Source organism: Streptomyces cyaneofuscatus, from assembly GCF_000718135.1.
In the GTDB taxonomy this organism is placed as follows: Bacteria; Actinomycetota; Actinomycetes; order Streptomycetales; family Streptomycetaceae; genus Streptomyces; species Streptomyces cyaneofuscatus.
The window spans coordinates 165,628-223,298 of record NZ_JOEM01000004.1 but is presented as its reverse complement, the minus strand read 5'-3'; the positions used below and the strand labels follow the sequence as shown (position 1 = coordinate 223,298).

General features: G+C 70.6%; 43 protein-coding genes and 2 tRNA genes (2 of these 45 only partly in view). 37 read left to right on the top strand and 8 right to left on the bottom strand.

Translation table 11 applies throughout. The features are described 5' to 3' along the window. Both IF17_RS0108285 and IF17_RS0108280 read right to left on the bottom strand, forming a co-directional pair. A protein-coding gene (locus tag IF17_RS0108285; protein ID WP_030563690.1) for an FAD-binding oxidoreductase crosses the window boundary here: on the bottom strand, positions 1-1,059 show its 5' portion. Its footprint begins 237 nt before the window's first position; 1,059 of the gene's 1,296 nt are visible here — the first part of the coding sequence; its start codon is at positions 1,057-1,059; its stop codon lies beyond the left edge, outside the window. Positions 1,060-1,153: 94 nt separating this feature from the next. Further along, positions 1,154-2,593 (bottom strand): amino acid permease, encoded by a 1,440-nt coding sequence (locus tag IF17_RS0108280; protein ID WP_030563688.1) that lies wholly within the window; start codon positions 2,591-2,593, stop codon positions 1,154-1,156. Positions 2,594-2,854: 261 nt separating this feature from the next. Between IF17_RS0108280 and IF17_RS0108275 the strand changes: the two genes are divergently transcribed. Both IF17_RS0108275 and IF17_RS0108270 read left to right on the top strand, forming a co-directional pair. Further along, entirely contained in the window at positions 2,855-3,343 is a 489-nt protein-coding gene (locus IF17_RS0108275; RefSeq protein WP_010062974.1) for a ribose-5-phosphate isomerase, read from the top strand. 92 nt (positions 3,344-3,435) lie between these two features. Further along, a complete protein-coding gene (locus IF17_RS0108270; protein WP_030563686.1) occupies positions 3,436-4,263 on the top strand; it encodes an Fpg/Nei family DNA glycosylase in 828 nt (275 codons plus the stop codon). A gap of 19 nt (positions 4,264-4,282) precedes the next feature. Here IF17_RS0108270 and IF17_RS0108265 read toward each other — a convergent pair whose 3' ends face one another. Further along, entirely contained in the window at positions 4,283-5,518 is a 1,236-nt protein-coding gene (locus IF17_RS0108265) for a GNAT family N-acetyltransferase (RefSeq protein ID WP_030563684.1), read from the bottom strand. Positions 5,519-5,623: 105 nt separating this feature from the next. Here IF17_RS0108265 and IF17_RS0108260 point away from each other — a divergent pair, with 105 nt between their 5' ends. Next, on the top strand, positions 5,624-6,769 hold the full coding sequence (locus IF17_RS0108260) for a PP2C family protein-serine/threonine phosphatase (RefSeq protein WP_030563682.1): 1,146 nt from the start codon (positions 5,624-5,626) through the stop codon (positions 6,767-6,769). A gap of 161 nt (positions 6,770-6,930) precedes the next feature. Here IF17_RS0108260 and IF17_RS0108255 read toward each other — a convergent pair whose 3' ends face one another. Then, positions 6,931-8,136: a cation:proton antiporter gene (locus IF17_RS0108255; RefSeq protein WP_030563680.1), complete on the bottom strand. Its 1,206-nt coding sequence runs from the start codon at positions 8,134-8,136 to the stop codon at positions 6,931-6,933. A 226-nt stretch (positions 8,137-8,362) separates the two neighbouring features. Here IF17_RS0108255 and IF17_RS0108250 point away from each other — a divergent pair, with 226 nt between their 5' ends. Then, positions 8,363-8,869, top strand: a complete 507-nt coding sequence (locus IF17_RS0108250) for an HD domain-containing protein (protein ID WP_030563678.1) — start codon at positions 8,363-8,365, stop codon at positions 8,867-8,869. A gap of 61 nt (positions 8,870-8,930) precedes the next feature. On the opposite strand, the gene IF17_RS0108245 is transcribed toward IF17_RS0108250, so the two are convergent. Next, complete coding sequence (locus IF17_RS0108245) at positions 8,931-10,076, bottom strand: acyltransferase family protein (protein WP_030563675.1); 1,146 nt, start codon at positions 10,074-10,076, stop codon at positions 8,931-8,933. Between the two features lie 445 nt (positions 10,077-10,521). Between IF17_RS0108245 and IF17_RS1000000137345 the strand changes: the two genes are divergently transcribed. Continuing rightward, on the top strand, positions 10,522-10,716 hold the full coding sequence (locus tag IF17_RS1000000137345; RefSeq protein WP_026241379.1) for a hypothetical protein: 195 nt from the start codon (positions 10,522-10,524) through the stop codon (positions 10,714-10,716). Positions 10,717-10,794: 78 nt separating this feature from the next. On the opposite strand, the gene IF17_RS0108235 is transcribed toward IF17_RS1000000137345, so the two are convergent. Then, positions 10,795-10,868, bottom strand: a tRNA-Gly gene (locus IF17_RS0108235). A gap of 185 nt (positions 10,869-11,053) precedes the next feature. Between IF17_RS0108235 and IF17_RS0108230 the strand changes: the two genes are divergently transcribed. The 5 genes from IF17_RS0108230 (at position 11,054) to clpX (ending at position 15,804) form a co-directional block, all read left to right on the top strand. Then, positions 11,054-11,130: transfer RNA gene (locus IF17_RS0108230), tRNA-Pro, on the top strand. Positions 11,131-11,281: 151 nt separating this feature from the next. Further along, positions 11,282-12,676, top strand: coding sequence for a trigger factor (gene tig / locus IF17_RS0108225; RefSeq protein WP_030563673.1), 1,395 nt, complete (start codon positions 11,282-11,284; stop codon positions 12,674-12,676). Between the two features lie 302 nt (positions 12,677-12,978). Continuing rightward, on the top strand, positions 12,979-13,584 hold the full coding sequence (locus IF17_RS0108220) for an ATP-dependent Clp protease proteolytic subunit (protein ID WP_030563671.1): 606 nt from the start codon (positions 12,979-12,981) through the stop codon (positions 13,582-13,584). Between the two features lie 79 nt (positions 13,585-13,663). Continuing rightward, a complete protein-coding gene (locus tag IF17_RS0108215; RefSeq protein WP_030563669.1) occupies positions 13,664-14,347 on the top strand; it encodes an ATP-dependent Clp protease proteolytic subunit in 684 nt (227 codons plus the stop codon). A gap of 158 nt (positions 14,348-14,505) precedes the next feature. Beyond that, complete coding sequence (clpX, locus tag IF17_RS0108210) at positions 14,506-15,804, top strand: ATP-dependent Clp protease ATP-binding subunit ClpX (RefSeq protein WP_030563667.1); 1,299 nt, start codon at positions 14,506-14,508, stop codon at positions 15,802-15,804. Between the two features lie 93 nt (positions 15,805-15,897). On the opposite strand, the gene IF17_RS0108205 is transcribed toward clpX, so the two are convergent. Next, positions 15,898-16,917 carry a hypothetical protein gene (locus tag IF17_RS0108205; RefSeq protein WP_030563665.1) on the bottom strand — a complete coding sequence of 340 codons (1,020 nt, stop codon included), beginning with the start codon at positions 16,915-16,917 and terminating at the stop codon, positions 15,898-15,900. A 137-nt stretch (positions 16,918-17,054) separates the two neighbouring features. Here IF17_RS0108205 and IF17_RS0108200 point away from each other — a divergent pair, with 137 nt between their 5' ends. The 21 genes from IF17_RS0108200 (at position 17,055) to IF17_RS0108100 (ending at position 49,706) form a co-directional block, all read left to right on the top strand. Then, entirely contained in the window at positions 17,055-19,676 is a 2,622-nt protein-coding gene (locus tag IF17_RS0108200; protein WP_030563663.1) for a valine--tRNA ligase, read from the top strand. Positions 19,677-19,813: 137 nt separating this feature from the next. Next, on the top strand, positions 19,814-21,337 hold the full coding sequence (gene folC / locus IF17_RS0108195; protein WP_030563661.1) for a bifunctional tetrahydrofolate synthase/dihydrofolate synthase: 1,524 nt from the start codon (positions 19,814-19,816) through the stop codon (positions 21,335-21,337). Between the two features lie 7 nt (positions 21,338-21,344). After that, the gene (locus IF17_RS0108190) at positions 21,345-21,725 is read left to right on the top strand and encodes a DUF4233 domain-containing protein (RefSeq protein ID WP_030563659.1); all 381 of its coding nucleotides are present in this window, start codon (positions 21,345-21,347) and stop codon (positions 21,723-21,725) included. A 142-nt stretch (positions 21,726-21,867) separates the two neighbouring features. Beyond that, complete coding sequence (gene ndk / locus IF17_RS0108185) at positions 21,868-22,281, top strand: nucleoside-diphosphate kinase (RefSeq protein ID WP_030563657.1); 414 nt, start codon at positions 21,868-21,870, stop codon at positions 22,279-22,281. Between the two features lie 288 nt (positions 22,282-22,569). Next, positions 22,570-23,589, top strand: coding sequence for a rod shape-determining protein (locus IF17_RS0108180; RefSeq protein WP_015608503.1), 1,020 nt, complete (start codon positions 22,570-22,572; stop codon positions 23,587-23,589). A 171-nt stretch (positions 23,590-23,760) separates the two neighbouring features. Next, positions 23,761-24,831: a rod shape-determining protein MreC gene (mreC, locus tag IF17_RS0108175; RefSeq protein ID WP_018511484.1), complete on the top strand. Its 1,071-nt coding sequence runs from the start codon at positions 23,761-23,763 to the stop codon at positions 24,829-24,831. Between the two features lie 11 nt (positions 24,832-24,842). Beyond that, entirely contained in the window at positions 24,843-25,508 is a 666-nt protein-coding gene (gene mreD, locus IF17_RS0108170) for a rod shape-determining protein MreD (protein WP_030563655.1), read from the top strand. 34 nt (positions 25,509-25,542) lie between these two features. Next, positions 25,543-27,762, top strand: coding sequence for a penicillin-binding protein 2 (mrdA, locus tag IF17_RS0108165; protein WP_030563653.1), 2,220 nt, complete (start codon positions 25,543-25,545; stop codon positions 27,760-27,762). Further along, positions 27,762-28,955 (top strand): rod shape-determining protein RodA, encoded by a 1,194-nt coding sequence (gene rodA / locus IF17_RS0108160; RefSeq protein ID WP_030563651.1) that lies wholly within the window; start codon positions 27,762-27,764, stop codon positions 28,953-28,955. The genes mrdA and rodA overlap by 1 nt, the downstream gene beginning before the upstream one ends. Before the next feature lie 29 nt (positions 28,956-28,984). Next, the gene (locus tag IF17_RS0108155; RefSeq protein ID WP_030563649.1) at positions 28,985-30,511 is read left to right on the top strand and encodes a CYTH and CHAD domain-containing protein; all 1,527 of its coding nucleotides are present in this window, start codon (positions 28,985-28,987) and stop codon (positions 30,509-30,511) included. A gap of 52 nt (positions 30,512-30,563) precedes the next feature. Further along, positions 30,564-32,492, top strand: a complete 1,929-nt coding sequence (locus IF17_RS0108150) for a TIGR03960 family B12-binding radical SAM protein (protein ID WP_030563647.1) — start codon at positions 30,564-30,566, stop codon at positions 32,490-32,492. Between the two features lie 66 nt (positions 32,493-32,558). Beyond that, on the top strand, positions 32,559-33,734 hold the full coding sequence (locus IF17_RS0108145; protein WP_030563645.1) for a hypothetical protein: 1,176 nt from the start codon (positions 32,559-32,561) through the stop codon (positions 33,732-33,734). Positions 33,735-33,858: 124 nt separating this feature from the next. Then, positions 33,859-34,638 (top strand): TIGR03936 family radical SAM-associated protein, encoded by a 780-nt coding sequence (locus IF17_RS0108140; protein WP_030563643.1) that lies wholly within the window; start codon positions 33,859-33,861, stop codon positions 34,636-34,638. 230 nt (positions 34,639-34,868) lie between these two features. After that, entirely contained in the window at positions 34,869-39,125 is a 4,257-nt protein-coding gene (locus IF17_RS0108135; RefSeq protein WP_030563641.1) for an Rne/Rng family ribonuclease, read from the top strand. 333 nt (positions 39,126-39,458) lie between these two features. Beyond that, entirely contained in the window at positions 39,459-40,577 is a 1,119-nt protein-coding gene (locus IF17_RS0108130) for a DegT/DnrJ/EryC1/StrS family aminotransferase (protein ID WP_030563640.1), read from the top strand. After that, positions 40,574-41,593 carry a Gfo/Idh/MocA family protein gene (locus IF17_RS0108125; RefSeq protein ID WP_030563638.1) on the top strand — a complete coding sequence of 340 codons (1,020 nt, stop codon included), beginning with the start codon at positions 40,574-40,576 and terminating at the stop codon, positions 41,591-41,593. The genes IF17_RS0108130 and IF17_RS0108125 overlap by 4 nt, the downstream gene beginning before the upstream one ends. Continuing rightward, a complete protein-coding gene (locus tag IF17_RS0108120; RefSeq protein ID WP_030563636.1) occupies positions 41,583-43,163 on the top strand; it encodes a glycosyltransferase in 1,581 nt (526 codons plus the stop codon). The genes IF17_RS0108125 and IF17_RS0108120 overlap by 11 nt, the downstream gene beginning before the upstream one ends. After that, positions 43,160-44,830 carry a glycosyltransferase family 2 protein gene (locus IF17_RS0108115; protein ID WP_030563634.1) on the top strand — a complete coding sequence of 557 codons (1,671 nt, stop codon included), beginning with the start codon at positions 43,160-43,162 and terminating at the stop codon, positions 44,828-44,830. Before IF17_RS0108120 ends, IF17_RS0108115 begins: the two co-directional genes overlap by 4 nt. After that, entirely contained in the window at positions 44,827-46,113 is a 1,287-nt protein-coding gene (locus tag IF17_RS0108110; protein ID WP_030563632.1) for a nucleotide sugar dehydrogenase, read from the top strand. The genes IF17_RS0108115 and IF17_RS0108110 overlap by 4 nt, the downstream gene beginning before the upstream one ends. A gap of 135 nt (positions 46,114-46,248) precedes the next feature. Beyond that, positions 46,249-47,574, top strand: a complete 1,326-nt coding sequence (locus IF17_RS0108105; protein ID WP_030563630.1) for a glycosyltransferase family protein — start codon at positions 46,249-46,251, stop codon at positions 47,572-47,574. Further along, entirely contained in the window at positions 47,571-49,706 is a 2,136-nt protein-coding gene (locus IF17_RS0108100; protein WP_030563628.1) for a glycosyltransferase, read from the top strand. Before IF17_RS0108105 ends, IF17_RS0108100 begins: the two co-directional genes overlap by 4 nt. A gap of 45 nt (positions 49,707-49,751) precedes the next feature. Here IF17_RS0108100 and IF17_RS0108095 read toward each other — a convergent pair whose 3' ends face one another. Further along, entirely contained in the window at positions 49,752-50,354 is a 603-nt protein-coding gene (locus tag IF17_RS0108095; RefSeq protein ID WP_030563626.1) for an acyltransferase, read from the bottom strand. 293 nt (positions 50,355-50,647) lie between these two features. On the opposite strand from IF17_RS0108095, the gene rplU reads away from it, so the two are divergent. The 6 genes from rplU to IF17_RS0108065 form a co-directional block, all read left to right on the top strand. Continuing rightward, positions 50,648-50,968: a 50S ribosomal protein L21 gene (rplU, locus tag IF17_RS0108090; protein WP_003969204.1), complete on the top strand. Its 321-nt coding sequence runs from the start codon at positions 50,648-50,650 to the stop codon at positions 50,966-50,968. 14 nt (positions 50,969-50,982) lie between these two features. Then, on the top strand, positions 50,983-51,240 hold the full coding sequence (rpmA, locus tag IF17_RS0108085) for a 50S ribosomal protein L27 (RefSeq protein ID WP_015608479.1): 258 nt from the start codon (positions 50,983-50,985) through the stop codon (positions 51,238-51,240). A 158-nt stretch (positions 51,241-51,398) separates the two neighbouring features. Continuing rightward, positions 51,399-52,835: a GTPase ObgE gene (gene obgE, locus IF17_RS0108080; RefSeq protein WP_030563624.1), complete on the top strand. Its 1,437-nt coding sequence runs from the start codon at positions 51,399-51,401 to the stop codon at positions 52,833-52,835. Positions 52,836-53,172: 337 nt separating this feature from the next. Continuing rightward, complete coding sequence (locus IF17_RS0108075; protein WP_030563622.1) at positions 53,173-54,672, top strand: bifunctional cytidylyltransferase/SDR family oxidoreductase; 1,500 nt, start codon at positions 53,173-53,175, stop codon at positions 54,670-54,672. A gap of 226 nt (positions 54,673-54,898) precedes the next feature. Next, the gene (locus tag IF17_RS0108070) at positions 54,899-57,028 is read left to right on the top strand and encodes a hypothetical protein (protein ID WP_030563619.1); all 2,130 of its coding nucleotides are present in this window, start codon (positions 54,899-54,901) and stop codon (positions 57,026-57,028) included. A 158-nt stretch (positions 57,029-57,186) separates the two neighbouring features. Further along, positions 57,187-57,671 carry the 5' end (the start) of a glycosyltransferase family 2 protein gene (locus IF17_RS0108065; protein WP_030563617.1) on the top strand. It continues 757 nt past the right edge of the window, so 485 of the gene's 1,242 nt are visible here — the first part of the coding sequence; the start codon lies at positions 57,187-57,189; its stop codon lies beyond the right edge, outside the window.

The following is a 57,671-nucleotide window of genomic DNA, read 5'->3' as shown; positions in this document are numbered from 1 at the left end:
CCCGGCATCGCGGTACGGCACGGCGTTCTCCACCTCCGGCCGCGCAGCCAGTGCCCCGCCCAGGTGGTTGAGCTGCACCACGGTCATCATCGGCGCCCGGGGCCCGGCCAGTTCAAACGCCTGTACGGTCCGCTCCGCGTCCGGCTCGCCGAGCACCGCACTGTCCCCGTAGTAGGCGTGCGGGAACGGCGGGTCGCTGTGGATGGTGTGGCTCTCGGTGTACGGCATCTCCCGCAGCAAGTCCGAGAGGATCGGCGCGGACCTCCCGATCGCCCGCAACGGCGCCACCAGCCGCTCGCCCTCCTCCGCGCTCCCCGTGAACGCCACCCGCACGGAGATCACGTACCGCCCGCGCAGCTCCTCCGGCAACTGCGGCAGGGCGGGGTAGACGAGCGCGGCCAGCGACGAGGTCAGGGTCTCCGGCACGGTCCGCGTCCACGCCAGATAGCCGCGCACCACCTCGGCCGCCCACGCCCCGTCGAAGACGATCGAGCCGCCGTAGAGCCGCTCCACCGCCACCAGAGCGATCTCCATGCCGGTCACCACCCCCAGCCGGTGCCCACCCCCGCGCAGCCCCCAGAAGAGCTCCGGCTCGCGCTCCGGCGTGACCCGGCGTGCGGTGCCGTCGGCGGTCACCACGTCCAGCGAGCGCACGTGGTCGGCGGCGTACCCGAACTCCCGGGCCAGGATTCCGAGCCCACCGCCCAGCGTGTAGGAGACGGCGCCCACGGAGGGGGAGGAGCCGTTGAGCGGGGCGAGCCCGTGCGGGGCCGCCGCCTCGATCACCCGGCCCCAGCTCGCGCCCGCGCCGATCCGGGCGGTACGGCGGACCGGGTCGACGGTGACGGAGTCCAGGGCGCGGGTGGCGATGAGGACCCCGCCCTCGACGGGGCCGGGGAGGCCGTGGCCGGAGGCGTGCGCGGCGACGTGCAGCCCGCGCCCGCCGGCGTACGCCACGGCCTCCCGTACATCCTCGGGCGTGGCGGCCTCCACCAGCCGGTCGGGCCGGATGGGGAAGCCGGTCTGGAAGGTGGGTGGTGCGGGTGGTGCGGAAACCATGAGGGAGGCTCTCCTTCGCTCGCGCTGACGCGGTACGAAGAAGAGCCTCCCTGGTATACGTGACATCTCCCGTCACGTATCACTCACGTACGGGTCACTCGGCAGGGGTGACCGCCTTGCGGCTGCGCGCCTCCCGGACCAGCGAGATGCCCACCACCAGCGCCGCGACCAGCAGCGACAGCACGACCTGCTCGCGGGCGGTGTCGTCGGTCAGCATGTAGACCAGGACGAAGGAGATCGCCGCGATCGTCGCCCAGGTGAGGTACGGGAAGAGCCACATCCGTACGACCAGCTTGCCCGGGGTCTCGCGCAGGATGATCCCGCGCATCCGCAGCTGGGTGAAGCAGATGACCAGCCAGACGAAGAGCGCGACCGCGCCGGAGGAGTTCAGCAGGAACGCGAACACCGTGTCGGGCCACTGGTAGTTGAAGAACACCGCCACGAAGCCGAAGACGACCGAGGACAGGATCGCCGCCTGCGGCACGCCGCGCTTGTTGACCTGGGCGAAGGACTTCGGCGCGTCGCCCCGCTCGCCGAGCGAGAACGCCATCCGGGAGGCCGTGTACAGGCCGGAGTTGAGACACGACAGCACGGCCGTCAGCACGATGAAGTCCATGACGTTGCCGGCCTGCGGGATCCCGATCGAGTCGAGGGCGGCGACATAGCTGCCCTTCTCCTGGATCGACGGGTCGTTCCATGGCAGCAGCGTCAGCACGACGAAGATCGAGCCGAGGTAGAAGACGGCGATACGCCAGATCACGCTGTTGGTGGCCTTCGAGACGGCCCGCTGCGGGTCCGAGGACTCGCCGGCGGCCAGCGTCACGATCTCACTGCCCATGAACGAGAAGACGACCATCAGCACACCGGTCAGGATCGCTCCGGGTCCCTCGGGGAAGAACCCGCCGCTGTCCGTCAGATGCGCGAGACCCGACCCCGGGTTGTCCGAACCGGGCAGGAACCCGAAGACCGCGAGGAAGCCGACGACCACGAACGCGGCGATCGCCACGACCTTGATCCCGGCGAACCAGAACTCGAACTCACCGTAACTGCCCACGGACACCAGGTTGGTGGCGGTCAGCACGACCATCACGATCAGCGCCCAGGCCCACTGCGGGACGCCCGGGATCCAGCTCTCCAGGATCTTGGCGCCGGCCGTGGCCTCGACGGCGAGCACCACGACCCAGAAGAACCAGTAGAGCCAGCCGATGGAGAAACCGGCCCACCGGCCCAGCGCCTGGTCGGCGTAGGCGGAGAAGGAGCCGGAGCTCGGGCGGGCGGCGGCCATCTCACCGAGCATCCGCATCACGAGGACGACCATCAGGCCGACCATCGCGTACGAGATCAGGATCGCCGGACCGGCGGCCGCGATGCCCGCACTCGATCCCACGAAGAGCCCGGCGCCGATCACGCCGCCGATCGCGATCATCGAGAGGTGGCGGTTCTTCAGGCCTGCCTGAAGCCCGCCCGACGAGTCCGGCCGGTCCGGCTCACCGGGCTCCTGGCCCGGCTTCGCCAGCGTCGTCTGCGACGTCATGGGGGGATTCCTTACCTTTTCGAGCATGAGGGTGTGCCCTGCTCCGCCGTCGGATCGTGCCCGTGGGGTGGGCGAAGACAAGGCCACGCATTCAAGCCCGATACAAGGCGGAAGGGGAACCCCCTCTTTCGGATCGTTTGCCTGATCGTTGCCCGAGTGGTGTTCGCCACACAGAATCGGGCTCGAACCTGCGAATCATCGAATGAGGGTGTGCGACCCCGCTGACGGCTACCCGGCGAAGTTCGTGCCACACTTCGCACCATGCGCGTGTACCTCGGATCCGACCATGCCGGTTACGAACTCAAGAACCACCTCGTCGAGTGGCTCGGTGCCCACGGGCACGAGGCCGTCGACTGCGGTCCCCACATCTACGACGCCCAGGACGACTATCCGCCGTTCTGCCTCCGTGCCGCCGAGAAGACGGCCGCGGACCCGGACAGCCTCGGCATCGTGATCGGCGGCTCCGGCAACGGCGAGCAGATCGCCGCCAACAAGGTCAAGGGCGTCCGCGCCGCACTGGCCTGGAGCGAGCAGACCGCCGCCCTCGGCCGCGAGCACAACAACGCCAACGTCGTCGCGATCGGCGGCCGGATGCACACGGTGGAGGAGTCGACGAAGTTCGTCGAGATCTTCCTCTCCACGCCGTACTCGAACGAGGAGCGCCACACGCGCCGCATCGAGATGCTCTCGGCGTACGAGAACACCGGCGAGCTCCCCCCGATCCCGGCCCACCACCCGCAGCAGGGCTGACCCTTACGCCACCTGTGCCGCCGGGTCCCGGACCCGGCGGCACGGCCATGTCACCGCCCGCGCTTCCAGAGGAACCACAGGAGCAGCCCGCCGTGCCCGAGGGACACACGATCCACCGCCTCGCCCAGGACCACGCCGAGCGGTTCGTGGGCGGACCGGTCCGGGTGAGCAGCCCGCAGGGCAAGTTCTCCGACAGCGCTGCCCTCCTCGACGGGCACACCCTCACCACCACCGACGCCCACGGCAAGCACCTCTTCCTGGGCTTCGGCGAGACCGGCTGGGTCCACATCCACCTCGGCCTCTTCGGCAAGCTCGGCTTCGGCACCGCCCCGCCCCCGCCGCCCACCGACACCGTCCGCCTCCGCCTGGTCAACGCGGCCCACCACGCCGATCTGCGCGGCCCCACCACCTGCGCCCTGATCACCGAGCCCGAGAAGCGCGCGATACACGAGCGCCTGGGCCCGGACCCGCTCCGTGGCGACGAGGGCGGGGAGCGCGCCTGGCAGCGGATCTCCCGCAGCCGGACCACGGTCGCCGCGCTCCTGATGGACCAGCAGGTCATCGCGGGCGTCGGCAACGTCTACCGGGCCGAGGTCCTGTTCCGCCACGGCATCGACCCGTACCGCGCGGGCAAGGACCTCACCCGCGCCGAGTGGGACGCGATCTGGGCGGACCTGGTGGAGCTGATGCACGAGGGCGTGCGGCACAACCGGATCGACACCGTCCGCCCCGAGCACCTCCCCGAGGCGATGGGCCGCCCGCCCCGCAAGGACGACCACGGCGGCGAGGTCTACGTCTACCGCCGGGCCAACCTGCCCTGCCACATCTGCGAGAGCGAGATCCGGACGGCGGACCTCGCCGCCCGCAACCTCTTCTGGTGCCCGCGCTGCCAGGACCCGGGCGCTTCGTCCGAGGCCTGACCCGCGTACCCGTCCCGGCTCAGAACCCGTGCGGCAGCCACGGCTCCACGTGCCACGAGAACGCCGAGGAGACCTCCTCCACCGCTCCCGGCCGCACCTCCCGCACCCGCCCCGCCGCCGCGAGCGAGGTGAACGACACCCCGCCGAGGTAGGCGGCGCCCAGCTCCCGTACCGACAGCTCCAGATCCGGCGCGCGATCCGGCGCACGCCGGCACGAGGCACCGCCCTTGGCGTCCGCCACCAGGTGCCAGCGCCCCGCGTTCCACGGGCAGAAGTCGTCCTCGACCTCCAGCACCACATCCACCGGCGTCCGGTACGCACGCGCCTCCAGCGCCGCCCCCACCTCCACCAGCCGTAGGTACAGCGCGTCCTGCACCCGTGCCTCGCACCGCCGCACGTCCGAGACCAGATGCATCAGCGGCTCGTCCATCGGACGGGGTCCCGCCTCCACGGACGACGTCAGGTCGATGCCGAACAGGAACCGCCACAGCGCCGCGTACGACGCCGGATCCAGCGCCCCCAGGTCCCGCAGCGCCACCGTCCCCTTCGGCCCCGCCCGGTCCCAGTCCGGCCGCACCCGGAACGTGGCGTACCCGGTCACCTCGCCGTCCCGCTCGGCCAGCACGCACTGCAACGGCGAGGCGCCCGCCCGGTCCTTCTCCGTGTCGATCACCGCGGCCTGCTCCCACTTCGGCTGCCGCACCGGCGTACCCGGACGCTCCGCGGCGAGCCGCCCGTACACCTCCTCGCACGCGGGCAGGGCCGCCACGGGATCCGTGTACCGCACCCGTACGTCCTCCGTGCCCGGAGGCAGATCGAGCTGTACGCGGGAGGTGTCGACGTTCACGCTCAGGGCCCGGGTCGCGGCCCCGTACCCGAAGCGCCCGTAGATGGCCGGTTCCGAGGCCGTCAGCACGGCGAGCGGCTCGCCCCAGGACCGTACGTCGTCCAACTGGCGCCGCATCATCGTCCGCAGCAGCCCGCGCCGCCGGTGCGTCCCCGAGACGCTCACCGCCGTCACCCCCGCCGTGTCCACCGCCGCCCCGCCGGGCACGGTCAGCCGGAAGCTGTAGGCCCCCGCCGTACCGACGCACACCTCCCCGTCCCACAGGCCGATGGACCGGTCGTGCTCGGTCAGGTCCTGCCAGAGCGCACGCGACTCCGGGGCGCTCAGCACACCCCCGAACGCACGCTCCAGACAGGCGAACCAGGGGTCCCATTCGGCAGGTCGCAGCACACGGAGTTCTGAAGTCATAGGCCATCCCTACCAGGGTGAGCGGAAGCGGACGACCCGATTTCGCGCGCATCGGCACCGGGGTCCCCCTGCACCGGAGGCGTCCGGGTGGATAGGGTCCCGGCAATGGCCCGTCGCGGAGGAGTGGACGACTTCTGGGCCCGGTGGCGCAGATCGGCGCACCGGGCCCGCATCGGGCTGCGCAGATCCGGGGTGGACTACTTCCGGGGCGACGGCTCCGACTGGATCGCGATGGCCGGTCTGCTGCTGACGATTCCCGCCATCACCTTCGCCACCATCGCCAGCCCGGTCTGGATCGACCCGGCCGCCCTCGCCCTCCCCATCGTCGCGGGCGGCCTCCTGCTGCGCCCCGCCAGCCTGCTCGGCCTGTACGCCACGGCCGCCGGCGCCCTGATCGTGGAGGCGCTCACCCTCGGCCCGTACCTGGACGGCCCAGCTCGGGTCACCCCGGGCACCGTCCTCGTGGTCGCCGCCTGCGGGTTCTTCGGGCTGGTCCTCGCCCAGTTCCGGGCCCGGGTCGGAGTGCCGTGGCGGCGCGGCGGCACCATGCTCTTCGACCTGCGCGAACGCATCCGGGTCCAGAGCGCCCTGCCCCGGCTGCCCCAGGGCTGGCACCGCGAGATGGCCCTGCGCCCGGCCGGCGGCCAGTCCTTCTCCGGGGACTTCGTCGTCGCGGCCCGCACCCACGGCGGCCGGACCCTGGAGGTCGTCCTCACCGACGTCTCCGGCAAGGGCATGGACGCGGGCTCCCGGGCCCTGCTGCTCTCCGGCGCCTTCGGCGGCCTGCTCGGCTCGCTGCCGCCGCACGGCTTCCTCGCCGCCGCCAACGGCTATCTGCTGCGGCAGGACTGGGACGAGGGGTTCGCGACCTCGATCCACCTGGTGCTGGACCTGGACTCCGGCGACTACGAGATCTTCTCGGCCGGCCATCCGCCCGCGCTCCAGCTGCACGCGGGCAGCGGCCAGTGGGAGGAGAAGTCGGGGGAGGGGCCGCTGCTCGGCGTCTACGACGGGGCCGAGTTCGACGCGGTCAAGGGCTCGCTCGCCCCGGGCGATGTGCTGATGCTCTTCACGGACGGACTGGTGGAGGCGTCCGACCGGGACATCGCCGAGGGGATCGACCGGCTGACCGGCGAGGCCGACCGTTATGTCCCCGCCGGCTTCGAGGGCGCGGCCTGGCATCTGATCGAGGCCTGCGCCAAGGACGTCAACGACGACCGGGCGCTCCTGCTGCTCTCGCGCAGGCACTGAGAGGGCCTCGTCGCCACTGAGAGAGCCTCGTCGGCACCGAAAGGGCCTCCCTCGTCGGCACCGAGAGGGCCTCGTCAACGGAGAGGTGCCCATCACCCGCGAGTGATCATGTGGTGATCGTCACTCACGGGTGCGGCACGAGGACACCTCTCCGCCTCCGTTCAGACCGACACCGGGATCTGCTCCTGATCCTTGTCGCCGTCCTTCCCGCCACCGTCCTTGCCGCCACCGCGTCCGCCGGGCAGGATCCGGGCCAGCCAGTGCGAGCGTCCGGCCGCCAGCGGGGCGAGAACGGCGAGCAGGAGCACGTAGCCGGCGATGAACGGCGAGAGCCGGCTGTCGAGTCCGGCGGCGGCCGCCATCGTCGCGAGGATGAGCGCGAACTCGCCGCGGGCCACCAGCGTGGTGGCGATGTTGGCCGTGCCCTGCGAGCCGAAGTCGTAGATCCGGGCGGCGGCGAGACCCGCCGCCACGTTCATCGCGAGCGTCAGGACGACGGCCGCCAGCACCGGCCAGAAGACGCTCGGGAGGACGCCGGGGTCGATGGAGAGACCGAAGGCGAAGAAGAAGATCGCGCCGAACGCGTCGCGCAGCGGGTGGACCAGCTTGAGGATGCGCTCGCCGGAGGTGGTCGAGCCGAGCATGAGACCGACCATGAAGGCACCGATCGCGTCGGCGACGCCGAACATCTCGGAGACACCGGCGACGAAGACCGCGACACCGAGGAAGGAGATGACGAGGAGCTCGTCGTCCCTGGTGTTCATCAGCTTGCCGATGAGCTTCGTCCCGAACCGGGCCGCCAGGGCGAGCAGCAGCAGGAAGCCGAAGGCCTTGCCGGCGTCGACGAGCATCGCCGAGAGGCTGTCCGCACCGGACAGGATGGGCTGGAGAGCGGCGAGGTAGAGGGCGAGGAAGACGTCCTCGACGACGATGATGCCGAGGATCGGCCGGGTCTCCGGGTTACCGATCCGCCCCAGGTCCACCAGGATCTTGGTGACGATGGCGGACGAGGATATGCCGAGCACACCGGCGAGTACCAGCGCCTCGGACGTGCCCCAGCCCAGCGCGAAACCGAAGCCGAGACCGGCGCCCACGTTCAGGACCAGATAGGTCCCGCCCGCGATGGCCATCTTCCGGCCGCCCGTCCTGAGGTCGTCCATGTGGAACTCGAGCCCCAGGTAGAAGAGCAGGAGGACGAGTCCCAGCGCGGAGAGCATCTCCAGGTCGTGCGGGTTGGAGAGAAGCGTGTAACCGGGGGTGTGAGGGCCGAGAAGGATGCCGGCCAGGATGAACAGGGGGATCGTAGGCAGCCCGATGCGGCCGCCGAGGCGGGCGAGGACGGCAGCGGCCAGGAAGGCGCCGCCCATGGCGAGGAGGGTGTCTGCGTGTCCGATGAGCCTGTTCCTTCGGGAGTAGGTCAAGAGGGTGTCAAGGGAGCGTCAATAAACCATCAGTAATTAGTTTACCGAACGATTGACTCTGCAACTATGAGGCCTTCGTATTGTTAGCTTTTGTCTGTTTGGGGAATGGTGGCCGTTCCCGTCAACGCCGCAGACCGGAGGGGGAGTTGACGCGCCGCCGTAGAGTCGGGCCATGTCCGGCAACCATCTGAACCTGGCCCAGGTCGAGGCTCTCGCCCGCGAGGCCCATGCGACGCAGACCGACAAGGCGGGCCGCCCCTACACGGAACACCTGGCGGCGGTGGCCGAGGGGGTGCGGGTGCGCGGCGGCAGCGACCGGCAGATCGCCGCGGCCTGGCTGCACGACGCGATAGAGGACGGCGCGCTCTCGGCGCGGTGGCTGGCGGAGGCCGCGCTGCCGCAGGAGGTCAAGGACATGGTTCTGGCCGTCACCAAGCGGCCGGGCGAGGAGCTGTCCGCGTACACGGCCCGGATCCTCGCCACCCCGGGCGCCCTGCTCGTCAAGGAGGCGGATCTGGCCCACAACGCGGATCCGGTTCGCCTCGCGGTCCTGGAGGAGCCGACCCGTACCCGGCTGACGGCGAAGTATGCGCAGGTGCGGGGGCTGTTGGGGCTGACCGGCGGGAAGCCACCCTCGGACCGAAAGGATTCGGCCAACCCGGAAGCGCGTAACCCGTAAACGCACTGATCCACCCGCGGCCGGCGCCAGGGGTGGATCAGGTGGGAGGGAAAGAGCGGCTTCAGCGCTTCGCGGGGTCCTTCCGGAACGCCCACTTCAAGTCCGGCTCGGTGGCGAACTTCAGGGCCCGGGCCACCGGCCGCGAGCACATGAGCGTCACCGCACCCGCCGCCACGACCGAGACGAGCACCAGGCCGACGGGGCCGGAGAGCCAGGTGTGCCGGTCGAACAGGCCCGTGTACACAGCGCCCTTGATCAGGAAGCCGTGGAGCAGATAGCCGCAGATCGTCCCGGCGCCCAGCGCCGTGAACCACATGTTCCGGCGCGGCACCCAGGCCAGGAAGCTGATGGTCAGCGCCAGGGCGCAGCCGAACAGGGCCAGCGACATCACCGCGCCCGACCACCACGGGGCGTCCATCTCCTGGGCGCTGTTGGCGCGGTAGAGCCAGCCGAGCTGCATGCGCGGGGCGATCCAGTACGCGAACAGCAGCGCGCCCGCGAACAGCGGCAGGGCGAGCAGCCGCACCTCGCGGCGCCGGATCAGCTGGAAGTGCTCGGGCTTCATCAGCAGGCCGAGGACGAAGAACGGCAGGAACTGGAAGACCCGCTGGAGATCCAGGTCGTCGCCGATGTCGGGGGAGACCGAGGCCAGCATCGCGATGGCGAGCGCCACCGGCAGCGGATGGCGCAGGGTGAGCCAGATCGGTGTGGTGACCCGCCAGATGAACAGGGCGATCAGGAACCACGTCAGGAACAGCGGATCGACCAGGGTGATCGAGGTGTCGGGTGAGTCGTCCACGTACCGCTTGAAGAGCGAATAGGCCGTCTCGAACAGCACATACGGCACGGCGACCCCGGTGATCAGGCGCTTCACCTTGGGGGACGACATGTCGAACGTACGGGAGAAATAGCCGGAGATGAGGATGAAGGCCGGCATGTGGAACGTGTACACGATCATGTAGAGCGCCCGGGTGGCCCGGCTGCCGTCCATCACCGGTTCCCAGGCGTGCGCCACCGCGACCAGGACGATGGCCAGATACTTCACGTTGTCGAAGTAGGGATCGCGCCGCTTGGCCGCCTTTGCCGGGGCTTCGGTGCGGGCCGGGGCGGCGTTCGTGGGGGTGGGCGTCTGCTCGCGTCTGGGCTCCGGCTCCCGGGTCGCCGGGGGGAGCGGGGCCCTTGTGAATACGCTCGGAGCTTGGAACATCTAAGGCACCTTAGACCCGTCGATTGCCACGCGTAAAACCACGATGAGATATCGCGTGTTCCCGCCTATTCGCAGGTGAAACAGTCGAACACTGCCCGCTATGACACGCTTGATCCCCCTTAAACAGGGCATATCGGCGGCGTGTTGAGCGAGTGAATTACATCGCAACCGACGGCTCGAATTACCTGTGAACGACCTGTGAGGATAGGGAAACGGTCACCGCGGCCTGAGTCGGTGAATATGCGGCCGCACGGATTTCGCGGCGGAGGTGCGGCTGCCCGGCGTGGAGCCCCCGTGAGCTGGGCAGGATGGCGGGATCCGGTCAGTGCGATCCGTCACCCGGCAGCAGACACCCGGGAGTTGGTGGCACGATGGACGCGACGGGGCGCGCAGTGGAGCACGTTTCCGGGCCGGCAAGGCGGACCGACCGAGGGTGTGATCAGACGTGGCTATTTCACTGTCTATGGTGCTGCTGTTCGCGGTCATCCTGGTGGTGCTGATCCGTGGGGGCTCCATCAAGCCCGGCCCCGCGCTCGTCGCCGTGCTGTTCGGGTTCTTCCTGGCGTCGACCGGCATGGCCCCGTCGATCAACAGGTTCATGAACTCGATAGCGGACACGATCAACCAGATCAGCTTCTGAGCCGGTCCGGCTCCCGTACGCAGAAGCCTGGTACGCAAGAGGCCCGGTCCGACGAAGATGTCGGACCGGGCCCAGGCGTGGAGCGGGCGACGGGAATCGAACCCGCGTAGCTAGTTTGGAAGACTAGGGCTCTACCATTGAGCTACGCCCGCGAGTGGTGCACCGCAGGTCCAGCGGACCGCGGCACGGAAAGCATCGTAGCGGGTCGGCGGCGCTCTCCGCACACCCGTTGACGCCGGCCGCCGGACCACCGCTCCCCGGCCGCCTCGTGAACCCGGCCACCCGGTAAAGCGACCGACGCACGGCTCCGGTGCATGTACCCTACGTGTCGCACCGACGGGGTGTGGCGCAGCTTGGTAGCGCGTCCGCTTTGGGAGCGGAAGGTCGTCGGTTCGAATCCGGCCACCCCGACCACCAGCAAGATCGCATTGTGGGAGTCCTCCCCCTTGCCGTTACTATGCAAATTGCGTGCCCGTGTGTCTGATGTACCGGGCTCGGTCCGCGAAGCCACCAATCAGGCGGCCCAGCAGAACCCCAAGAAGTCAGCCACCAAGGAGACCGAACCGTGAAGAGCGCCGTGGAGACCCTGAACCCGACTCGGGTTCGGCTCAGCATCGAGGTGCCCTTCGAGGAGCTCAAGGACAGCCTCGACGCGGCGTACAAGAAGATCAACCAGCAGGTCACGGTGAAGGGCTTCCGCAAGGGCAAGATCCCCGCCCGGGTCATCGACCAGCGGTTCGGCCGCGGTGCTGTGCTGGAGGAGGCCGTCAACGACGCCCTCCCGAAGTTCTACACCGAGGCGGTCAACGAGGGTGAGCTGAACGTCCTCGGCCAGCCCGAGGTCGACATCACCGAGCTGAAGGACGGCGAACTGCTGGCCTTCACCGCCGAGGTTGACGTACGCCCCGAGATCGAGATCCCGGACTACTCCGGCATCGAGGTCACCGTCGACGCCCTCGAGGTCACCGACGAAGAGGTCCAGAAGGCCGTGGAGCAGCTGCGCGAGCGCTTCGCCTCCACCAACCCGGTCGAGCGCGCCGCCGCCGACGGCGACGTCGTCACGATCGACCTGGAGGCCAAGGTCGACGGTGAGGTCCTGGAGGACGGCGTGGCCGCGGGTGTCTCGTACACCATCGGTTCCGGCGAGCTCCTCGACGGCATCGACGAGGCCGTGACCGGCCTGGAGGCCGGTGGCGAGGCCACCTTCACCTCCGAGCTGAAGGGCGGCTCCGCCGAGGGCAAGGCCGCGGAGGTCACCGTCAAGGTCACCGCCGTCGCCGCCCGTGAGCTCCCCGAGCTGGACGACGACTTCGCCCAGATGGCCAGCGAGTTCGACACGCTGGAGGAGCTGAAGGCCGACAGCCGCAAGCGCCTGGAGACCACCAAGCAGTACGACCAGGCCACCCAGGCCCAGGAGCGGGTCCTGGAGGAGCTGCTGAAGCTCGCCGAGGTCCCGATCCCGGAGAAGCTGCTCGCGGACGAGGTCCAGACCCGCAAGCACAACCTGGAGCACCACCAGCTCGGTCAGATGGGTCTCGACCTCGAGAAGTACCTCGAGATCCAGGGCAAGACCCTGGAGGAGTTCGAGAACGAGACCTCCGAGCAGGCCATCAAGGGCATCAAGACCCAGTTCATCCTGGACGAGCTCGTCAACAAGGAGAAGCTGAACGTCAACCAGGAGGAGCTCACCGAGCACCTCATGCGGCGTGCTGCCTCCTCCGGCATGAGCCCCGACCAGTTCGCCCAGGCCGTCGTCGAGGGTGGCCAGGTGCCGATGCTCGTCGGCGAGGTCGCCCGCGGCAAGGCGCTCGCCGTCGTCGTCGAGGCCGCCAAGGTCGTCGACACCAACGGTGAGGTCGTCGACCTCGAGGACGACGAGGACGAGAACACGGAGACGGCCGCCGAGGCCGCCACCGAGGACAAGGCGGCCGACAAGGCCGAGGAGAAGAACGAGGCCTGAGCCTCGCCCTGATCCCCGCCGGTCCCACGCCGATCGGCAACGACGGGCCCCGGACGCACCACACGCGTCCGGGGCCCGTCGCCGTATCCCCCGTCCGTACCGCCGTGCGGGCCCGGAACCCCTGTGCCCCCTGCGGACCTTGCGCTCCCAGCGAACAGTTGCGGAACCGGGATGGCGTTGTCCCACCTGCGCGTTAGGGTCCATGAAGAGGAAGGGTGGGGGAGTCCCTCACCCGCCCGGTACGAAGACGCTGAGACGGCCGGAGCCGTCAGAGACGAGCAGGTGGATACGTGACGAATCTGATGCCCTACGCCGCCGGAGAGCCGTCCCTCGGTGGAGGCCTCGGTGACCAGGTCTACAGCCGACTGCTCGGCGAGCGCATCATCTTCCTCGGTCAGCAGGTCGACGATGACATCGCCAACAAGATCACCGCACAGCTCCTGCTCCTTGCCGCCGACCCGGACAAGGACATCTACCTCTACATCAACAGCCCCGGTGGTTCGGTGACGGCCGGCATGGCGGTCTACGACACCATGCAGTACATCCCGAACGACGTGGTCACCATCGGGATGGGCATGGCGGCCTCGATGGGCCAGTTCCTGCTCACCGGCGGTGCCGCGGGCAAGCGCTTCGCGCTCCCCAACACCGACATCCTCATGCACCAGGGTTCGGCCGGCATCGGCGGAACGGCCTCGGACATCAAGATCCAGGCCCAGTACCTGCTCCGCACCAAGACGCGCATGGCCGAGATCACGGCCCGCCACTCCGGCCAGACCGTCGAGACGATCATCCGCGACGGCGACCGCGACCGCTGGTACACGGCGGAGGAGGCCAAGGACTACGGCCTCATCGACGAGATCATCACGGTCGCGTCGGGCATCCCGGGCGGCGGCGGCACGGGTGCCTGATCCGGTTCCCACCGGACCGGCAGCACCTCCCGCACACCTCTCGTACGCCGAGACCCCCAGCCCACAGAACGCCACCAGGATGGTGAACACCCACATGAACAACTTCCCCGGCGCCTCCGCGAGCGGCCTCTACACCGGCCCGCAGGTGGACAACCGCTACGTCGTCCCGCGCTTCGTGGAGCGCACCTCGCAGGGTGTGCGTGAGTACGACCCGTACGCGAAGCTCTTCGAGGAGCGCGTGATCTTCCTCGGCGTCCAGATCGACGACGCCTCGGCCAACGACGTCATGGCGCAGCTCCTGTGCCTGGAGTCGATGGACCCGGACCGCGACATCTCGATCTACATCAACAGCCCCGGCGGCTCGTTCACCGCGCTCACCGCGATCTACGACACGATGCAGTTCGTGAAGCCGGACATCCAGACGGTCTGCATGGGCCAGGCCGCCTCCGCCGCCGCCGTCCTGCTCGCCGCAGGCACCCCGGGCAAGCGCATGGCGCTCCCGCACGCCCGCGTCCTGATCCACCAGCCGTCCTCGCAGACGGGCCGCGAGCAGCTCTCCGACCTGGAGATCGCGGCCAACGAGATCCTCCGGATGCGTACGCAGCTGGAGCAGATGCTGGCCCGCCACTCGACGACCCCGCTGGAGAAGATCAGCGAGGACATCGAGCGTGACAAGATCCTCACGGCCGAGGACGCCCTGGCGTACGGGCTCGTCGACCAGATCGTGTCCACCCGTAAGACGACCGCGGGCGCATCGGTCTGACGTCGGTCTTTCCCCTTGGCACATTCCGTTTGCACGGTCTCGGCCGTGTGAACCGTGCCAAGGGGGGCCCGAACGGGGGCCCAGGCAAGGTACCGTCGGATAGAGGCACCAGGAGTCGCTGAACCAGGCGGTCTCCCAGGCGAAGGGGAAGCAACCTCGTGGCACGCATCGGTGATGGCGGCGACCTGCTCAAGTGCTCGTTCTGTGGCAAGAGCCAGAAGCAGGTGAAGAAGCTCATCGCGGGACCCGGTGTGTACATCTGCGACGAGTGCATCGATCTCTGCAACGAGATCATCGAGGAGGAGCTCGCGGAGACGAGCGAGGTCCGCTGGGAAGAGCTTCCCAAGCCCCGCGAGATCTACGAGTTCCTCGAGGGGTACGTCGTCGGGCAGGAGCCCGCGAAGAAGGCCCTCTCGGTCGCGGTGTACAACCACTACAAGCGGGTCCAGGCCGGGGAGAACGGCGGCGGCGCGAACCGTGAGGACGCGATCGAGCTCGCCAAGTCGAACATCCTGCTGCTGGGCCCCACCGGCTCCGGCAAGACGCTCCTCGCGCAGACCCTGGCCCGCATGCTCAACGTCCCGTTCGCCATCGCGGACGCCACCGCGCTGACGGAGGCCGGCTATGTCGGCGAGGACGTCGAGAACATCCTGCTGAAGCTGATCCAGGCGGCCGACTACGACGTCAAGAAGGCGGAGACCGGGATCATCTACATCGACGAGATCGACAAGGTCGCCCGCAAGAGCGAGAACCCGTCGATCACCCGCGATGTCTCCGGCGAGGGCGTCCAGCAGGCCCTGCTGAAGATCCTGGAGGGCACCACCGCCTCCGTGCCGCCGCAGGGCGGACGCAAGCACCCGCACCAGGAGTTCATCCAGATCGACACGACGAACGTGCTGTTCATCGTGGGCGGCGCCTTCTCCGGACTGGAGAAGATCATCGAGTCCCGGGCCGGCGCCAAGGGCATCGGGTTCGGCGCCACGATCCGCTCCAAGCTGGAGATCCAGGCGAGCGACCAGTTCCAGGAGGTCATGCCGGAGGACCTGGTGAAGTTCGGGATGATCCCCGAGTTCATCGGCCGTCTTCCCGTGCTGACCTCGGTCCACAACCTGGACCGCGAGGCGCTGCTCCAGATCCTCATCGAGCCGCGCAACGCCCTGGTCAAGCAGTACCAGCGCCTCTTCGAACTCGACGGCGTGGAGCTGGAGTTCGAGCGCGAGGCGCTGGAGGCCATCGCCGACCAGGCGATCCTGCGCCAGACCGGAGCGCGCGGCCTGCGCGCCATCATGGAGGAAGTCCTCCAGTCCGTGATGTACGAGGTCCCGTCCCGCAAGGACGTCGCCCGCGTCGTCATCACCCCGGACGTCGTCCGCAACCACGTCAACCCGACGCTCGTCCCGCGCGAGCCGCGCACGATCGGCAAGAACGACGGCGGCCGCCACGAGAAGTCCGCGTAGCGACAGGACAGTCAGCACAGTCACGTACGCCGAAGGGGCGCCCGACCGGTCAACCGGCGGGCGCCCCTTCGGCGTTGAGGCAGACCAGGCGCGTCAGATCTTGGTGCGCGAGGTGTTGTAGAGCTTGGCGGCGAGGGCGGCCACATCGTCCTGGGCGATGCCCTTGCCGGTCAGGGCACCGCCGACGTCCACGGCGACGACCATGCCGACGGTGCTGTAGTCGGCCCAGATGCAGACCGGGGTGATGACCTCCTTCGGCCCCTTCGCGAGGGTTCCGTCGGCCTTGTCGTTGATCGTCTTGAGGTCCTGGCACCGCATCAGAGCGCCGTCGAATCCGGCCGGCTTGACGTCCTTGGGGCTGCCGATGAGCGAGACCTTGGCGCCGTTGCTGCTCTCGCTCATCTTCTTCTCGGCGTCACTGAAGGAGTTGTTGATGACCTTGGCCGGGTCCTCGACCTCGCCCCAGTAGCCCTGGAGCAGGAGCAGCTTCTGCGTGAGCGGGTTCTCCTTCGAACCGCTCTGGTACTCGGCGCCGGCCTGCTGCGGGTCCTTGACGCCCGCGGCCTCGGCATCGGCCTTCGACTTCCCCGTCAGCGGACCGGACCGGTCCGGCTTGGCCGGGTCCTTCGCGTAGTCGTCCACGGAGGCGGCGGGCGTCAGCTTGTAGCCCTTGGTGGAGTCGGCCACATCACTGTTGCTCGCGCCGCTCGAGGTGAAGAACCAGACCCCGGCGCCGATGACCGCCAGCGCCAGCACGGACGCCCCCACGATCAGCCCGGTCTTCTTCTTCGGCTGCTGCGGCGGGTACGGCGGCTGCCCCCCGTACACCGGCTGACCGCCGTACGGCGGAGTGGGCGGCTGCTGCCCGTACGGGCCGGGCTGCTGGGGCTGCGGGTAGCCGTAACCGGGCTGGCCCTGCGGGGGCGCGCCGTACGGCCCCGGCTGCTGCGGCGGGACGCCCTGGGGGGCCTGCTGGGGGTATCCGTAGCCGGGCTGGCCCTGCGGGGGGCCCTGCGGCGGCGGGCCGCCGTACGGCCCGGGCTGCTGTCCGTACGGTCCGGGCTGGCCCTGCGGCGGCTGCCCACCGTACGGGCCCGGCTGGTTGTAGCTCATTGCGGTGTCCCCTCCGAAACTTTTATGCGTTGCGGACATCCTGACGGAAGCCGCCCTGACATGGGCCATCGGCCCGGACACCGTTACTGAACCAATCCGTTTCAGTGCAGACCTGTGACGGCCCTAAACTGTCCCCCGTGACCGAGAACTCATCGCAGCAGCCAGCCAGCAACCCCGAACTGCCGACCTCGTACGCGCCGGCCGATGTAGAGGGGAAGCTGTACGAGCGCTGGGTAGAGCGTGGTTACTTCGAAGCCGACGAGCACAGCGACAAGCCGCCCTACAGCATCGTCATCCCGCCGCCGAACGTCACCGGCTCCCTCCACCTGGGGCACGCCTTCGAGCACACCCTGATCGACGCCCTCGTCCGCCGGAAGCGGATGCAGGGGTTCGAGGCGCTCTACCAGCCGGGTATGGACCACGCCGGCATCGCCACCCAGAACGTCGTCGAGCGCGAGCTCGGCAAGGAGGGCAAGTCCCGCCACGACCTGGGCCGTGAGGCCTTCGTCGAGCGCGTCTGGCAGTGGAAGAACGAGTCCGGCGGCCAGATCTCCGGCCAGATGCGCCGCCTCGGCGAGGGCGTCGCCTGGTCCCGTGAGCGCTTCACCATGGACGAGGGCCTCTCCAAGGCCGTCCAGACCGTCTTCAAGCAGATGTACGACGACGGGCTGATCTACCGCGCCGAGCGCATCATCAACTGGTGCCCGCGCTGTCTCACCGCGATCTCCGACATCGAGGTCGAGTACCAGGAGGACGACGGCGAGCTCGTCTCCATGACGTACGGGGAGGGTGACGAGACCATCGTCGTCGCCACCACCCGCGCCGAGACGATGCTCGGTGACACCGCCGTCGCCGTCCACCCCGACGACGCGCGCTACCAGCACCTGATCGGCAAGCAGATCAAGCTGCCGCTGACCGACCGGACGATCCCCGTCGTCGCCGACCACCACGTCGACCCGGAGTTCGGCACCGGCGCGGTCAAGGTGACCCCCGCGCACGACCCGAACGACTTCGAGATCGGCAACCGTCACGACCTGCCGTTCATCACCGTCCTCGACGAGCGCGCGGTCATCACCGTCCCCGGCCCCTTCGAGGGGCTGGACCGCCTGGAGGCCCGCTCCGCGATCGTCGCCGCCCTGCGCGCCGACGGCCGGATCGTCGCCGAGAAGCGGCCGTACGTCCACGCCGTCGGGCACTGCTCGCGCTGCAAGACCACCATCGAGCCGCGCCTCTCCCTCCAGTGGTGGGTCAAGGTCGCCCCGCTCGCCGAGGCCGCCGGTGACGCGGTCCGCGACGGCAAGGTCAAGATCCACCCGCAGGAGATGGAGAAGCGGTACTTCGACTGGGTCGACAACCTCCACGACTGGTGCATCTCGCGCCAGCTCTGGTGGGGCCACCGCATCCCCGTCTGGTACGGCCCGAACGGCGAGGTCGTCTGCGTCGGACCGGACGACGAGGCGCCCAGCGGCGAGGGCTGGACCCAGGACAGCGACGTCCTGGACACCTGGTTCTCCTCGGGCCTGTGGCCCTTCTCCACCCTCGGCTGGCCCGAACGGACCGACAGCCTCGCGAAGTTCTACCCGAACTCCGTCCTGGTCACCGGCTACGACATCCTCTTCTTCTGGGTCGCCCGGATGATGATGTTCGGCCTGTACGTCAACGACGGCGTCCCGCCGTTCGGGACCATCGTCCTGCACGGCATGGTCCGCGACGAGCACGGCAAGAAGATGTCGAAGTCCTTCGGCAACGTGGTCAACCCGCTGGACTGGATGGACAAGTACGGCTCCGACGCCCTGCGCTTCACCCTCGCGCGCGGTGCCAACCCCGGCACCGACGTGCCCATCGGTGAGGACTGGGTCCAGGGTTCGGCGAAGTTCTCCAACAAGATCTGGAACGCCACCCGCTTCGCCCTGATGAACGGCGCCACGATCGAGGGCGACCTGCCCCCGGTCGAGGAGATGTCGGTCACCGACCGCTGGATCCTGTCCCGGCTCAACAAGACGGTCGCCGACGTCGACGCGTTCTACGACGACTTCCAGTTCGCCAAGATCAGTGAGGCGCTGCGCCACTTCGCGTGGGACGAGGTCTTCGACTGGTATGTCGAGCTCTCCAAGACCACGTTCTTCGCGGGCGGCCGACCGGCCGAGGTCTCGGGCCGGGTCCTCGGCGAGGTCCTGGACGTGATGCTGCGGCTGCTGCACCCGATCGTCCCGTTCGTCACGGAGGCGCTCTGGACCGCGCTCACCGGGCGCGAGTCGATCGTCATCGCCGAGTGGCCGGGCGACTCCGGCTTCCGCGACGACGCGGCCGAGAAGGAGATCGAGCTCGTCCAGCAGGTCGTCACCGAGGTCCGCCGCTTCCGCAACGACCAGGGCCTCCAGCCCGGCCAGAAGGTCCCGGCCGAGCTGACCCTGACCGGCACGGCGCTCGCCCCGCACGAGGCGGCCATCCGCCAGCTGCTGCGGCTCCAGCCCGCGGGCGACGGCTTCCACGCCACCGCCTCGCTCCCGGTCGCCGGGGCCACTGTGGCCCTGGACCTCTCCGGCACGATCGACGTGGGGGCCGAGCGCAAGCGGCTCACCAAGGACCTGGAGGCGGCGCAGAAGGAGAAGGCGCAGGCCACCGGGAAGCTCGGCAACGAGGCGTTCCTCGCCAAGGCCCCGGACAACGTGGTCGACAAGATCCGCGACCGGCTCTCCAAGGCCGAGGCCGACATCGAGCGGATCTCCGCCCAGCTGGCGGCCCTTCCCGCGAGCTGATGTGCTGACCGGTGAAGCCCCCGCACCCCGACCGACCGGGAGGCGGGGGCTTCGCCGTACGCACTGCGATCCCCGCCGCTGCGCACTCCGCCCGGGCGCTGCGCGCGATGTCGGCGCCCATCCGTAGACTGGGCCCCGTGAGTGAGCCCCGCCCTTCAGACCGGCACGACGCGTCCCAGCCCGACGACACCTTCGAGGAGATCGTCGGCGAAGAGACCCAGCGCGACCCCGACCTGGCGGTGATCGAAGCCGGGAGCCGCACCCTGCGCACCTACGCGGGTTCCCCCCAGGGCGAAGCGGTCCCCGCCCGACCCACCGACCCCGAGACCGACCAGGCGCTCCGCGCGGTGGAGCAGGAGCTCGCCGGACGCTGGGGCGAGACCAAGCTGGAGCCCTCCGTCACGCGCATCGCCGCCCTGATGGACGTGCTCGGCGAGCCGCAGCGCGCCTACCCCTCGATCCACATTACGGGGACCAACGGCAAGACCTCCACGGCCCGCATGATCGAGGCCCTGCTCAACGCGTTCGAGCTGCGCACCGGCCGCTACACCTCGCCGCACGTCCAGTCGATCACCGAGCGGATCAGCCTGGACGGCTCCCCGATCGAGCCCGAGCGGTTCATCGAGACGTACGAGGACATCAAGCCGTACGTCGAGATGGTCGACGCCCAGCAGCCCTACCGGCTCTCCTTCTTCGAGGTGCTCACCGGCATGGCGTACGCGGCCTTCGCCGACGCGCCCGTCGATGTGGCGGTCGTCGAGGTCGGCATGGGCGGCACCTGGGACGCCACCAACGTCATCGACTCCACCGTCGCCGTCGTCACCCCGATCTCGCTGGACCACACCGACCGCCTCGGCACCACGCCCGCCGAGATCGCCGGGGAGAAGTCCGGTGTCATCAAGCAGGGCGCCACGGTCATCCTGGCCCAGCAGCCGGTGGACGCGGCGCAGGTGATGCTGAAGAAGGCCGTCGAGGTGGACGCCACCGTGGCCCGCGAGGGCATGGAGTTCGGCGTCACCTCCCGCGAGGTCGCCGTCGGCGGGCAGCTGCTCACCCTGCGCGGGCTCGGCGGTGAGTACGAGGACATCTTCCTCCCGCTGTACGGGGCCCACCAGGCGCACAACGCAGCGGTGGCGCTCTCCGCCGTCGAGGCGTTCTTCGGCATCGGCGCCGAGCAGGCCCGCTCGCTCGACATCGACGCGATCCGCAAGGCGTTCGCCGCGGTGATCTCGCCCGGCCGGCTGGAGGTCGTGCGCTCCAGCCCGACCGTCGTCCTGGACGCCGCCCACAACCCGGCGGGAGCCCGGGCCGCGGCGGACGGGATCTCCGAGGCGTTCAGCTTCTCCCGGCTCATCGGCGTGGTCGGCACCAGCGGTGACAAGGACGTGCGCGGGCTCCTGGAGGCCTTCGAGCCGATCTTCGCCGAGGTCGTCGTCACGCAGAACTCCACCGACCGCGCGATGGACGCGGACGAGCTGGCCGCCATCGCCGTCGAGGTCTTCGGCGACGACCGGGTCCAGGTCGAACCGCGACTCGACGACGCGCTGGAGGCGGCGATCACGCTGGCCGAGGAGGACGACGAGTACGCGGGCGCCGGGGTCCTGGTGACCGGGTCGGTGATCACGGTCGGCGAGGCCCGGCTGCTCCTGGGAAGGGGCTGAGTCCCGGATGCGTACGCTCTGCGCCTCGACGCTGCTCGGTGAGTTCTTCGTGATCGGCTTCGCCGGACTCGTCGCGATGAAGCTGGACGACGTCTCCCAGGCCACGGTCTGGACGGTCTGCGGCGCCGGCATGGTGCTGTCCCTGCTGCTCTGCGGGATGCTCGGCCGGCCCGGCGGCGTCCAGCTCGGCTGGGCGCTCCAGGTCGCGCTGGTCCTCAGCGGCTTCGTGGTCCCGATGATGTTCATCCTCGGCCTGGTCTTCGGCGGACTGTGGTGGGCCTCCATCCACTACGGCCGCAAGATCGACGAGGCCAAGGCCCGCTGGGCGGACCAGCAGGACCAGCGGGAGCAGCAGGCCCAGCAGGAGGCCGGCGGGGCCACGGCCTGACCTGACGTCGGGTGCCCGGGGTCCGAAGGTGAACCCAGGCACCGGGCCCGAAGGTGACCCTGAGTGAACCCGGGCGCAGACCCCTCCCCGTATCCCTGTAATCTCGCCTCACCGCACCCGTAGTGTCTGCAAGGAGCCGCACATGACTCAGCGCACCCTCGTCCTGCTCAAGCCCGACGCGGTCCGTCGCGGCCTGATCGGCGAGATCGTCGGCCGGATCGAGCGCAAGGCGGAGTGGCGGATCACCGCGCTGGAGCTGCGCACCCTGGACCACGACACGCTGGAGCAGCACTACGGGGAGCACAAGGGCCGCCCGTTCTACGAGCCGCTCATGGAGTTCATGGCCTCCGGCCCGGTCGTCGCCCTGGTGGCCGAAGGTGAGCGGGTGATCGAGGGCATCCGTGCCCTCGCCGGCCCCACCGACCCGATCGCCGCCGCGCCCGGGTCGATCCGTGGTGACTTCGGCACGATCACCCGGGAGAACCTCATCCACGCCTCGGACTCGCAGGAGTCCGCAGAGCGAGAACTGAAGCTTTTCTTTCCGGGACTTTCCTGACCCGATCGGCCAAACAGCGCTGCTTGCCTGGGGCGACCGAAGTAATTCGGTCGCCCTTCGGCATAGGGTTTGGGATCGCGGGAACGCATCCCTCCGACGTAACGTCACCATGGGTAGAACGGGCAGCCGTTCCGCCTACACCGGCGAAGGACCCTCGCGCTGTGTCCGTGCATACGGCACTACGATGGAAGCTTCCACGCCCGCAGCGCCAACCTCGCCTACCAGAACAAGCCATCTTCGCTACCTGGGAAGGCCCGACGCATCCTCATGGGGAACAAGGGGAACTCAATGTCGTTCATCGGCCGTGACATGGCTATCGACCTCGGGACTGCCAACACGCTGGTGTACGTCAGGGGGCGCGGCATCGTCCTGAACGAGCCGTCCGTCGTGGCCATCAACACCAACACCGGCGGAATCCTGGCGGTCGGCTCCGAGGCCAAGAAGATGATCGGGCGCACGCCGGGCAACATCGTTGCCGTGCGGCCCCTGAAGGACGGCGTCATCGCCGACTTCGAGATCACGGAGCGGATGCTCCGCTACTTCATCCTCAAGATCCACAAGCGTCGCTACCTGGCCCGCCCCCGGGTCGTCGTCTGCGTGCCCTCCGGTATCACCGGGGTCGAGCGCCGCGCCGTCATCGAGGCGTCGACGCAGGCCGGCGCGCGCCAGGTGCACATCATCGAGGAGCCCATGGCCGCGGCCATCGGCTCCGGCCTGCCGGTCCACGAGGCCACGGGCAACATGGTCGTCGACATCGGTGGCGGCACCACCGAGGTCGCGGTGATCTCGCTCGGCGGAATCGTCACTGCCCAGTCGATCCGGACCGCCGGTGACGAGCTGGACAACGCGATCATCCAGCACATCAAGAAGGAGTACTCGCTCCTCCTCGGTGAGCGGACCGCCGAACAGATCAAGATCACGATCGGTTCCGCGTTCGACCTGGAAAAGGACGAGCACACCGAGATCCGTGGCCGGGACCTGGTCTCCGGGCTGCCCAAGACGGTCGTCATCTCGGCCGCCGAGGTCCGCAAGGCCATCGAGGAGCCGGTCAACGCGATCGTCGACGCCGTGAAGACGACGCTCGACAAGTGCCCGCCCGAGCTCTCCGGCGACATCATGGACCGCGGCATCGTCCTCACCGGCGGCGGCGCGCTGCTGCGCGGTCTGGACGAGCGGCTGCGCCACGAGACGGGCATGCCGATCCACATCGCCGAGGACCCGCTGGACTCCGTGGCGCTCGGCTCCGGCAAGTGCGTCGAGGAGTTCGAGGCGCTCCAGCAGGTGCTGGACGCCCAGCCCCGCCGGTAGGACAGCCGGAACATCACCCGATCCGGCGCGCCGACGCTGCGGCTCCGCCCGCCGGATCGTTGATATAGATCGTTGCTGTACACGTACTGAAGTACGCAGGTGCTGACGCACGGACAGCCACGTACACACACAGGCACGAACATTCCGACGAGGAAGGCACGGCCGCCGCACGTGAGGGACACACGAGAGAGCCGGCTGCTCCTGGTGCTGCTGATCGCCATCGCATTCGCCCTGATCACGGTGGATATCCGAGGCGGCGAGGAGTCACCGGTCGACGGCGCACGGCAGGCCGCGGCCACCGTCTTCGGGCCGATCGAGAACGGCGTCGCGACGGCGGTCGACCCGGTGGGCAACGCCATAGGGGCGGTACGGGACTCCGGCAAGCGCCACGACCGGATCTCAGCCCTGGAGCAGGAGAACGCCGCGCTGAAGGCGAAGCTCGGCAGCGACGACCGCACCAACAGCCGCGTCCGCCAGCTCGACGCCATGCTGAAGAACGCGGGCGCCGGTCAGTACGGCATCAAGGGCGCCGAGGTCATCGCCATAGGAGCGGCCCAGGGCTTCTCCTGGACGATCACCATCGACGCCGGGGCCAACGACGGCATCCGCCGCGACATGACCGTACTCAACGGTGAGGGGCTGGTCGGGCGGGTCACCACCGTCGGCCCGAGCACCGCGACGGTCCTGCTCGCCAACGACCCGGACTTCACCGTCGGCACCCGGATGGAGAAGACCGACGAGCTCGGCTTCGCCACCGGCCAGGGCTCCCGCCCGCTCTCGGTCCAGTTCCTCAACGGCAAGGCCAAGGTGAAGGCGGGCGACCGGCTCGTCACCTTCGGCTCCAGCAAGGACAAGCCCTTCGTGCCCGGCGTCCCCGTCGGCGAGGTCGTCCGCGTCGACCCCTCGGGCGGCGCGCTGACCCGGACCGTCTACGTGAAGCCGTACGTCGGGTTCACCAAGCTCGACATCGTCGGCGTCGTCGTCCAGGCCCCCCGCCAGGACCCGCGCGACACGGTCCTGCCCAAGGCGCCCGTCAAGGCGAAGCCCAAGCCCACCCCCACGGTCACCGTCACCGTCCAGCCCAACGGCGACCTCGTCGACGGCTCGGGCAAGGTCGTCGGCAACATCAACGAGAACGCGGGCGACGGCGCGGCAGCCGGCGACGCGGCAGGCAACCAGCAGGGCAACGCCCAGCAACCGGGCGGCCAGCAACCCGACAACGCGGCAAACGACCAGGAGTAGAGCTGACCCCCATGCGCCTCAACCGGACTCTGCTCTCCACCGCCCTGGTCGTCGTCGCCCTCGTCGTCCAGGTGACCGTCCTGGCCCGCCTCCAGCTCCCCGGCGCCGTCCCCGACCTGCTGCTGCTCACCGTGCTCGGACTCGCCTTCGTGTACGGGCCCGTCAGCGGCGCGTTCATCGGCTTCGGCGCCGGCCTCCTCGCGGACCTCGCACCCCCCGCCGACCACGCCGCCGGGCGCTACGCCCTGGTGCTCTGCGTCATCGGCTACCTCGCGGGCCTCGCCCGGCCGGAGAACGGGCAGCTCAAGTCGGCCTTCGCCCCGATGGCCGTGGTGGTCGCCGCCGCACTCGGCTCGACCCTGCTCTACGCGGGCGTCGGCGCCCTCGTCGGTGACACGGCCGCCCGCCATGTGGGCCTGGGCAGCCTGCTGTTCACCGCCGCGCTCTACGACCTGCTGCTGGCCCCCTTCGTCGTACCGCTGATCATGGCCCTGGCCAGACGTACCGAGAACGACCCGCTCTCCGAGGCGTCCGGCGGCAGCAACGACGTCGCCGCGGGCTGGCTCGCCTCCGGCACCGGGCTGCGCATCGGCAACCAGCGCGGCGGCCTGCGCGCGAAGGCCGCCCGCAACCGGGCCGCCCGCGCGGGCCGCATCAAGGGGGTCAAGCGACTGTGAAGCCGTCCATGGTCAAGGACACCGGGGGCACCCAGTGAGCAACATTCCCGAGACCGGGCGGACCCAGCGGGTCCAGATCCGGCTCATCGTCATCCAGGTCCTCGTCTTCTCGCTGCTCCTCACCCTCGGCGGCCGCCTCTGGTACCTGCAGATCCGCAACGGCGACGAGTACACCGCCGAAGCGGCTGGCAACGGCGTCCAGCAGGTCGTCCAGCCCGCCGTGCGCGGCTCGATCCTCGACGCGCGCGGCGTCCCGCTCGCCGACAACGAGACCCGCCTCGTCGTCTCCGCCAGCCGCACCGAGCTGCTGAAGATGAAGGACGACGGCGTCGGCGTCCTCACCCGCCTGGCCGACGTCCTGGACATGAAGCCCCAGGACGTCCGGGACAAGGTCCGCCTCTGCGACTCCAAGACCCCCCAGCCCTGCTGGAACGGCTCGCCCTACCAGCCGATCCCGGTCACCGACGAGGCCACCACCCAGCAGGCCCTCCAGATCCGCGAACGCGCCGAGGACTTCCCCGGCATCACCGCCGAACCCACCGCCGTACGCCGCTACGCCGCACCAGGCAAGGCGAGGACCGCGCAGGTGCTCGGCTATCTGTCGCCCGTCACCGACGAGGAGATCCAGAAGGCGCAGGACGGCCCCTCGCCCTACCTGCGCTCGGACCAGGTCGGCCGGTCGGGACTTGAGCGGACGTACGACAAGGAGCTGCGCGGCAAGGCGGGCGTCACCCGCTACGAGGTCGACAACCTCGGCCGCGTCATGGGCGAGGCCGAGAAGGACCCGGCGGTCCCCGGCTCCAACCTCGTCACCAGCCTCGACGCCCGCGTCCAGGCGGTGGCCGAGTACGAGCTCGCCCAGGCGATGAAGACCGTCCGCCAGGAGACCGACAAGATCACCGGCCGCAAGTACGAGGCCGACTCCGGCGCCGTCGTCGTCATGGAGTCCAGGACGGGCCGCATCGTCTCCATGGCCTCCCAGCCCGACTACGACCCCAACGACTGGGTCGGCGGCATCTCCGGCAAGCAGTACGCCAAGCTCACCAGCAAGAAGTCCAACTACCCGCTGCTGAACCGGGGCATCCAGGGCCAGGCGCCCGCCGGATCCATCTTCAAGGTGGTCTCCGCGAGCGCCGCCGTCCGCGGCGGCCACGCCTTCAACGACCGCTACAACTGCAGCAGCTCCTACAGTCTCGGCAGCCAGACCTTCGCCAACTTCGAGTCCCAGGGGCACGGCCCCATCACCCTCGGCGACGCGCTCAAGTATTCGTGCAACACCGTCTTCTACCGCCTCGGCCACGAGGAATGGGCCAAGGACGGCGGCATAAAGCCGAAGAAGGACGCCAAGAACTGGTTCTACCGCACCGCCCGCGACTTCGGCCTCGGCTCCGAGACCGGCATCGACCTGCCCAACGAGGTCAAGGGCCGCATCCCGGACCGCCAGTGGAAGCAGGACTTCTGGAAGGCGAACAAGGACGCCTGGTGCAAGGAGGGCAAGAAGGGCGGCACCTACGTGCAGCAGATCGCGTACGAGAGCTGCCTCGAAGGCAACCAGCTCAAGGCCTACGACAGCATCAACTACGCCATCGGCCAGGGTGACGTCCTCGTCACCCCCATCCAGATGGCCACCGCGTACGCCGCCATCAGCAACGGCGGAACCCTCCACGCCCCCACCGTCGGCAAGGCCGTGATCAGCCCCGACGGCAAGTCGGTCCAGGAGATCAAGCCCAAGTCCACCGGCAAGCTGCCCGTCGACGCGCAGACCATCAAGGACCTCGACAAGGGCCTGCGCTCGGTGGTCGAGCCCGGCGGCACGGCGGCCTGGCGGTTCGGCGGCTGGCCGCAGGACAAGATCCCGATGCGCGCCAAGACCGGCACCGCGCAGGTGTACGGCAAGCAGACCACCTCGTGGTTCGCCACCTACACCGACGACTTCACCATCGTCATGACGATCTCCCAGGGCGGCACCGGCTCCGGCGCCTCCGGGCCCGCCGTCCGCAAGATCTACGACGCGCTCTACGGCCTCGACGCCGAGGGCAACCAGGATGTGAAGAAGGCCCTGCTGCCCAAGCCCCAGAAGGCGCTGCCGAAGGTCCAGCCCGACGGATCGATCCACGCCCCGAAGATCAAGCCGTACAACCCCGTCCCGACCCAGCCCGAAGGCCAGGAGGCGGACCCGGAGAACCTGGTGCCGCAGCCGCCGGGCCAGCCGGGACTCACCGGATCACCCGCGATGACCGGGAGGCGGCCCTGATGGCAGGTGGCTTCTCCGTATCCCGTTACGCCCCCGAGCGGGGCTCCTGGGCCAAGCTGACCGCCCGCGACTCTTTGACCCGGCGGCTGGACTGGCCGCTGCTGGGAGCCGCGCTCGCGCTCTCCTTCCTCGGCTCGCTGCTCGTCTGGTCGGCGACCCGCAACCGCGACCACCTCACCCAGGGCGACCCGTACTTCTTCCTCCTCCGGCACGCCCTCAACACCGGCATCGGCCTCGCCCTGATGATCGGCACGATCTGGCTCGGCCACCGCACCCTGCGCGGGGCCGTCCCGATCCTCTACGGCATCTCGGTGCTGCTCGTCGCCGCCGTCCTCACCCCGCTCGGCACCACGGTCAACGGCGCCCACGCGTGGATCAAGCTCCCGGCCGGCTTCTCGATCCAGCCCTCCGAGTTCACCAAGATCACCATCATCCTCGGCATGGCGATGCTGCTGGCCTCCCGTGTCGACGCGGGCGACCAGCCCCACCCCGACCACCGGACCGTGGCCAAGGCGCTGGGCATCGCGGCCGTCCCCATGGCCGTCGTCATGCTGATGCCGGACCTCGGCTCGGTGATGGTGATGGCCGTGATCGTCCTCGGCGTCCTGCTGGCCTCCGGCGCCTCCAACCGCTGGGTCTTCGGCCTGCTCGGCGCGGGAGCCGCCGGAGCCGTGTCGGTCTGGCAGCTCGGGCTGCTCGACGACTACCAGATCGCCCGCTTCGCCGCCTTCGCCAACCCGGCGCTCGACCCGGCCGGCGTCGGTTACAACACCAACCAGGCCCGCATCGCGATCGGCTCCGGCGGCCTCACCGGCACCGGGCTCTTCGAAGGCACCCAGACCACCGGCCAGTTCGTCCCCGAGCAGCAGACCGACTTCGTCTTCACCGTCGCCGGTGAGGAGCTGGGCTTCCTCGGCGCCGGACTGATCATCGTCCTGCTCGGTGTCGTCCTGTGGCGCGCCTGCCGGATCGCCCGCGAGACGACCGAGCTGTACGGCACGATCGTCGCCGCCGGCATCATCGCCTGGTTCGCCTTCCAGTCCTTCGAGAACATCGGCATGACGCTCGGCATCATGCCGGTGGCGGGTCTGCCGCTGCCCTTCGTCTCCTACGGAGGGTCCTCGATGTTCGCCGTCTGGGTCGCGATCGGGCTGCTCCAGTCGATCAGGGTGCAGCGCCCGATGTCCGCCTGAATCCGGCGCACGGGGGTAGGTGTCCGTATATGGCGGACACCAAGCGCGAGATCGAGCGGAAGTACGAAGCCACCGACGCCACCCGGCTGCCCGACCTGAGCCGGGTGGCCGGGGTCGGCCGGGTCGAGAAGCGGGGCGTCACGGAGCTGGACGCCGTCTACTACGACACCGCCGACCTCCGCCTCGCCTCCCACTCCCTCACCCTGCGCCGCAGGACGGGCGGGGCCGACGAGGGCTGGCACCTGAAGTTCCCCGTCGCCACCGGCATCCGCGACGAGCTCCACGAGCCCCTCGCCGACACCCTGCCGCCCTCCTTCGCCGCCCTGCTCCGCTCCCGCCTCCGCCATACCGAGCCGGTCCCCGTCGTCCGCCTGCTCTCCTCCCGTGACGTCCAGCACCTGAACGACCCCGACGGCACCCTCCTCGCCGAGGTCAGCGTCGACACCGTCTGCGCCGAACGGCTCGCGGGGGAGGGGACCGGCACCACCGCCACCTGGACCGAGATCGAGGTCGAGCTCGCCGACGACGGCGACCCCGCCTTCCTGGACGCGGTCGAGAAGCGGCTCCGCAAGGCCGGGGTACGCCCCTCGGAATCGCCGTCCAAGCTGGCCAGGGCGCTGGCGGAGACCGGTCCCGTACGCGGGGAGAAGAAGCGGACGGAGGAGGACCCGCAGACGGCCGGGGACCACGTCCTCACCTACGTACGCAAGCAGATCCGCACCATCGTCGACCTCGACCCCGCCGTCCGCCGCGACCTGCCCGACTCCGTGCACAAGATGCGCGTGGCGACCCGCAGGCTGCGCAGCGCCTTCAAGACCTACCGCAGGATCCTGGACCGCGAGGTCACCGACCCCGTCGGCGCCGAGCTCAAGTGGCTCGCCGCTGAACTGGGCGTCGACCGCGACCAGGAGGTCCTCGACAAGCGCCTCGGCGACCGCACCGAGGCGCTTCCCGGCACCCTGGTCCTCGGCCCGGTCCGTGGGCGCCTCCAGGTCTGGTCGGCCGCCCGCCGCACCGGATCGCGCCGCAGGATCACCGACGTACTGGACGGGAAGCGGTATCTGGCCCTCCTGGACACCCTGGACGCGCTCAGCGCCGACCCGCCCCTGCGCCCCGCCGCCTCCCGCGCCCCCGCCAAGGAACTGCCCCGCGCGGTGCTCAAGGACTACAAGAAGCTCGCGCGCCGCATGGACCACGCCCTGGAGCACCCGCCGGGCCCCGAGCGGGATGCCGCGATGCACGAGGCCCGCAAGGCCGCCAAGCGGGCCCGGTACGCGGGCGACGCGGCCAGGCCGGCCCTCGGAAAGCCCGCGAAACGGTTCGCCAAGCGGGTGAAGGCCGTCCAGTCCGTCCTGGGCGACCACCAGGACAGCGTGGTCGCCCGAGAGGCCCTGCGCACCCTCGCGATCGAGGCGCACGCGGCCGGCGAGACCACGTTCACCTGGGGACTTCTGTACGGGCACGAGGAGGCGACCGCCGACGCACGGGAGCGCGAGCTGCCCGAGGTGTGGGCGCGGGCCTCGGAGCCCGTACTGCGGGCGGATCTGAAGCACTGAGCCGCGCGGTACGCTGGATGGTCACCCCAGCCGGCTCACGAAGGTTCGCGAGATGTCTGCCGCATCGGTCTTCCCACAGCTCGAAGCTCTGCTCCCGCATGTGCAGAAGCCCATCCAGTACGTCGGCGGTGAGCTGAACTCCACCGTCAAGGACTGGGACAGCTGCGACGTCCGCTGGACCCTGATGTATCCCGACGCCTACGAGGTCGGGCTGCCCAATCAGGGCGTCATGATCCTCTACGAGGTGCTCAACGAGCGCGAGGGCGTCCTCGCCGAGCGCACGTACAGCGTCTGGCCCGACCTCGAAGAGCTGATGCGCGAGCACGACGTGCCGCAGTTCACCGTGGACAGCCACCGCCCCGTCGGCGCCTTCGACGTCTTCGGGCTGAGCTTCTCCACCGAGCTCGGGTACACCAACATGCTCACCGCCCTGGACCTGGCGGGCATCCCGCTGGAGGCCAAGGACCGCACGGTCGACCACCCGATCGTCCTCGCGGGCGGCCACGCCGCGTTCAACCCGGAGCCGATCGCGGAGTTCATCGACTGCGCGGTCATCGGCGACGGCGAGCAGGCCGTCCTGGAGATCACCGAGATCATCCGGGCCTGGAAGGCCGAGGGCCGCCCCGGCGGCCGCGACGAGGTGCTCTTCCGGCTCTCGAAGACCGGCGGCGTCTACGTCCCGCGCTTCTACGACGTCGAGTACCTCCCCGACGGCCGCATCGGCCGCGTCGTGCCCAACCGGTCCGGCGTGCCGTGGCGCGTCTCCAAGCACACCGTCATGGACCTCGACGAGTGGCCCTACCCCAAGCAGCCCCTCGTCCCGCTCGCGGAGACCGTGCACGAGCGGATGTCCGTGGAGATCTTCCGCGGCTGCACCCGCGGCTGCCGTTTCTGCCAGGCCGGCATGATCACGCGCCCCGTGCGGGAGCGAAGCATAACCGGCATCGGCGAGATGGTCGACAAGGGCCTGAAGGCGACCGGCTTCGAAGAGGTCGGCCTGCTCTCCCTCTCCTCCGCGGACCACAGCGAGATCGGCGACATCGCCAAGGGCCTCGCCGACCGCTACACCGACGACAAGGTGGGCCTCTCGCTGCCCTCCACCCGCGTCGACGCGTTCAACGTGGACCTGGCCAACGAGCTGACCCGCAACGGCCGCCGCTCCGGTCTCACCTTCGCCCCCGAGGGCGGCTCCGAGCGGATGCGCAAGGTCATCAACAAGATGGTCTCCGAGGAGGACCTGATCCGGACGGTGGCCACCGCCTACGGCAACGGCTGGCGCCAGGTGAAGCTGTACTTCATGTGCGGCCTGCCCACCGAGACCGACGAGGACGTCCTCCAGATCGGTGACATGGCGGTCAACGTCATCGCCAAGGGCCGCGAGGTCTCCGGCCAGAACGACATCCGCTGCACCGTCTCCATCGGCGGCTTCGTGCCCAAGCCGCACACCCCCTTCCAGTGGGCCCCGCAGCTGAGCGCCGCCGACACCGACGCCCGGCTGAAGAAGCTCCGGGACAAGATCCGCGGCGACAAGAAGTACGGCCGCTCCATCGGCTTCCGCTACCACGACGGCAAGCCCGGCATCGTCGAGGGCCTGCTCTCGCGCGGCGACCGGCGCGTCGGCTCCGTCATCCGCGCGGTCTACGAGTCCGGCGGCCGCTTCGACGGCTGGCGCGAGCACTTCAGCTACGACCTCTGGATGAACTGCGCCGAGAAGACGCTGCCCGACTTCGGGGTGGACGTCGACTGGTACACCACCCGCGAGCGCACCTACGAGGAGGTCCTGCCCTGGGACCACCTCGACTCCGGCCTGGACAAGGACTGGCTCTGGGAGGACTGGCAGGACGCGCTCGACGAGACCGAGGTCGAGGACTGCCGCTGGACCCCCTGCTTCGACTGCGGCGTCTGCCCGCAGCTCGACCTGGACATCCAGATCGGCCCGACCGGCAAGAAGCTGCTCCCGCTGAGCGTGGTCAACAAGTAACGCGTCGCTGACACTCCGTAGGCCCGGTCCGGCAACCCCGGACCGGGCCTACGCGTCAGTGAGGGCATGGACGACAGCAAGCACCAGGCCTTGGACCGGTACGAGCCCGACACCGCCCTGACCCGGCTGATCAGGATTCCCGTGCGCATCGTGGTGCTGGTCCTGGTGCTGCCCGTCCGCATGGTCTGGGACCTGCTGGCCGCCGGCTGGCACGCCTTCGACCGGACCCTGCTCCGCCCGCTGGGCCGGGGCCTGGCCTGGCTGGCCGACACCCTGGTCCTGACCCCGCTGGCCTGGCTGTTCACCAACGTCCTGACCCCGCTGGCCCTGGCCGTCACCTGGCTGGCCACCGCCCTCTTCATCTGGCCCTGGATCGGCCTGTGGCGGTACGTGGTCGTGCCGGTGGCGAAGTACGGGGTCGCGGTGCCGCTGGTGTGGCTGTACGCGAACCTCCTCACCCCGCTGGGCCGGGGCGCGGCCTGGCTGTTCACCACGCTGGTCGTCGCTCCTGCGATGGGCCTGTGGCGGTACGCGCTCGTCCCGGCGGCCCGGTACGGCGTGATCGTGCCGCTGGTGTGGCTGTACGGGGCCGTCCTCACCCCGGTCGGCCACGGCACGGCGTGGGTGTTCGGAAAGGTGTGGCAGGGCACGGCGTGGACCCTGGGGCTGCTGTGGCAGGGGACCGCCTGGGTCCTCGGCGGGGTCTGGAAGGGGCTCGCGGCCACCGGGCGCGGGCTGGGGATCGCGGTCACCTGGCTGGTCATGACGCTGCTCGTCGCCCCCGCCTCCTGGCTGTACCGCCGCGTCCTCGCTCCGGTCGGCCGGGAGATCGCGGAGGCCGCCGAGGTCGCCTGGCGGATCGCCGGGTACCTCTCCCGGGCGGTGGGCCGGGGTATCGCCTGGCTCTTCCGGCACCTGGTCGGCGTACCGGTGGCCTGGGCGTACCGCACGGTGGGCGTCCCGGTCGGCCACTTCGTCCGGGACGGGCTCTGGGCCTCGGCCCGGCGCGCCGGCGTCGAGGTGGGCCGCGCGGCCCGCGGAGCCCTCGCCACCGCCCGGGAAACCGTGCGGCAGGCCCGCCGCGACGCCTGGCGGGCCCTGGTCGGCGGAATGGGCGGGACGCGGTCCGGGGAACCGCTGGGGGTGCCTGCGCGTACTCTGGGTAGTACAACGACTGTCCCCAGCGCGGCGCAGGCGTCCGAGACCTCCCTGCTGGGCGAGAAACTCGTCAAGCAGGGGTGAGCCGGAGCGGCACCCCGGGGACCACCCCGTATTTCGTGGGCGGCGCTCCACAGCGCCCGCCCCGCACCGAGGAGAAGAACCACTGGGCAAGCGACAGCCCGAAGGCCCGCCGCCCGCACCGGCAGTGCAGCGCATCCGTTTGCGCTACACCAAGCGCGGCCGCCTCCGGTTCACCAGTCACCGCGACTTCCAGCGGGCCTTCGAGCGGGCACTGCGCCGCTCCGAGGTGCCGATGGCGTACTCGGCGGGCTTCACCCCGCACCCCAAGGTCTCCTACGCCAATGCCGCCCCCACCGGCACGGGCAGCGAGGCCGAGTTCCTGGAGATCGCCCTCACCGAGGCGCGCGACCCCGACCTCCTGCGCGAGCTGCTCGACAGCTCGCTGCCGGACGGTCTCGACATCACCGACGCGGTGGAGGCCCGCACCTCCGGCCTCGCCGAGCGGCTGACCGCCTCCGTCTGGGAGATGCGCCTCGACGGCGTCGATCCCGACGAGGCGCGCAGAGCCGTCGACGCGTTCAACGCCGCCGAGGCCGTCGAGGTCCAGCGCAAGGCGAAGAACGGCATCCGCACCTTCGACGCCCGCGCCGCCGTGGCCGACCTGCAGGCCCTTGATCCACCGGCTGATAGGCCGGGGGACAAGCCCTGTGCGATACTGCGGCTGGTTGTTCGGCACGTGACACCTGCCGTGCGACCCGACGACGTCCTGTCCGGTCTCCGCGCTGTGGCCGACCTGGCGCCGCCCGTCCCCGCCGCGGTGACGAGGCTGGCGCAGGGGCTCTTCGACGAGGAGTCCGGCACGGTGACCGACCCGCTCGCGCCCGACCGCGAGGCCGCCCCGACCGCACATCCCGCGGTCGCAGCAGCCGTCGCGACGGCGCCGGAAGGTGCAGGTTCCGCGTAAGGCGGTCGTTGTAGCGCAGCCCTCCGACTCGGGAGCCACCTGGGTCGGGCCGCGCACTGACCCATAAGACTTTCGCCAGGCCGTCCGCAACACCGCGGACGGAACCGGCGAGCCAGACATCAGCTCCCGTGCGGCGCCCGCGCCCCGGACGAGCGGTATCGCACCACTGCGGACCGTGCCGGACCGGAAACAGACGCGGCGCCCGGGAGCGCGACGGGAGAACCGCCCGCATGCCTCAGCCGAACGAACCCGCTTCCAACGGGAACAACGAAGAGAACACCCCCGGCGACAAGCTGCCGCCGCGCCGCAGGCGCCGCGCCGCTTCCCGCCCGGCAGGACCGCCCGGCGCGGCCCAGGCGCCCGCCGAGGACACCGCCCCGGCCGCCGCCGTGGAGACCCCGGTCACCGCGCCCGAGGAGACGGCCCCCGAGACCGCGCCCCCCGCCCGTACGCGCCGTCGCGCCGTGCGCAAGGCGACCGCACCCGCGGGCGCTCCGGAGACCGCCGAGGTGGTCGCCGAGGTCGTCGAGACCCCTGCTCCGGTGGCCGAGGCCCCGGCCCAGGCCGCCGAGCCCGCCGAGGAGGCCCCGGCGCCGCGTACCCGCCGCCGCGCGGTCCGCAAGGCGACGGCTCCGGCCGGTGCCCCGCAGGCCGCCGAGGTCGTCGAGGTCGTCGAGACCCCGGCCGAGCCGGTCGAGCCGCTCGTGGAGGAGACGGAGGAGGACGAGGAGCCGGTGGCCGAGGCCGTCGAGCCCGAGGCCGCCCCGGAGCCCCCCGCCCCGCGCCGCCGCCGCGCCTCCCGCAAGGCCACCGCGCCTGCCGGAGCCCCGCAGGCCGCCGAGGCCGCTGTCGTGGTCGAGCCGGTCGCGCCCGCCGCGCCCGTGGCCGAGCAGGCCGCCGAGGCCGCCGCGCCCGTGGAGCCCGCCGCCCCCGCCGCCGAGGCCCCGCGTGGCCGTACCCGCCGCCGGGCCTCCGCCCCGGCCGGCACCCCGCAGGCCGCCACCGCCACGGACGCGGCCGCGCCCGCCGTGGAGCCGGTCCCGGCCGCCGCCGAGGTCGCCGCGCCCACCGAGGAGACCCCGGCGCCGCGCAGCCGCCGCCGTGCCTCCCGTAAGGCCACCGCGCCCGCCGGCGCACCCCAGGTCAGCGAGGCGGCCGAAGAGCCGGTGGAGGCCGTGGAAGCCGCCGAGAGCCTGCCCGCCGCCGTGGCCGAGGAGCTCGCCGCCGAGGTGGAGGAGGTGGAGGAGGCCGCCCCGCGCGGACGCCAGCGCCGCCGGGCCACCGCCGCCGCCGGCCGCCCCGAGTTCACCACCAAGGCCGAGGAGCCGACCCGCAAGGGCCGCCGCGCCACGCGCCCCGCCGTCGCCGTGTTCCAGGCCCCGGTCTTCGCCGAGCCGATGTTCCAGACCCCCGAGACGGCCGCCGCCGCTGCCGCGGCCGGTTCCTCCTCCCCGTACGACGAGGTCGACGAGGCCGAGGAGCAGCAGCAGAGCACCGGGACCGCGCAGGTCTCCGCCCCCGCCGAGGCGGCGCCGCAGGGCGGCTCGCGCCGCCGTCGCCGCCGCCGTGGCGAGGCCGCCGAGCAGCCCGAGCAGACCGCCGCCCCGGTGGAGGCGCCCGCCGAGGAGGCCCCTGAGGCCGAGGCCGAGGTGGACGAGCACGAGGGCGAGGACACCGACGAGTACGGCGACCGCCCCTCGCGCCGCCGCCGTCGCGGTGGCCGCCGTCGCCGCCGTGGCGAGGCCAACGACACGGACGAGGCCGAGCAGCACGCCGACGAGGCGCCCGCCCCGTCCCGCGCCGAGGACGACCAGGCGCCGGCCCAGGTCCAGGAAGCCGATGACGAGGAGGAGGACGACCACGACTCCTCCGCCTCCGGTTCGAGCAGCAGCCGTCGCCGTCGCCGCCGCCGTCGCCGCAGCGGTGAGGGCGGGGCCGAGGCCGACAACGGCACCGACGACCCGGAGCGTACGGTCGTCAAGGTCCGCGAACCCCGCAAGAAGGAGGCCGAGCGCGAGCCGGGCACCGGCTTCGACGAGGTCCAGTCCATCAAGGGCTCGACCCGTATGGAGGCGAAGAAGCAGCGCCGCCGCGAGGGCCGCGAGCAGGGCCGCCGCCGCGTCCCGATCATCACCGAGGCGGAGTTCCTCGCCCGCCGCGAGGCCGTCGAGCGCGTGATGGTCGTCCGCCAGAGCGGCGAGCGCACCCAGATCGGCGTCCTCGAGGACAACGTGCTCGTCGAGCACTACGTCAACAAGGAGCAGGCCACCAGCTACGTCGGCAACGTCTACCTGGGCAAGGTCCAGAACGTGCTGCCCTCCATGGAGGCCGCGTTCGTCGACATCGGCAAGGGCCGCAACGCCGTCCTGTACGCCGGTGAGGTCAACTTCGAGGCGCTCGGCATGGCCCACGGGCCGCGACGCATCGAGACCGCGCTCAAGTCCGGCCAGTCGGTCCTGGTCCAGGTGACCAAGGACCCGATCGGCCACAAGGGCGCCCGCCTCACCAGCCAGGTCTCGCTGCCCGGCCGCTACCTCGTCTACGTGCCCGAGGGCTCGATGACCGGGATCAGCCGCAAGCTGCCCGACACCGAGCGCTCCCGCCTCAAGACGATCCTCAAGAAGATCGTCCCCGAGGACGCGGGCGTCATCGTGCGCACCGCTGCCGAGGGCGCGAGCGAGGACGAGCTGCGCCGTGACGTCGAGCGGCTCCAGGGTCAGTGGGAGGAGATCCAGAAGAAGGCGAAGGGCACCAGCGGCTCCAACGCGCCGACGCTGCTCTACGGCGAGCCGGACATGACCGTCCGGGTCGTCCGCGACATCTTCAACGAGGACTTCTCCAAGGTCATCGTCAGCGGTGACGACGCGTGGGAGACCATCCACGGGTACGTCTCGCACGTGGCGCCCGACCTCACCGAGCGGCTCTCGCGCTGGACGTCCGAGGTCGACGTCTTCGCGACGTACCGCATCGACGAGCAGCTGATGAAGGCGCTGGACCGCAAGGTCTACCTGCCCAGCGGCGGTTCGCTGGTGATCGACAAGACCGAGGCGATGGTCGTCGTCGACGTCAACACCGGCAAGTTCACCGGCCAGGGCGGCAACCTGGAGGAGACCGTCACCAGGAACAACCTGGAGGCGGCCGAGGAGATCGTGCGCCAGCTGCGGCTGCGCGACCTCGGCGGCATCGTCGTCGTCGACTTCATCGACATGGTGCTGGAGTCCAACCGGGACCTCGTCCTGCGGCGCCTGCTGGAGTGCCTGGGCCGCGACCGCACCAAGCACCAGGTCGCCGAGGTCACCTCGCTCGGCCTGGTCCAGATGACCCGTAAGCGGGTGGGCCAGGGTCTGCTGGAGTCCTTCTCCGAGACCTGTGTCCACTGCAACGGGCGCGGTGTGATCGTCCACATGGAGCAGCCGACGTCCGTCGGTGGCGGCGGCGGTTCCAAGAAGTCCAAGAAGCGCCGCGGCGGCGCGGGCCAGGACCACGAGCACGGTCACGAGCAGGACCACGGCCACGAGCACGGTCACGACGACCACGCGGCCGAGCCCGTCGAGACCGAGTCCGAGGCCGAGCTGGCCGCCGAGGTCGCCGCCCCGGTGTCCCTGGCGGACTTGGAGCCGGCCGCGGACGAGGAGTTCTACAGCAGCCCGGCCGAGGCCGAGGCGGCCGCCGGGCGTGGCCGTGGCCGCCGTCGGGCGTCCCGCAAGGCGTCGGCCCCGGCCGGTGCCCCGAGGACCGAGGCGCCCGCTCCCGTCGTCGAGGCGGAGCCGGTCGCCGAGCAGGTCGTGGAGCCGGTCGCCGAGCCGGTCCTCGACACGCCCGAGCCGGCGAAGGCTCCGGAGGCCCCGGCCGCCCAGGAGGCCGCCGAGGTGGCCGAGGCCGCGCCCCAGGGCCGTACGCGTCGTCGCGCCACCCGTAAGGCCACCGCCCCGGCGGGTTCGCCGAAGCAGGCCGAGCCGGCGGAGCCCGTACAGCCGGCCGAGCCGGCCACGGACCCGGTCGCCGTCGAGGACCCGGTCGTCGAGGCGCCCGCCGAGGCCCCGGCCCCCGTCCAGGAGCAGGCCCCCGTGGCCGAGGCTCCCCAGGAGGCCGCGCCGCCGAGGGCCCGCCGCCGGGTGACCCGTAAGGTCACCGCTCCGGCGGGTTCGCCCACGGGCTCCCAGGAGGCGGCGGTCCTCGTCGTCGAGTCGGCGCCCGAGCCGAAGGCCGCCGAGGCCCCGGAGGCCGAGGCCGCCGAGGCCCCCGCGTCCGGTGAGCCGGACGAGGCGCCCGTGGCGAAGAAGACGGCCCGCAAGGCTGCCGCCAAGAAGGCTCCGGCGAAGAAGGCGGTGGCCAAGAAGACGGCCGCCAAGAAGACCGCCGCGAAGAAGACGACGGCGAAGACGGCCGCGAAGAAGACGACGAAGAAGACCGTCGCCGCCGAGCAGTCGTCGCCTTCCGTGACCGCCTCGGCGCCGTCCACCGACGGTGAGGCGTCGGCCGGCTGACGATTCCCGGCAATCGGTTGTTCATTTTCCGTGGCCCGTCCCGTTACTTTCGGGGGCGGGCCACGGGCTTTGTACCAGAACTGATGCAAGGGGAGTTAACGTTCCCGAAATCGGTTGTGAAATCCCTGATAATGTGACGGCGGCTGTTGGACTGTCAGAGTTCTTCGCAGAAACTACAATTGGTGACCGGTTCGGAGACCCACGGACCGGATCGGATTCCCCGGCAGAGGCGTCGGCATCGTGCCGGTGGCGTTTCGCGCGGCCTCGTAAGACGTCCCGCACCCCAGAATTCTGCCCGGTAACGAGCTCTTGCGGTGTTCAAGGAGGACGTCCATGACGAGCATCAACGAGCAGCCGATTCCCGCTGCCCGTCCGGTCATCGGGGAAGACGAGATCGAGGCCGCCGTACGCGTACTGCGCAGCGGCCGGGTCGTGCAGGGGCCCGAGGTCGCGGCGTTCGAGGAGGGCTTCTCGCGCCTGGTCGACGGGCGGCACTGCATCGCCGTCAACTCGGGCACCTCGGCCCTGCAACTACTGCTCCTGGCCCTGGGGATCGGCCCCGGTGACGAGGTGATCGTCCCCTCGTTCTCCTTCGCGGCCTCCGCCAACGCGGTCCGCCTGACCGGCGCCGACGTGGTCTTCGCCGACATCGAGCCGGGCGGCTTCGGTCTCGACCCGGCGGCCGTCGAGGCCGCGATCACGCCCCGCACCGCCGCGGTCATGCCGGTCCACCTCTACGGCCACCCGGCCGCGATGGACAAGCTCATGCCGATCGCCGACAAGCACAAGATCGCCGTCGTCGAGGACGCCTGCCAGGCCCACGCGGCGGCGCTGAACGGCACCCCGGTCGGCGCGTTCGGCGCGGGCGGCACCTTCAGCTTCTACCCGACCAAGAACATGCACGCCCTCGAAGGCGGCATGGTCACCACGGCCGACGCCGCACTGGCCCGTACGCTGCGCCTCCTGCGCAACCAGGGCATGGAGCAGCGGTACGCCAACGAGATCGTCGGCGCCAACATGCGGATGACCGACGTCTCCGCCGCGATCGGCCGCGTCCAGCTCGCCAAGGTCGAGGAGTGGACCGAGCAGCGCCGGGCCAACGCCGCGTACCTCGACGCCCACATCACCGCCCCGGCCGTCACCACGCCGCCGGTGGCGCAGGGCGCCCGGCACGTCTACCACCAGTACACCGTGCGGATCCGGGGCGACCGGGACGCCGCGATGGCCGGGCTCACCGAGGCGGGCGTCGGCAACGCGGTCTACTACCCGACGCCGATCCACCGCCTCAAGCCGTACTGGGAGCCGGACCAGAAGGCGGGCCGCACCTGGGAGCTGCCGGAGACCGAGAAGGCCGCGGCCGAGGTCGTCTCGCTGCCCGTGCACCCCTCGCTCACCCGGAACGACCTGGAGCGCATCGTGACCGCCGTCAACTCCCTGGGGGAGAACCTGTGACCGCCGCACTGAAGGCCGGGCTCATCGGCCTCGGCTCCATGGGCCGCAACCACGCCCGGATCCTCGCCGGCCTGGAGGGCGTCGAGCTGGCCGGTGTCGTCGAGCCGGCGGGCGACCGGAACGGCTGGGCGCAGGGCGCCCCCGTCCTGTCCACCGTCGACGAGCTCCTCGCCCGCGGTGTCGACTACGCCGTCGTGGCCTGCCCCACCGGCCTGCACGAGAAGGTCGGCCTCCAGCTCGCCGACGCCGGTGTCTGCGCCCTGATCGAGAAGCCGCTCGCGGACACCGTCGAGGGCGCCCGCCGCCTCGTCGAGGCCTTCGAGTCCCGCGACCTGGTCGCGGCCGTCGGCCACATCGAGCGCTGCAACCCGGCCCTGCTCTCGCTCCGCGCCCGCCTGGAGGCCGGTGAGCTGGGCGACGTCTACCAGGTCGTCACCCGCCGCCAGGGCCCCTTCCCGCACCGGATCGCCGACGTCGGCGTGGTCAAGGACCTCGCCACGCACGACATCGACCTGACGGGCTGGGTCACCGGCCAGGCGTACACCTCGATCGCTGCCCACACCGTCTCCAAGTCGGGCCGCCCGCACGAGGACATGGTCTCCGCCGTCGGCCAGCTCTCCGACGGCACGATGGCCAACCACCTGGTCAACTGGCTGAGCCCGCTCAAGGAGCGGTTCACCTCGGTCACCGGGGAGCGCGGCTGCTTCATCGCCGACACCCTCACCGCCGACCTCACCTTCCACTCCAACGCGGCGGTCGCCACGGAGTGGGAGGCGTTGCGCGCCTTCCGCGGGGTATCCGAGGGCGACATGATCCGCTACGCCATCCCCAAGCGCGAGCCGCTCCTTGTCGAGCACGAACTCTTCCGCGACGCTGTGCGGGGGGAACCCGCCGACGTCTGCACCCTGCGGCAGGGTCTCCTCACCGTCGAGGTGGCCGAAGCCGTACTGGAGTCCGCCTCCACCCGCACCACCGTTACTCTCACGGCTCCGGACCGGACGGAACATGGCACCTGACATTCCTGATTTCACCGACTTCACCGCGATCCCCCGCAAGGGTTCACGCGGTCGTATCGTCATGCTCGTCGACAACAGCGTGCACGGCGACTCCCGCGTACAGAAGCAGGCGAGCTCGGCGGCCGAGGCCGGCTGGGACGTCATCCTGCTGGGCAAGTTCTCCGGCAAGGAGGAGGTGCGGGCCTGGCAGCTCGGTGACGCCGAGGTCCGCCTCCTCGGGGTCAAGGCCAAGATGTCGACCCGTCCCCAGGACCTGCGCGGTGCTCCGATCCGGCGGCCCCTGGCCTACCCCTCCGAACGCGTGGCCGAATTCCGTACGCAGCAGGTCAAGGCCTGGCGGGCCGACCTCCGGGTCCGCGGCGCCGCGCTCAGGACCGGCGAGGACCGGTCCCCGCTCGGCTCCGCCGGCGGCCAGGTGTGGCTGGCGGCGCGCCGGGGCGCGGCCAAGGCCAGCAGCCGCTGGGTGAAGCTGCGCTCGCGGCACACCAGGAAGCTGCGCAGCATCCGCAGGACCCGGTCCGCGGCCCTCGACAAGGCGACCACCGCCTTCTGGCTGACGACCATGGGGGACCGCGCGTGGCGGCGGCTCGACCCGAGCGTCTGGGACTTCGAACTGAGTTACGGCCCCGTCATCGACGCGCTGGAACCGGACATCATCCACGCCAACGACTTCCGGATGCTCGGCGTCGGCTCCCGCGCGAAGCTCCGCGCCCGCGCGGCCGGCCGGCCGGTCTCCCTGGTCTGGGACGCCCATGAGTACCTGCCCGGAGTGCGCTCCTGGGTGAACCAGCGGAAGCTGCCGGCGATGGTGGCGTACGAGCGGGAGCACGCCAAGTACGCCGACGCGGTGGTGACCGTCTCCGGCGGCCTCGCCGATCTCCTGAAGGAGACCCACAAGCTGTCCGAGCGCCCGGACGTGGTGCTCAACGCGCCGGAGGCGGCCGAGGCCTCGCGCTTCACCGCTCTGCCGGTCCCCGACCTGCGCGACCTGTGCGGCATCGGCCCGGACGTGCCGCTGCTCGTCTACAGCGGCCTCGCCGCCCGCCAGCGCGGCCTCGACATCATGGTGGACGGGCTCCCCGAGCTGCCCGGCGTCCATGTCGCGTTCGTGGCGAGCCACCCCGAGCTGCCGTACATCCGTACGCTGATGAAGCGGGCCGAGGAACTCGGCGTCCAGGACCGGGTGCACGCCATGCCGTACGTGCCGCACTGGCAGGTCGTCTCGTTCCTGTCGACCGCCGATGTCGGCGTCATCCCGATCCACCACTGGCCGAACCACGAGATCGCCCTGATCACCAAGTTCTTCGAGTACTCGCACGCCCGGCTGCCGCTGGTGGTCAGCGATGTGAAGACCATGGCCGAGATGACCCGCCGGACCGGTCAGGGCGAGGTCTTCGAGGCCGAGAACGTCACCGACTACGTCCGGGCCGTCCGGGCCGTGCTCGACGCACCCAAGCGCTACACCGCCGCCTACGAGGTCGAGGGCAGGCTGGACGAATGGACCTGGGAAGCCCAGGCCGAGGTTCTCGACGGGGTCTACACCCGGCTGATGCGAGGTACGGCGAGATGACCGGAACACCCGACGTCACGGTGGTCGTCGCCGTCTACAACACCATGCCGTACCTCACCGAATGCCTGAACTCCCTGGTGGCGCAGACCATCGGCGAGGACCGGCTGCAGGTCGTCGCGGTCGACGACGGATCGACCGACGACAGCGGCCGCGAACTGGACCGCTTCGCGGAGAAGTACCCGGACGTCTTCACTGTGGTCCACCAGCCCAATTCGGGCGGGCCCGCGGCCCCGAGCAACCGTGCCCTGGAGCTGGCCACCGGCCGGTACGTCTACTTCATAGGGTCCGACGACCACCTCGGTGAGGAGGCGCTGGAACGCATGGTCGCCTGCGCCGACGCCAACGAGTCCGACGTGGTCGTCGGCAAGATGGTCGGCACCAACGGGCGCTACGTCCACCAGAAGCTGTACTCGGGCAACCAGACCGACGTCAGCCTCTACGACTCGGCGCTCCCCTTCACGCTCGCCAACACCAAGCTCTTCCGCCGCGAGCTGGTGGAGAAGCACAAGCTGCGCTTCCCCGAGAACCTGCCCGTCGGGAGCGACCAGCCGTTCACCATCGAGGCGTGCGTCCGGGCCCGCAGGATCTCCGTCCTCTCCGACTACACGTACTACTACGCGGTCAAGCGCGGCGACGCGAGCAACATCACCTACCGGGCGGACCACCTGGCCCGGCTCCGGTGCACGGCGCGCATCATGGACCACACCGCCGGACTCATCCCGGCCGGGCCCCGGCGCGACGCCGTCCTCAAGCGGCACTTCGAGTGGGAGCTGTCCAAGCTCATGCTCGACGACTTTCCCGCGCTCCCCCTCGAAACGCGGCAGGAGATCTGCGCGGGGCTGGCCGCCCTCCAGGACACCTACTTCACCGACGCCCTGCGCGACGCGACCGGTGTGAAGAGACGGGTCCGCCTCGGCCTCGCCCGGCGCGGCGCCGTGGCGGAGCTCACCCGCGCCATCGTGGACGAGGCGGAGCACGGAGCTCCGCCCTTCCTGCTGGAAGGGGACCGCGCCTTCGCGCCCTACCCGGGCTTCCGGGACGCCGCGATCGGTCTCGACGACCGGTGGTACGAGGCACGGGAGTCGGTCGCCGGCCGGCTCGCGGACGGTACGAAGCTGCTGTCGGCCGCCTGGGAGCAGGACGGGGAGGATCTCACCCTCGCCCTGAAGGTGCGCGTCGGCGTCACCGGCGACACCTCCTCGGCCGTCGTCGCCCTCGCCCAGGGCGCCCTGCCGAAGAGCGCCGACAAGCCCGGCGCCCGCAAGCTGCCCAAGGACGCCGAGCGCCCGGAGGCGGTCGGCGAGTTCACCCGGGAGCCCGCCGACGACGGCACCGGCACCCTGCTGAGCGCCCGCATCCCGGTCGACCGGATCCGCGCCAAGCGGGGCGTACGCGTCTACGTCGACGTCGCGGGCACCACGTACGAGATCCCGGTCCGCACCGACGGCCTGCCGATGCCGCTGGCCCGCCGGTGGGGGAGGACCACCCCCTACCGGGTCTCGGCCAACCCGAACGCGAAGGGGCGGCTCGTGATCACGACCGCCCTGCTGTGGGAACCCAAGCCCGACCTGGGCACACGGCTGCGCCGAACGCTGTCCGGGCTGAAGCGGAAGCTGTCCGGGGCGAAGCGGAAGCTGTCCCGGCTGAAGAGGAAAGTGTCCCGATGAACATCTGTGTAGTCGCGCTCGGCAAGATCGGGCTTCCGCTCGCCGTGCAGTTCGCCGCCAAGGGCCACCGGGTCATCGGCGCCGACGTCAACGAGAAGGTCGTCGAGCTGGTCAACGCGGCCACCGAGCCGTTCCCCGGCGAGCACGACCTCGGCGTCAAGCTCCAGGAGACGGTCGGCGCCGGCCTGCTCTCCGCCACGACGGACACCACGGCCGCCGTCGCCGCGTCCGACGCCGTCGTGGTCGTCGTCCCGCTCTTCGTGGACGCCGAGGGCACCCCGGACTTCGGCTGGATGGACGCCGCCACCAAGGCCATCGCGGCGGGCCTGAAGCCCGGCACCCTGGTCAGCTACGAGACCACGCTGCCCGTCGGCACGACCCGTACGCGCTGGGCGCCGATGCTGGCCGAGGGCTCCGGCCTCACCCCGGGCGAGGACTTCCACCTGGTCTTCTCCCCGGAGCGGGTGCTGACCGGCCGGGTCTTCGCCGACCTGCGCCGCTACCCCAAGCTCGTCGGCGGCATCGACGAGGCGTCCGCCGCGGCGGGCGTCGCCTTCTACGAGGCCGTGCTCGACTTCGACGAGCGCGCGGACCTGCCCCGCCCCAACGGCGTCTGGGACCTCGGCACGGCGGAGGCCTCCGAGCTGGCGAAGTTGGCCGAAACCACCTACCGGGACGTCAACATCGGGCTGGCCAACCAGTTCGCCCGGTTCGCCGACCGGAACGACATCGACGTCAAGAAGGTCATCGAAGCCTGCAACAGCCAGCCCTACAGCCACATCCACCAGCCCGGCATCGCCGTCGGCGGCCACTGCATCCCGATCTACCCGCGGATGTACCTGTGGAACGACCCCGAGGCCACCGTCGTGCGCGCGGCCCGCGAGGCGAACGCCGCGATGCCCGAGTACGCCGTCGACCTGCTGGCCGCCGCCTACGGCGACCTGGACGGCGTCGGGGTCCTGGTGCTGGGCGCCGCCTACCGCGGGGGCGTCAAGGAGACCGCGTTCTCCGGCGTCTTCGGGGTCGTCGAGGCCCTCAAGGCGCGCGGCGCGGTGCCGTTCGTCACGGACCCGCTGTACACCCCGGAGGAGCTGACCGCCCTCGGTCTCGTCCCGCACGACAGCCACCAGGCCGTCACCGCGGCGATCCTCCAGGCCGACCACGCCGAGTACCGCGAGCTCGCCGCGGCCGACCTGCCGGACGTCCGTGTCCTGGTCGACGGCCGCCGCACGACGGATCCGGAGAAGTGGGCCGGCGTACGACGCGTAGTGATCGGTGGCTGACCTTCCGTAGACGACGGGGGCAGGGGTGAAGGCCTGCCGTGCTAGCGTTTTGACGTGTCTAACACCCCTGCTCCCCACCATGTGATTTACCTGGCGATCGGGTTTCCCCCCGCTGCGAAGAGCTGCGCCTACCGGATGCGTGAAACAGCCAACCAATTCGTCTCGCAAGGCTGGGACGTCACGGTGGTGACCATTGCCGACGAGTCCTGGGAGCGGGACTTCGGCCTCGACCACACGCTCTCCGAGCGGGTCGATCCGCGCGTTCGCATCGTGAAGCTGCCGCTGGTGCGCGAGGACCTGGAAACCGATATCCGGAAGTTCTCCGAGGACCGCGCGCTCCGGCCGACGCAGTGGGCTGCCGCGTACCGCAAAAAGGGGATGAAGGAATTCCCCGAGCCGATCTACGGTGGCTGGAAGGCCGACCTGGAGAAAGCCGTCGAGCGGATCCACCGGGAGCGGCCCGCCGACCTGACCGTGGCGACCTGCGTGCCGTACGTGAACATGGCCGCCGCCCTGCACCTGTGGGAGACCCACAAGGTTCCGTACGCGATCGACTTCCGGGACGGCTGGTCCGTCGACGTCATCGAGGGCGGCGAGGCCTTCTCCGCCGACTCGCCGTCCGGCGTGTGGGAACGCAAGGTGCTCAGCCGGGCGTTGTCCCTGTGGCTGGTGAACGACCCGATCGCCGAGTGGTACCGGGAGCGTCACCCCGATCTGGCCGACCGCGTCCACGTCGTGCGCAACGGGTACGACGAGGACAGCGTCCCGGCCCGTACGCGCGTCCCCGACGCAGACGCCGGGCTGACCTTCGGGCACCTCGGCGTGGTGACCTCACCGCCCCGCATCCTCAAGGCCGTACTCGACGGCTGGCGCATCGCCCGCGAGCGGGACCCGCTCGTCGCCCGCTCACGGCTGGAGATCCGCGGCCAGATCGGCTCCGGGGCGACCCGCGAGGCCAACGCCCACATGGAGCTGATCCGGCAGGCGCAGGCCCGCGGTGAGGCGGTGAGCTTCGGGGGGCCCGCCCCCAAGGCCGAGCTGGCGGACATCTTCGCGAGCTGGGACGTCCTGCTCCTCATGATCATGGGCGGGAAGTACATGACGTCCGGCAAGGTCTACGAGTACGCCGCGACCGGCCTGCCCGTCATGTCCGCGCACGCGGTGGAGCACGACGCGACCACCGTGATGACCGGCCACCCGCTGTGGACGGGAGCCTTCGGCTTCGACGAGGAGGCGCTGGCCGCCGCCTACTCCAGCGCCGCGAAGCTCGCGGTCGACGCGAGCGACGAGGACCGGGCGGCGGCCAGGGCCCACGCGGCGCAGTACGCGCGAGCGGCCCAACTGGGCCCCGCCGTACGCCGTCTCATCCGCCAGGCCGTCCCGGCCCCCGAGGGGGACGGGAGCTCCGGGACGCCGTCCACGGCCCCGGGCACCCACGAGGTGGAGGACCTCTCCGTATGACGCACGTACTGCTGATCGCCGGAACACGGCCGCAGGCCGCGGTCCTCAAGGCGTCGCTGGAGAAGTTCCGCGCGGCGGGCGCCACCGTCGAACTGGCGGGGCTCTTCGCCCCGGACGACATCGACCCCGGCCTCGAACTGACCCGGTTGCGCTCCCTGACCGAGGCGGCCGCCGAACGCGGCCGGATGTTCGAGAAGCGCGTGGCCAAGCTCTCCGCCCCGCGCCGCGTCTGGGCCACCGCCGAACGCGACCGGCAGGTGCGCGGCTCCGGCCGCCGGGCCCACGTCCTGGTCGCCCTGGACGCCACCGCCGTCTACACGGTGTGGCGGCTGGCCCAGCTGAACCGGAGGGCCCACGCCGTCTTCGGCATCGCGCCCGCCCTCAAGGCCGTCGAGGACCGCCGCGAGCGGCCGCTGCACTACGCCCTGCGGGCCGTCACCCGGTCCGTACCGACCCCGGCCAGCGCCGCCCGCACCACCAAGCGGGCCGCCCGGCGCGTGGCCGGCGGGGCGCTGCGCCGCGCCTCCTCCCCGGCCGTCCTGCGCACCTCGGTCGGCGCCAAGTCGTGGCGCGGTGCGGTGGTCGCGCCCAAGGTGCCGGACCGGCTGCGGGCCAAGCTGGCCCGGCGCGTCAGCCTGAGCATGTCCGAAGGCGGCCGCAAGGCCGGCGCCACCCTGGTGCTGAAGGACGCCGCCCGGCTCACCGCCGACCGGGCCCTGCGCGCGGACCTGCTCGCCGAGGCGGCCAGGGCCGACCTGGAGCGCGGCCACGACGACGCGGCGCTGCGCCGCTCCGCGTACGAGGCGGCGCTCACGACCGCCGACCGGTGGTACGCCAAGGGCGACGCGAAGAAGGCCGCGGCCTCGCTCTCCTCGGCGCTCACCCTCGCCTTCCCCCGGGCCGTCCACTTCGACTCGCTGACCTCGCCGCTGGCCGAGGACCCGGCCGGCTATCTGGCACCGTTCCGCGCGAGCACGGCCTTCCAGGCCATGACCGCACCCCGCGGCCGTGCGGTGCCCGCCGCCGCCCCACCGGCCGGCCGGCCGCTGCGGCTGCTGGTCACGACGTACTCCAACGCCAACTTCCTCCAGGCGATCCGCGACCGGTACGCCGACCACCCGGGCGTCGAGATCCGCTTCCTGGAGGTGAAGGAGGACGAGACGCTGCGACCGCTGGCGCGCGGCGCCCAGCGGATGATGGAGTACGCGCTCGGCGGCGCGGCCACCCTCGGCGAGCGGGCCGAGAAGGCGCTCCGGCCCCATCTGGACTGGGCGGACACGGTCTTCGTCGACTGGTGCACCAACGCCGCGGCCCTGTTCACGCTGGTGGACCCGGGAACCACCCGGATCGTCGTACGGCTGCACAGCTACGAGGCGTTCACCCTGTGGCCGCACCTGATGGACCTGGACCGGGTCGACGACCTGGTCTTCGTCGGGGACCACCTGCGCGACCTGGTCGCCGACTGCCTGCCGCGGCTGCGGGAGCCGGGCGCACCGGCGCTGCACGTCATCGCCAACGCCATGGACCTGGAGCGGTTCCGGCAGGAGAAGACCGGCGGCGACACCCGCTTCACCGTCGGCCTGATCGGGGCGGGCGTCGTCGCCAAGGACCCGCGGTGGGCCGTGGAGGTGCTGCGGCGGCTGCGGGAGCACGACGAGCGCTACCGCCTGGTCGTCATCGGCGACGGACTGGACCGCAAGGCCAGCGCCGCGGCCCGCGCCTACGACGACCTGCTCCGGCGGGACCTGGCCGAGCTGGAGCCCACCGGGGCGGTCCGGCTGCTGGGGCGCACCGAGGACGTACCGGGCGCGCTCACCGGGATCGGGGTGATCCTCAGCAGCTCGGTGCGGGAGAGCTTCCACTGCGGCCTGGTCGAGGGCGCCGCCAGCGGCGCGCTTCCGGTGGTCCGCGACTGGCCGTTCTTCGCGGGCAAGGAGCACGGCGCCCGGACGCTCTTCCCCGCCGACTGGGTGGTCGGCTCACCGGGGGAGGCCGCCGACCGCATCCTCGCGCTGACGGCGACGGAGGAGACGTGGCGCAAGGCGACGGCTGAGGCGGCGGAGCACGCGCTGACGACCTGGGACTGGCCGGTGATCAGCCCCGGGTTCGACCGGCTGCTGCTGGAGGGCTGAGCGGCAGACCTCAGGGGGCCGGCCCGCACCCCTGTCCCGAGGGGATTATGCGGCGCGCTCCCTGAGGACCCCGTCCCCCTCCTCGTACAGCGCCCCGCTCCGCGGGCACTCCCACACCCCCGGCTCACCCTCGCGGGCCACCAGGCGCACGCCGCTGCGGCCCACCCAGCCGATCCGCCGGGCCGGTACGCCGACGACCAGGGCGAAGTCGGGGACGTCCTTGGTCACCACGGCGCCCGCCGCGACCATCGCCCACCGGCCGATCCGCACCGGCGCGACACAGACGGACCGCGCACCGAGCGACGCGCCCTCGGCGACCTTGACGCCCACGGCCTCCCAGTCGCCGCCGCGCTTCTGCTTGCCGTCGGGGTCCACCGAGCGCGGGTACTGGTCGTTGGTGAGGACCACCGCCGGGCCGACGAAGACCCCGTCGCCGAGCTCGGCGGGCTCGTAGACGAGGGCGAAGTTCTGGAGCTTGACGTTGTCGCCGATGCGTACGCCGCTGCCGACGTAGGCACCGCGTCCGACGACACAGCCCTCGCCGAGCTTCGCGCCCTCACGGATCTGCGCCAGCTCCCAGATGCTGCTGCCGGCGCCGATCTCGGCGCTCTCGTCGACCTGGGCGGTGGGCTGGACCCTGTAGTTCACGGTGTGTGCCTTCCGGAGAGCTGACTGGCCCGGAAAGCATAGGTGTGGCCGCGGCTCCGGAGGAGCCACCACGGGGCCGTCACCCCGGTTTGACCCCCACACCCCGGCCCCGTAACCTTGACCCTCGGTGTGTTTTCCATACGCGCCTACCCCTGAGCACATCCCTCCCGGTAACGGTCGGTGTTCGCGCCGTCCGCCAGGAGAGGCCGCTCATCCTTCCGGATCGCCCCGGGCCTCGGCCCGTGCGAGCGGCTGGCATCAGGGGATCCGTTCCGAGCGAGAGAGAGATCCGCGTGTACGCCATCGTGCGCAGCGGTGGTCGCCAGCACAAGGTAGCTGTCGGCGACATCGTTGAGGTTGACAAGATTTCCACTGCCAAGGTTGGCGACACGGTCGAGCTCTCGACCCTGCTCGTTGTCGACGGTGACGCGGTCACCAGCGACCCGTGGGTGCTGGACGGCATCAAGGTCACGGCTGAGATCGTGGACCACCACAAGGGCGCGAAGATCGACATCCTTCGCTACAAGAACAAGACCGGCTACCGCCGTCGCCAGGGTCACCGCCAGCAGTACACGGCGATCAAGGTCACCGGTATCCCCGCGGCTGCGAAGTAAGGGACTGAGAACACATGGCACACAAGAAGGGCGCATCGTCCACTCGGAACGGGCGCGATTCCAATGCTCAGCGGCTCGGCGTGAAGCGCTTCGGCGGTCAGGCCGTCAACGCCGGTGAGATCCTGGTCCGCCAGCGCGGCACCCACTTCCACCCGGGCACGGGCGTCGGCCGTGGCGGCGACGACACGCTGTTCGCGCTGACCGCCGGTGCGGTGGAGTTCGGTACGCACCGTGGCCGCAAGGTCGTGAACATCGTTCCGCTCGCCGTCTGAGTTTTCCCGACGCGCGCAGAACGGCACACAGCACCTTCCGAGGGCGGATCTCAGCTTTCCCGGCAACCGGGGAAGCGGGTCCGCCCTCGGCGTGTTACGACAGAGACAATTCCGCATTTTCCTGCTGTACCTGCACCTGTTATCTGGAGGCACCAACCATGACCACCTTCGTGGACCGCGTCGAGCTGCATGCCGCCGCGGGTAACGGAGGCCACGGCTGCGCCTCCGTACACCGTGAGAAGTTCAAGCCGCTGGGCGGCCCCGACGGGGGCAACGGCGGACGGGGCGGCGATGTGATCCTCGTCGTCGAGCAGTCCGTGACCACGCTGCTGGACTACCACCACAGCCCCCACCGCAAGGCCACCAACGGCCAGCCCGGCGCCGGTGACAACCGTTCCGGCAAGGACGGCCAGGACATGGTCCTGCCCGTGCCCGACGGCACCGTCGTCCTCGACAAGGCCGGGAACGTGCTCGCCGACCTCGTCGGCCAGGGCACCACCTTCGTCGCCGGACAGGGCGGCCGCGGCGGCCTCGGCAACGCGGCGCTCGCCTCCGCCCGCCGCAAGGCGCCCGGTTTCGCGCTGCTCGGTGAGCCGGGGGAGAGCCGGGACATCGTCCTGGAGCTCAAGACCGTCGCCGACGTGGCTCTCGTCGGATACCCGAGCGCGGGCAAGTCCTCGCTGATCTCGGTGCTCTCCGCGGCCAAGCCGAAGATCGCGGACTACCCCTTCACCACGCTCGTCCCGAACCTCGGCGTCGTCACCGCCGGTTCGACCGTCTACACCATCGCCGACGTCCCGGGCCTCATCCCCGGCGCCAGCCAGGGCAAGGGCCTCGGCCTGGAGTTCCTGCGCCACGTCGAGCGCTGCTCGGTGCTCGTGCACGTCCTGGACACCGCGACGCTGGAGTCCGACCGTGACCCCGTCTCCGACCTCGACATGATCGAGGAGGAGCTGCGGCTCTACGGCGGCCTGGACGACCGGCCCCGCATCGTCGCCCTCAACAAGGTCGACATCCCCGACGGCCAGGACCTCGCCGACATGATCCGCCCCGACCTGGAGGCCCGTGGCTACCAGGTCTTCGAGGTCTCCGCCATCGCGCACAAGGGCCTCAAGGAGCTGAGCTTCGCGCTCGCCGGGATCATCGCGAAGGCGCGTGCCACCAAGCCGAAGGAGGAGGCGACCCGCATCGTCATCCGTCCCAAGGCGGTCGACGACGCGGGCTTCACCGTCACCCTGGACGACGAGGGCATCTACCGGGTGCGCGGCGAGAAGCCCGAGCGCTGGGTGCGCCAGACCGACTTCAACAACGACGAGGCCGTCGGCTACCTCGCGGACCGGCTCAACCGCCTCGGCGTCGAGGACGCCCTGATGAAGGCGGGCGCCCGGGCCGGCGACGGTGTGGCCATCGGACCCGAGGAGAACGCGGTCGTCTTCGACTGGGAGCCGACCGTGACGGCAGGCGCCGAGATGCTCGGCCGCCGCGGCGAGGACCACCGCCTGGAGGAGCCGCGCCCCGCGGCGCAGCGTCGCCGGGACCGCGACGCCGAGCGGGACGACGCGGAGAAGGAGTACGACGAGTTCGACCCCTTCTAGGAGGGCCCCGGCTCCCTCCAAGGCACATCTGTTCCATGACCGGACGGCTCGACTCCGTATGGAGTCCGGCCGTCCGGTGGCCTCGGGGCGGATCTACGGTGGTCAGGCCGCCGGCGGGTCGCTCAGGAGCGCCGCAAGGGCCACAGATGTGCAGATTATGCAACATCTCTGTGGATCGGATCACGCGCGTACCGGACCCGGGCCCTCCAACCTCCCTGGCCAGAGGGTGAACTGCCGGTTTCCGCGGGGGGTGCGGCGGACGGCGTCCACCTTGCGAGACGGTCACGGAGAGTGCGAGCATCGCGCTGTTCCCCCGTCATAGCAAGGTAGGTCGTCTGTGTCTGAGCCGCACGAAGCCAAGCCCCGGACCACCGCGGTCGTACTCGCCGGTGGCACCGGGCAGCGCGTGGGACTGTCGATCCCCAAGCAGCTGTTGAAGATCGCCGGCAAGGCGGTCATCGAGCACACGCTGACCATCTTCGAGAACGCCGAGGACATCGACGACGTCATCGTGCTCATGGCGCCCGGCTTCGTACCCGACGTCGAGAAGATCGTCGCCAGGGCTCAGCTGACCAAGGTCACGCGGATCATCGAGGGCGGCAACACCCGCAACGAGACGACCGAGCGCGCCATCGCGGCCCTGGGCGAGGGACTGGCCGAGGGCGAGGACCGCAACGTCCTCTTCCACGACGCGGTGCGCCCGCTGCTGTCACAGCGTGTGATCAGGGACTGTGTCGAGGCCCTCGACCGCTACCAGGCCGTCGACGTCGCCATCCCCTCCGCGGACACGATCATCGTGACCCGCACCCACGGCGGGGACGGGGAGTTCATCACCGAGGTCCCCGACCGCTCCCGGCTGCGCCGCGGCCAGACCCCGCAGGCGTTCAAGCTCTCCACGATCCGCAAGGCGTACCGGATCGCGGCGGGGGACCCCAACTTCCAGGCGACCGACGACTGTTCGGTGGTCCTCAAGTACCTCCCCGACGTGCCGATCTATGTGGTCGCGGGCGACGAGTACAACATGAAGGTCACCCAGCCGGTCGACGTCTTCATCACGGACAAGCTCTTCCAGCTCGCCTCCACCGCCGCCCCGCGCCAGGCCGACGAGGCCGCCTACCGTGAGCAGCTCTCCGGCAAGACCCTCGTCGTCTTCGGCGGTTCGTACGGGATCGGCGCCGACATCGCGAGGCTGGCCGAGAGCCACGGCGCGCGGGTCTACGCGCTGGGCCGCTCCACCACCGGCACGCACGTGGAGAACCCGGACCACGTCGACGCGGCGCTCGCCAAGGCGTACGCCGAGACCGGCCGCGTCGACTACGTCATCAACACCGCGGGCGTCCTGCGCATCGGCAAGCTGGCCGAGACGGACAACGCGACGATCCAGGAAGCTCTGAACGTCAACTACCTGGCCCCCGTCCAGATCGCGCGCGCCTCCTACAAGTACCTCGTCGAGACCCGGGGCCAGCTGCTGCTCTACACCTCCAGCAGCTACACGCGCGGCCGCGCCGAGTACAGCCTCTACTCCTCCACCAAGGCCGCCATGGTCAACCTGACCCAGGCGCTCGCCGACGAGTGGGCGGGCGAGGGGATCCGGGTCAACTGCGTCAACCCGGAGCGGACCGCGACGCCGATGCGCACCAAGGCGTTCGGCCAGGAGCCGGAGGGCTCGCTGCTCTCCTCGGAGGCCGTGGCGCACACCTCGCTGGACGTGCTGCTCTCCGAGATGACCGGTCACGTCGTCGACGTACGGCAGCAGGACCCGACCGCCGAGGCCTCGGCGTCCTCCGGGTTCGAGCAGGCTCTGGCCTACGCGCTGGACCGTCAAGGGGATGTGTAATAATTCTTGACCATTGTGTGTATACGGGCCTCTGTCTTCGCTTAGCGCGACGGCAGAGGCCCGTGTTCGTGAAGTCTTCTCTTCACACTTTCCCCCATGCGTGATCCGACCGGCACCCCCCTGGAGCAGGTTCTTCGTGATTTCGACAGCTATTCGCCTGGCCCGTGTGGGCAGCAGGTCAGAACTCGCGGCAGCGTTGCTGATGGGGCTGGGATACCCCTGCGTCATGCTCGCCGCGCTCCTTCCGAACATCTGGTTCTTCGCGGCGACCGCGGCTGTCACCTATGCCGCGGACTGGTATCTGCACCAGCGGGGGAGCTATCTGATCAACCGGCTCGGCAAGGTGCGGGCCGGACTGTCCATCCGCTTCCTGCTGCGCCAGCTCATGCTCGTCCTGCTGCTGGCCCGGATGGGCCTCGCCGAGGAGCCGCTCTTCTACACGGCGGTCGCCTGCTTCCTGATCTTCTACGGCCTGCAGGCCCCGCAGGGCGCGGTGACCACCCTGATCCGGCTGCGCCGCACCATGCCGGTCGTCACCCGCAACGTGGACCTGCACTCCGTACGCATCCCCGACGCCCCGCCGGGTGCGCTGCTGCGCCGCTCCGGCGAGAAGATGCTGCACCTCGACATCGCGGCGATGGCCGGCATCCTGATCGCCGCCGGGACCGGTGAGGACCGGGTCGGCTTCGTCGGTGCCGCGCTCACCCTGCTGCTCGGCTTCCTCTACGTCGTGGCCCTCATCCCGTACCTGCGGCGCAGCCGTCTGGTGCCCCCGGCCGGCACCGTGCTCAAGGCCGTCGACACCTGGCTGCGCGAGTACCAGCCGACCGTGGTGCTCTACTTCTCCGGCTCCAACGAGTCCGCCTACCAGGGCAACATGTGGCTGGACACGATGGCCCGTGTGGAGGGCCGCCCGCTGATCGTCATGCGCGAGCGCAACCTGGTCCCGCAGCTGGCCGAGACCTCCGTCCCGGTGCTCTGCGTCCCGGCGGGCACGCACCTGATGAACCTGGACCTCTCCTCCGCCCGGGTCTGCCTGTATCCGGCCAACGTCGGCAAGAACATCCACATCCTGCGCGTGCCGACCATGAAGCACGTCTTCATCGGCCACGGCGACAGCGACAAGCTCGCCAGCGTCAACCCGTACTCCAAGGTCTACGACGAGGTCTGGACGGCCGGCCGGGCCGGCCGGGACCGCTACGCGCTGGCCGACGTGGGCGTCCGGGACGAGGACATCGTCGAGGTGGGCCGCCCGCAGCTGGAGCCCATCAAGAGCTGGACGGGCGAGGTCCGGAACCCCATCCCGACCGTGCTGTACGCCCCCACCTGGGAGGGCTGGGACGACAACCCCGGCAACACCTCCCTGCTCCTGGCGGGCGAGAACATCGTGCGCCGGCTCCTCGCCGCCGACGACCCGGTCCGGATCATCTACAAGCCGCACCCCTTCACCGGCATCCGCAGCCGCCAGGCCAAGGCCGTCGACGCGAAGATCCGGGCGATGCTGGGGAAGGCGGCCGCCGAGCGCGCCGCCGAGCCCCGCTGGGCGGCGGAGGCCGAGCGTACGGCCGCCGAGCGGAGCGCCGCCCAGGCCGAGCTGGTCCGGATCAACGCCCGCCTCACGGAACTGGCGGCCGTCGGCCGGGCCGGCGGCGACGAGGCGGAGGAGTCGCGGGTCTCGCTCGCCGACCCCGCCCGTGAGGCGGATGCGGCGCAGCTGCGGGCCGCGTGGAACGAGGCCTACTGGCGCTCCTTCGGCTGGTGGGAGCACCGCACGGTGGTGGGCGCGGAGCCCAAGCTGTACGACTGCTTCAACGAGTCCGACGCCATGGTCTCGGACATCTCCAGCGTGGTCTCCGACTTCATCGCGAGCGGCAAGCCGTACGCGGTCACCGACTCCGCGGCGCTCGGGGCCGAGGAGTTCAAGCGGCAGAACACCGCCGTACGGGCCGCCGTCATCCTGTCCAACAGCGCCGAGGAGCTCGACGAGCTGCTGGCCGCCGTCGCCGACCCGGCGGCCGACGCGCTGGCCGGGGCGCGCCGCGAGCTGAAGTCCTACCTCCTGGGCCCGGACGAGCCGACCTCCATGGAGCAGTTCAACGCCGCCGTACGGGCGCTCGCCGCCAAGGCCGAGGCCCGCAACGCCGGGGTCGCCCAGCGGCTCGGCGATCAGGTCATCGCCGTCCCGGACCGCGAGGGCGCTCCCGGCGACAGCGCCGTCACGGGTGAGCCGGAGGCGCCTGCCGAGGCCGGTGCCGTGGCGGACCCGGACGCGGTGGGCGTCTCCGCGGTGGCGCCGGAGACCGCGGTGGAGGCGGCGGCGGAGACCGCGGTCACCGAAGGGGCCTCGCCGCGCTGAGGCGTTCGTCGGCCGGACTGGCCGAAAGGGATGCAACCCTGACAGCGACCCGTACGTCTCCCTGAGGGAGGGATGTACGGGTCGTTCGGCGTGTCGGTGCATAGCAGGTGCATAGTCGGATAATCCACCTTCTTTCGTGATGGAATCGACGGGTGCATATGGCCGACATGCCCAGGACGAACCACGAGCCCGATGTCAGTGTGATCATCGGAGCGTATGACGCGATGCCCTACCTGGTCCGCTGCCTGGAGTCCGTGGAGGCGCAGACGATCGGCGCCGGACGCCTGGAGATCGTCGCGGTCGACGACGGCTCCACCGACGGCACCGGCGCCTGTCTGGAGGAGTTCGCCGCCCGCACGGCGATCCCCATGCGCGTCGTCCGGCAGCCCAACTCCGGCGGCCCCAGCGGCCCGCGGAACCTCGGCCTGAAGCTCGCCCGCGGCCGGTACGTCTTCTTCCTCGACGCCGACGACTACTTCGGCGAGGAAGCCCTGGAGCGCATGGTCGCCATGGGGGACCGGGCGGGCACCGACGTGGTGCTCGGAAAGATCGTCGGCGTCAACCGCGGTGCCGCCAAGTCGATGTGGAAAGAGACGCTCGACCACGTCGACCTCTATGAGTCCAACATCAAATTCACGCTGAG

Coding starts and splice junctions, on each gene's coding strand:
- IF17_RS0108190 (WP_030563659.1), top strand. CDS start 21,345: ATGCGTACGCTCTGCGCCTCGACGCTGCTCGGTGAGTTCTTCGTGATC.
- IF17_RS0108260 (WP_030563682.1), top strand. CDS start 5,624: ATGGCCCGTCGCGGAGGAGTGGACGACTTCTGGGCCCGGTGGCGCAGA.
- IF17_RS0108275 (WP_010062974.1), top strand. CDS start 2,855: ATGCGCGTGTACCTCGGATCCGACCATGCCGGTTACGAACTCAAGAAC.
- IF17_RS0108205 (WP_030563665.1), bottom strand. CDS start 16,917: ATGAGCTACAACCAGCCGGGCCCGTACGGTGGGCAGCCGCCGCAGGGC.
- IF17_RS0108070 (WP_030563619.1), top strand. CDS start 54,899: ATGCTCGCCGCGCTCCTTCCGAACATCTGGTTCTTCGCGGCGACCGCG.
- IF17_RS0108120 (WP_030563636.1), top strand. CDS start 41,583: ATGGCACCTGACATTCCTGATTTCACCGACTTCACCGCGATCCCCCGC.
- IF17_RS0108115 (WP_030563634.1), top strand. CDS start 43,160: ATGACCGGAACACCCGACGTCACGGTGGTCGTCGCCGTCTACAACACC.
- IF17_RS0108245 (WP_030563675.1), bottom strand. CDS start 10,076: ATGTTCCAAGCTCCGAGCGTATTCACAAGGGCCCCGCTCCCCCCGGCG.
- IF17_RS0108110 (WP_030563632.1), top strand. CDS start 44,827: ATGAACATCTGTGTAGTCGCGCTCGGCAAGATCGGGCTTCCGCTCGCC.
- IF17_RS0108215 (WP_030563669.1), top strand. CDS start 13,664: ATGGTGAACACCCACATGAACAACTTCCCCGGCGCCTCCGCGAGCGGC.
- obgE (WP_030563624.1), top strand. CDS start 51,399: ATGACCACCTTCGTGGACCGCGTCGAGCTGCATGCCGCCGCGGGTAAC.
- IF17_RS0108105 (WP_030563630.1), top strand. CDS start 46,249: ATGCGTGAAACAGCCAACCAATTCGTCTCGCAAGGCTGGGACGTCACG.
- ndk (WP_030563657.1), top strand. CDS start 21,868: ATGACTCAGCGCACCCTCGTCCTGCTCAAGCCCGACGCGGTCCGTCGC.
- IF17_RS0108180 (WP_015608503.1), top strand. CDS start 22,570: ATGTCGTTCATCGGCCGTGACATGGCTATCGACCTCGGGACTGCCAAC.
- IF17_RS0108100 (WP_030563628.1), top strand. CDS start 47,571: ATGACGCACGTACTGCTGATCGCCGGAACACGGCCGCAGGCCGCGGTC.
- IF17_RS0108265 (WP_030563684.1), bottom strand. CDS start 5,518: ATGACTTCAGAACTCCGTGTGCTGCGACCTGCCGAATGGGACCCCTGG.
- IF17_RS0108150 (WP_030563647.1), top strand. CDS start 30,564: ATGTCTGCCGCATCGGTCTTCCCACAGCTCGAAGCTCTGCTCCCGCAT.
- IF17_RS0108135 (WP_030563641.1), top strand. CDS start 34,869: ATGCCTCAGCCGAACGAACCCGCTTCCAACGGGAACAACGAAGAGAAC.
- IF17_RS0108280 (WP_030563688.1), bottom strand. CDS start 2,593: ATGACGTCGCAGACGACGCTGGCGAAGCCGGGCCAGGAGCCCGGTGAG.
- IF17_RS0108255 (WP_030563680.1), bottom strand. CDS start 8,136: ATGGGCGGCGCCTTCCTGGCCGCTGCCGTCCTCGCCCGCCTCGGCGGC.
- IF17_RS0108155 (WP_030563649.1), top strand. CDS start 28,985: ATGGCGGACACCAAGCGCGAGATCGAGCGGAAGTACGAAGCCACCGAC.
- rodA (WP_030563651.1), top strand. CDS start 27,762: ATGGCAGGTGGCTTCTCCGTATCCCGTTACGCCCCCGAGCGGGGCTCC.
- IF17_RS0108145 (WP_030563645.1), top strand. CDS start 32,559: ATGGACGACAGCAAGCACCAGGCCTTGGACCGGTACGAGCCCGACACC.
- IF17_RS0108250 (WP_030563678.1), top strand. CDS start 8,363: ATGTCCGGCAACCATCTGAACCTGGCCCAGGTCGAGGCTCTCGCCCGC.
- IF17_RS0108220 (WP_030563671.1), top strand. CDS start 12,979: ATGCCCTACGCCGCCGGAGAGCCGTCCCTCGGTGGAGGCCTCGGTGAC.
- mreD (WP_030563655.1), top strand. CDS start 24,843: ATGCGCCTCAACCGGACTCTGCTCTCCACCGCCCTGGTCGTCGTCGCC.
- rpmA (WP_015608479.1), top strand. CDS start 50,983: ATGGCACACAAGAAGGGCGCATCGTCCACTCGGAACGGGCGCGATTCC.
- IF17_RS0108130 (WP_030563640.1), top strand. CDS start 39,459: ATGACGAGCATCAACGAGCAGCCGATTCCCGCTGCCCGTCCGGTCATC.